At 68.2% G+C, this 53796-nt stretch carries 64 protein-coding genes, 1 tRNA gene and 1 other RNA gene (2 of these 66 only partly in view); 41 read left to right on the forward strand and 25 right to left on the reverse strand.

The window, feature by feature from the left end; translation table 11 throughout:
• The 5 genes from prfB to smpB form a co-directional block, all read left to right on the forward strand.
• Nucleotides 1-388, forward strand: partial view of a peptide chain release factor 2 gene (prfB, locus tag ACFM35_RS04260; RefSeq protein ID WP_378838820.1) — the final stretch only. Its footprint begins 722 nt before the window's first position; 388 of the gene's 1110 nt are visible here — the last part of the coding sequence; the start codon falls outside the window, past its left edge; the stop codon is at nt 386-388.
• Nucleotides 389-403: 15 nt separating this feature from the next.
• Complete coding sequence (locus ACFM35_RS04265; RefSeq protein WP_378838822.1) at nt 404-916, forward strand: P-loop nucleotide/nucleoside kinase family protein; 513 nt, start codon at nt 404-406, stop codon at nt 914-916.
• A 107-nt stretch (nt 917-1023) separates the two neighbouring features.
• Nucleotides 1024-2220, forward strand: a complete 1197-nt coding sequence (ftsE, locus tag ACFM35_RS04270) for a cell division ATP-binding protein FtsE (protein ID WP_378838824.1) — start codon at nt 1024-1026, stop codon at nt 2218-2220.
• Entirely contained in the window at nt 2217-3131 is a 915-nt protein-coding gene (gene ftsX, locus ACFM35_RS04275; RefSeq protein WP_378838826.1) for a permease-like cell division protein FtsX, read from the forward strand. The genes ftsE and ftsX overlap by 4 nt, the downstream gene beginning before the upstream one ends.
• Nucleotides 3132-3207: 76 nt before the next feature.
• Nucleotides 3208-3684, forward strand: a complete 477-nt coding sequence (gene smpB, locus ACFM35_RS04280) for an SsrA-binding protein SmpB (RefSeq protein ID WP_378838828.1) — start codon at nt 3208-3210, stop codon at nt 3682-3684.
• Nucleotides 3685-3737: 53 nt separating this feature from the next.
• On the opposite strand, the gene ACFM35_RS04285 is transcribed toward smpB, so the two are convergent.
• From ACFM35_RS04285 to ACFM35_RS04295, 3 genes are read right to left on the reverse strand one after another with little or no spacing between them, the layout of a single operon-like run.
• On the reverse strand, nt 3738-5195 hold the full coding sequence (locus ACFM35_RS04285) for an MFS transporter (RefSeq protein ID WP_378838830.1): 1458 nt from the start codon (nt 5193-5195) through the stop codon (nt 3738-3740).
• Nucleotides 5196-5240: 45 nt separating this feature from the next.
• A complete protein-coding gene (locus ACFM35_RS04290) occupies nt 5241-6572 on the reverse strand; it encodes a M20/M25/M40 family metallo-hydrolase (RefSeq protein WP_378838832.1) in 1332 nt (443 codons plus the stop codon).
• A 5-nt stretch (nt 6573-6577) separates the two neighbouring features.
• Entirely contained in the window at nt 6578-7249 is a 672-nt protein-coding gene (locus ACFM35_RS04295; protein WP_378838834.1) for an SIMPL domain-containing protein, read from the reverse strand.
• Between the two features lie 113 nt (nt 7250-7362).
• Between ACFM35_RS04295 and ACFM35_RS04300 the strand changes: the two genes are divergently transcribed.
• The 4 genes from ACFM35_RS04300 (at nt 7363) to ACFM35_RS04315 (ending at nt 10265) form a co-directional block, all read left to right on the forward strand.
• On the forward strand, nt 7363-8187 hold the full coding sequence (locus tag ACFM35_RS04300; RefSeq protein ID WP_378838837.1) for a DUF4397 domain-containing protein: 825 nt from the start codon (nt 7363-7365) through the stop codon (nt 8185-8187).
• Nucleotides 8188-8294: 107 nt separating this feature from the next.
• On the forward strand, nt 8295-8933 hold the full coding sequence (locus ACFM35_RS04305; RefSeq protein WP_378838840.1) for a class F sortase: 639 nt from the start codon (nt 8295-8297) through the stop codon (nt 8931-8933).
• Nucleotides 8934-8947: 14 nt separating this feature from the next.
• Complete coding sequence (locus tag ACFM35_RS04310) at nt 8948-9511, forward strand: RNA polymerase sigma factor (protein WP_378839472.1); 564 nt, start codon at nt 8948-8950, stop codon at nt 9509-9511.
• Nucleotides 9498-10265 carry an anti-sigma factor gene (locus tag ACFM35_RS04315; protein WP_378838843.1) on the forward strand — a complete coding sequence of 256 codons (768 nt, stop codon included), beginning with the start codon at nt 9498-9500 and terminating at the stop codon, nt 10263-10265. The genes ACFM35_RS04310 and ACFM35_RS04315 overlap by 14 nt, the downstream gene beginning before the upstream one ends.
• On the opposite strand, the gene ACFM35_RS04320 is transcribed toward ACFM35_RS04315, so the two are convergent.
• Complete coding sequence (locus ACFM35_RS04320; protein WP_378838845.1) at nt 10262-10882, reverse strand: hypothetical protein; 621 nt, start codon at nt 10880-10882, stop codon at nt 10262-10264. The two genes, ACFM35_RS04315 and ACFM35_RS04320, sit on opposite strands and share 4 nt — an antisense overlap.
• 138 nt (nt 10883-11020) lie before the next feature.
• Here ACFM35_RS04320 and ssrA point away from each other — a divergent pair.
• Nucleotides 11021-11391: a transfer-messenger RNA gene (gene ssrA / locus ACFM35_RS04325) on the forward strand.
• 130 nt (nt 11392-11521) lie between these two features.
• On the opposite strand, the gene ACFM35_RS04330 is transcribed toward ssrA, so the two are convergent.
• Nucleotides 11522-12130 (reverse strand): tyrosine-type recombinase/integrase, encoded by a 609-nt coding sequence (locus tag ACFM35_RS04330; protein ID WP_378839474.1) that lies wholly within the window; start codon nt 12128-12130, stop codon nt 11522-11524.
• Between the two features lie 152 nt (nt 12131-12282).
• Here ACFM35_RS04330 and ACFM35_RS04335 point away from each other — a divergent pair, with 152 nt between their 5' ends.
• The 4 genes from ACFM35_RS04335 (at nt 12283) to ACFM35_RS04350 (ending at nt 14884) form a co-directional block, all read left to right on the forward strand.
• Nucleotides 12283-12582, forward strand: a complete 300-nt coding sequence (locus ACFM35_RS04335) for a hypothetical protein (RefSeq protein ID WP_378838848.1) — start codon at nt 12283-12285, stop codon at nt 12580-12582.
• Between the two features lie 99 nt (nt 12583-12681).
• Nucleotides 12682-12876: a hypothetical protein gene (locus ACFM35_RS04340; RefSeq protein ID WP_378838850.1), complete on the forward strand. Its 195-nt coding sequence runs from the start codon at nt 12682-12684 to the stop codon at nt 12874-12876.
• A 393-nt stretch (nt 12877-13269) separates the two neighbouring features.
• Nucleotides 13270-13617, forward strand: coding sequence for a YciI family protein (locus ACFM35_RS04345; RefSeq protein WP_378838853.1), 348 nt, complete (start codon nt 13270-13272; stop codon nt 13615-13617).
• A gap of 13 nt (nt 13618-13630) precedes the next feature.
• Nucleotides 13631-14884, forward strand: coding sequence for an RNA polymerase sigma factor (locus tag ACFM35_RS04350; RefSeq protein ID WP_378838856.1), 1254 nt, complete (start codon nt 13631-13633; stop codon nt 14882-14884).
• A 97-nt stretch (nt 14885-14981) separates the two neighbouring features.
• Here ACFM35_RS04350 and ACFM35_RS04355 read toward each other — a convergent pair whose 3' ends face one another.
• From ACFM35_RS04355 to ACFM35_RS04370, 4 genes are all read right to left on the reverse strand, one after another.
• Nucleotides 14982-15149, reverse strand: coding sequence for a hypothetical protein (locus tag ACFM35_RS04355; RefSeq protein WP_378838858.1), 168 nt, complete (start codon nt 15147-15149; stop codon nt 14982-14984).
• Nucleotides 15150-15308: 159 nt separating this feature from the next.
• On the reverse strand, nt 15309-15974 hold the full coding sequence (locus ACFM35_RS04360; protein ID WP_378838861.1) for a GAP family protein: 666 nt from the start codon (nt 15972-15974) through the stop codon (nt 15309-15311).
• Entirely contained in the window at nt 15971-16498 is a 528-nt protein-coding gene (locus ACFM35_RS04365) for a TetR/AcrR family transcriptional regulator (RefSeq protein ID WP_378838863.1), read from the reverse strand. The genes ACFM35_RS04360 and ACFM35_RS04365 overlap by 4 nt, the downstream gene beginning before the upstream one ends.
• A gap of 141 nt (nt 16499-16639) precedes the next feature.
• Nucleotides 16640-17416 (reverse strand): alpha/beta fold hydrolase, encoded by a 777-nt coding sequence (locus ACFM35_RS04370; RefSeq protein ID WP_378838866.1) that lies wholly within the window; start codon nt 17414-17416, stop codon nt 16640-16642.
• Nucleotides 17417-17677: 261 nt separating this feature from the next.
• On the opposite strand from ACFM35_RS04370, the gene ACFM35_RS04375 reads away from it, so the two are divergent.
• Nucleotides 17678-18133, forward strand: coding sequence for a DUF6623 family protein (locus tag ACFM35_RS04375; protein WP_378838868.1), 456 nt, complete (start codon nt 17678-17680; stop codon nt 18131-18133).
• Between the two features lie 73 nt (nt 18134-18206).
• Here ACFM35_RS04375 and ACFM35_RS04380 read toward each other — a convergent pair whose 3' ends face one another.
• Nucleotides 18207-18794 carry a dihydrofolate reductase family protein gene (locus tag ACFM35_RS04380; RefSeq protein WP_378838870.1) on the reverse strand — a complete coding sequence of 196 codons (588 nt, stop codon included), beginning with the start codon at nt 18792-18794 and terminating at the stop codon, nt 18207-18209.
• A 26-nt stretch (nt 18795-18820) separates the two neighbouring features.
• On the opposite strand from ACFM35_RS04380, the gene ACFM35_RS04385 reads away from it, so the two are divergent.
• The gene (locus tag ACFM35_RS04385) at nt 18821-19132 is read left to right on the forward strand and encodes a hypothetical protein (protein ID WP_378838873.1); all 312 of its coding nucleotides are present in this window, start codon (nt 18821-18823) and stop codon (nt 19130-19132) included.
• Nucleotides 19133-19181: 49 nt separating this feature from the next.
• Here ACFM35_RS04385 and ACFM35_RS04390 read toward each other — a convergent pair whose 3' ends face one another.
• Nucleotides 19182-19805, reverse strand: a complete 624-nt coding sequence (locus ACFM35_RS04390; protein ID WP_378838876.1) for a hypothetical protein — start codon at nt 19803-19805, stop codon at nt 19182-19184.
• Between the two features lie 111 nt (nt 19806-19916).
• Between ACFM35_RS04390 and ACFM35_RS04395 the strand changes: the two genes are divergently transcribed.
• Nucleotides 19917-20858, forward strand: a complete 942-nt coding sequence (locus ACFM35_RS04395) for a hypothetical protein (RefSeq protein ID WP_378838878.1) — start codon at nt 19917-19919, stop codon at nt 20856-20858.
• Nucleotides 20859-20907: 49 nt separating this feature from the next.
• Here the strand turns inward: ACFM35_RS04395 and ACFM35_RS04400 are convergent, their stop codons facing one another.
• Genes ACFM35_RS04400 through ACFM35_RS04410 form a run of 3 tightly spaced genes read right to left on the reverse strand, consistent with a single transcriptional unit; the run spans nt 20908 to nt 22404 of the window.
• The gene (locus ACFM35_RS04400) at nt 20908-21645 is read right to left on the reverse strand and encodes an alpha/beta hydrolase family protein (RefSeq protein WP_378838880.1); all 738 of its coding nucleotides are present in this window, start codon (nt 21643-21645) and stop codon (nt 20908-20910) included.
• Nucleotides 21642-22121 carry a cupin domain-containing protein gene (locus tag ACFM35_RS04405; protein ID WP_378838883.1) on the reverse strand — a complete coding sequence of 160 codons (480 nt, stop codon included), beginning with the start codon at nt 22119-22121 and terminating at the stop codon, nt 21642-21644. Before ACFM35_RS04405 ends, ACFM35_RS04400 begins: the two co-directional genes overlap by 4 nt.
• Nucleotides 22122-22176: 55 nt before the next feature.
• A complete protein-coding gene (locus ACFM35_RS04410; RefSeq protein WP_378838885.1) occupies nt 22177-22404 on the reverse strand; it encodes an RNA-binding S4 domain-containing protein in 228 nt (75 codons plus the stop codon).
• A 153-nt stretch (nt 22405-22557) separates the two neighbouring features.
• On the opposite strand from ACFM35_RS04410, the gene ACFM35_RS04415 reads away from it, so the two are divergent.
• Nucleotides 22558-22866 (forward strand): hypothetical protein, encoded by a 309-nt coding sequence (locus tag ACFM35_RS04415; RefSeq protein WP_378838887.1) that lies wholly within the window; start codon nt 22558-22560, stop codon nt 22864-22866.
• Nucleotides 22867-22963: 97 nt separating this feature from the next.
• Here the strand turns inward: ACFM35_RS04415 and ACFM35_RS04420 are convergent, their stop codons facing one another.
• Entirely contained in the window at nt 22964-23311 is a 348-nt protein-coding gene (locus ACFM35_RS04420) for a RodZ family helix-turn-helix domain-containing protein (RefSeq protein WP_378838890.1), read from the reverse strand.
• Nucleotides 23312-23454: 143 nt separating this feature from the next.
• Here ACFM35_RS04420 and ACFM35_RS04425 point away from each other — a divergent pair, with 143 nt between their 5' ends.
• Entirely contained in the window at nt 23455-24144 is a 690-nt protein-coding gene (locus tag ACFM35_RS04425) for an HAD family hydrolase (protein ID WP_378838892.1), read from the forward strand.
• Nucleotides 24145-24165: 21 nt separating this feature from the next.
• Nucleotides 24166-24330, forward strand: coding sequence for a hypothetical protein (locus ACFM35_RS04430; RefSeq protein ID WP_378838895.1), 165 nt, complete (start codon nt 24166-24168; stop codon nt 24328-24330).
• A 69-nt stretch (nt 24331-24399) separates the two neighbouring features.
• Here the strand turns inward: ACFM35_RS04430 and ACFM35_RS04435 are convergent, their stop codons facing one another.
• The 4 genes from ACFM35_RS04435 to ACFM35_RS04450 form a co-directional block, all read right to left on the reverse strand.
• Nucleotides 24400-25335 (reverse strand): diacylglycerol/lipid kinase family protein, encoded by a 936-nt coding sequence (locus tag ACFM35_RS04435; RefSeq protein ID WP_378838897.1) that lies wholly within the window; start codon nt 25333-25335, stop codon nt 24400-24402.
• Between the two features lie 107 nt (nt 25336-25442).
• Nucleotides 25443-25982, reverse strand: a complete 540-nt coding sequence (locus tag ACFM35_RS04440; RefSeq protein ID WP_378838899.1) for a YaeQ family protein — start codon at nt 25980-25982, stop codon at nt 25443-25445.
• Nucleotides 25983-26049: 67 nt separating this feature from the next.
• The gene (locus ACFM35_RS04445) at nt 26050-26625 is read right to left on the reverse strand and encodes a hypothetical protein (protein WP_378838901.1); all 576 of its coding nucleotides are present in this window, start codon (nt 26623-26625) and stop codon (nt 26050-26052) included.
• The gene (locus tag ACFM35_RS04450; RefSeq protein WP_378838903.1) at nt 26622-27479 is read right to left on the reverse strand and encodes an inositol monophosphatase family protein; all 858 of its coding nucleotides are present in this window, start codon (nt 27477-27479) and stop codon (nt 26622-26624) included. Before ACFM35_RS04450 ends, ACFM35_RS04445 begins: the two co-directional genes overlap by 4 nt.
• A gap of 93 nt (nt 27480-27572) precedes the next feature.
• Here ACFM35_RS04450 and ACFM35_RS04455 point away from each other — a divergent pair.
• Nucleotides 27573-27648: transfer RNA gene (locus ACFM35_RS04455), tRNA-Lys, on the forward strand.
• A gap of 96 nt (nt 27649-27744) precedes the next feature.
• On the opposite strand, the gene ACFM35_RS04460 is transcribed toward ACFM35_RS04455, so the two are convergent.
• The gene (locus ACFM35_RS04460) at nt 27745-28371 is read right to left on the reverse strand and encodes a Pr6Pr family membrane protein (RefSeq protein WP_378838905.1); all 627 of its coding nucleotides are present in this window, start codon (nt 28369-28371) and stop codon (nt 27745-27747) included.
• Nucleotides 28372-28515: 144 nt separating this feature from the next.
• Between ACFM35_RS04460 and ACFM35_RS04465 the strand changes: the two genes are divergently transcribed.
• A complete protein-coding gene (locus ACFM35_RS04465; protein WP_378838908.1) occupies nt 28516-28947 on the forward strand; it encodes a nitroreductase/quinone reductase family protein in 432 nt (143 codons plus the stop codon).
• 50 nt (nt 28948-28997) lie between these two features.
• Here ACFM35_RS04465 and ACFM35_RS04470 read toward each other — a convergent pair whose 3' ends face one another.
• Nucleotides 28998-30248, reverse strand: coding sequence for an MFS transporter (locus tag ACFM35_RS04470; protein WP_378838910.1), 1251 nt, complete (start codon nt 30246-30248; stop codon nt 28998-29000).
• Nucleotides 30245-30679 carry a MarR family winged helix-turn-helix transcriptional regulator gene (locus ACFM35_RS04475; RefSeq protein ID WP_378838913.1) on the reverse strand — a complete coding sequence of 145 codons (435 nt, stop codon included), beginning with the start codon at nt 30677-30679 and terminating at the stop codon, nt 30245-30247. Before ACFM35_RS04475 ends, ACFM35_RS04470 begins: the two co-directional genes overlap by 4 nt.
• 78 nt (nt 30680-30757) lie before the next feature.
• Between ACFM35_RS04475 and ACFM35_RS04480 the strand changes: the two genes are divergently transcribed.
• Complete coding sequence (locus ACFM35_RS04480) at nt 30758-31711, forward strand: alpha/beta fold hydrolase (protein WP_378838916.1); 954 nt, start codon at nt 30758-30760, stop codon at nt 31709-31711.
• Here ACFM35_RS04480 and ACFM35_RS04485 read toward each other — a convergent pair.
• Nucleotides 31695-32507: an IclR family transcriptional regulator gene (locus ACFM35_RS04485; RefSeq protein ID WP_378838919.1), complete on the reverse strand. Its 813-nt coding sequence runs from the start codon at nt 32505-32507 to the stop codon at nt 31695-31697. The two genes, ACFM35_RS04480 and ACFM35_RS04485, sit on opposite strands and share 17 nt — an antisense overlap.
• A 98-nt stretch (nt 32508-32605) precedes the next feature.
• Between ACFM35_RS04485 and ACFM35_RS04490 the strand changes: the two genes are divergently transcribed.
• The 3 genes from ACFM35_RS04490 to ACFM35_RS04500 are packed head-to-tail and all read left to right on the forward strand — an operon-like array spanning nt 32606 to nt 35234.
• On the forward strand, nt 32606-33379 hold the full coding sequence (locus ACFM35_RS04490; RefSeq protein ID WP_378839478.1) for a CoA transferase subunit A: 774 nt from the start codon (nt 32606-32608) through the stop codon (nt 33377-33379).
• Nucleotide 33380: 1 nt separating this feature from the next.
• Complete coding sequence (locus ACFM35_RS04495; RefSeq protein WP_378838921.1) at nt 33381-34037, forward strand: CoA transferase subunit B; 657 nt, start codon at nt 33381-33383, stop codon at nt 34035-34037.
• Nucleotides 34038-34046: 9 nt separating this feature from the next.
• On the forward strand, nt 34047-35234 hold the full coding sequence (locus tag ACFM35_RS04500) for an acetyl-CoA C-acetyltransferase (RefSeq protein ID WP_378838924.1): 1188 nt from the start codon (nt 34047-34049) through the stop codon (nt 35232-35234).
• Between the two features lie 87 nt (nt 35235-35321).
• On the opposite strand, the gene ACFM35_RS04505 is transcribed toward ACFM35_RS04500, so the two are convergent.
• Nucleotides 35322-35573, reverse strand: a complete 252-nt coding sequence (locus tag ACFM35_RS04505) for a hypothetical protein (RefSeq protein WP_378838926.1) — start codon at nt 35571-35573, stop codon at nt 35322-35324.
• 178 nt (nt 35574-35751) lie between these two features.
• Here ACFM35_RS04505 and ACFM35_RS04510 point away from each other — a divergent pair, with 178 nt between their 5' ends.
• The 12 genes from ACFM35_RS04510 to ACFM35_RS04565 all read left to right on the forward strand — a co-directional run bounded on the left by ACFM35_RS04510 (nt 35752) and on the right by ACFM35_RS04565 (nt 49832).
• Nucleotides 35752-37176, forward strand: coding sequence for an alpha,alpha-trehalose-phosphate synthase (UDP-forming) (locus tag ACFM35_RS04510; protein WP_378838928.1), 1425 nt, complete (start codon nt 35752-35754; stop codon nt 37174-37176).
• Nucleotides 37173-37964 (forward strand): trehalose-phosphatase, encoded by a 792-nt coding sequence (otsB, locus tag ACFM35_RS04515; RefSeq protein ID WP_378838930.1) that lies wholly within the window; start codon nt 37173-37175, stop codon nt 37962-37964. The genes ACFM35_RS04510 and otsB overlap by 4 nt, the downstream gene beginning before the upstream one ends.
• 9 nt (nt 37965-37973) lie before the next feature.
• The gene (gene ilvD, locus ACFM35_RS04520) at nt 37974-39692 is read left to right on the forward strand and encodes a dihydroxy-acid dehydratase (protein WP_378838932.1); all 1719 of its coding nucleotides are present in this window, start codon (nt 37974-37976) and stop codon (nt 39690-39692) included.
• A 42-nt stretch (nt 39693-39734) separates the two neighbouring features.
• On the forward strand, nt 39735-41537 hold the full coding sequence (locus ACFM35_RS04525) for an acetolactate synthase large subunit (RefSeq protein WP_378838934.1): 1803 nt from the start codon (nt 39735-39737) through the stop codon (nt 41535-41537).
• Nucleotides 41538-41540: 3 nt separating this feature from the next.
• Entirely contained in the window at nt 41541-42050 is a 510-nt protein-coding gene (gene ilvN / locus ACFM35_RS04530) for an acetolactate synthase small subunit (protein ID WP_378838937.1), read from the forward strand.
• Between the two features lie 64 nt (nt 42051-42114).
• Complete coding sequence (ilvC, locus tag ACFM35_RS04535) at nt 42115-43140, forward strand: ketol-acid reductoisomerase (protein ID WP_378838939.1); 1026 nt, start codon at nt 42115-42117, stop codon at nt 43138-43140.
• A 154-nt stretch (nt 43141-43294) separates the two neighbouring features.
• Nucleotides 43295-44446, forward strand: a complete 1152-nt coding sequence (locus tag ACFM35_RS04540) for a lamin tail domain-containing protein (RefSeq protein ID WP_378838941.1) — start codon at nt 43295-43297, stop codon at nt 44444-44446.
• A gap of 40 nt (nt 44447-44486) precedes the next feature.
• Nucleotides 44487-45029 carry a DNA polymerase III subunit gamma/tau gene (locus tag ACFM35_RS04545; protein ID WP_378838943.1) on the forward strand — a complete coding sequence of 181 codons (543 nt, stop codon included), beginning with the start codon at nt 44487-44489 and terminating at the stop codon, nt 45027-45029.
• The gene (locus ACFM35_RS04550; RefSeq protein WP_378838946.1) at nt 45026-45379 is read left to right on the forward strand and encodes a hypothetical protein; all 354 of its coding nucleotides are present in this window, start codon (nt 45026-45028) and stop codon (nt 45377-45379) included. The genes ACFM35_RS04545 and ACFM35_RS04550 overlap by 4 nt, the downstream gene beginning before the upstream one ends.
• A 196-nt stretch (nt 45380-45575) precedes the next feature.
• Entirely contained in the window at nt 45576-47180 is a 1605-nt protein-coding gene (gene serA, locus ACFM35_RS04555; protein ID WP_378838948.1) for a phosphoglycerate dehydrogenase, read from the forward strand.
• Nucleotides 47181-47526: 346 nt separating this feature from the next.
• Nucleotides 47527-48270, forward strand: coding sequence for an ABC transporter ATP-binding protein (locus ACFM35_RS04560; RefSeq protein ID WP_378839481.1), 744 nt, complete (start codon nt 47527-47529; stop codon nt 48268-48270).
• Nucleotides 48252-49832 (forward strand): transporter, encoded by a 1581-nt coding sequence (locus ACFM35_RS04565; protein WP_378838950.1) that lies wholly within the window; start codon nt 48252-48254, stop codon nt 49830-49832. The genes ACFM35_RS04560 and ACFM35_RS04565 overlap by 19 nt, the downstream gene beginning before the upstream one ends.
• Before the next feature lie 34 nt (nt 49833-49866).
• Here ACFM35_RS04565 and ACFM35_RS04570 read toward each other — a convergent pair whose 3' ends face one another.
• The gene (locus ACFM35_RS04570) at nt 49867-50412 is read right to left on the reverse strand and encodes a TetR/AcrR family transcriptional regulator (protein ID WP_378838953.1); all 546 of its coding nucleotides are present in this window, start codon (nt 50410-50412) and stop codon (nt 49867-49869) included.
• 86 nt (nt 50413-50498) lie between these two features.
• Between ACFM35_RS04570 and ACFM35_RS04575 the strand changes: the two genes are divergently transcribed.
• The 3 genes in view from ACFM35_RS04575 to ACFM35_RS04585 are tightly spaced (at most 47 nt apart) and all read left to right on the forward strand, a layout consistent with a single transcriptional unit that may run on beyond the window.
• Nucleotides 50499-52055 carry an MFS transporter gene (locus ACFM35_RS04575; RefSeq protein WP_378838955.1) on the forward strand — a complete coding sequence of 519 codons (1557 nt, stop codon included), beginning with the start codon at nt 50499-50501 and terminating at the stop codon, nt 52053-52055.
• A gap of 36 nt (nt 52056-52091) precedes the next feature.
• Nucleotides 52092-53168, forward strand: coding sequence for a 3-isopropylmalate dehydrogenase (locus ACFM35_RS04580; RefSeq protein ID WP_378838957.1), 1077 nt, complete (start codon nt 52092-52094; stop codon nt 53166-53168).
• A 47-nt stretch (nt 53169-53215) separates the two neighbouring features.
• Nucleotides 53216-53796 carry the 5' portion of a branched-chain amino acid aminotransferase gene (locus ACFM35_RS04585; protein ID WP_378838960.1) on the forward strand. Its footprint extends 526 nt past the window's final position, so the window shows 581 of its 1107 coding nt (coding positions 1-581); its start codon is at nt 53216-53218; its stop codon lies off the right edge, out of view.

A 53796-nucleotide genomic window follows, 5' to 3' on the forward strand; every position in this document is an offset into this window, starting at 1 on the left:
CGTGTTCCGCTCGTCCGGCCCCGGTGGGCAGTCCGTCAACACCACCGACTCCGCGGTGCGTCTGACCCACATCCCGACCGGCACGGTCGTGTCGATGCAGAACGAGAAATCGCAGATCCAGAACCGCGCCGCCGCGATGCGCGTGCTGCAGTCGCGCCTCATGCTCATCCAGAAGGAGCAGGAGGCCGCGATCAAGAAGGACCTCGCCGGGGTGATCACCGCGAGCTGGGGTGACCAGATGCGTTCGTACGTGCTCGCGCCGTACCAGATGGTCAAGGATCTGCGCACGGACTTCGAGGTCAACAACCCCACCGCGGTGTTCGACGGCGATCTCGACGGCTTCATCTCCGCCGGCATCAAGTGGCGCAAGCGCCCGCAGGACGACTGACCGGATGCTGCCGCCATGCCCCCGGTTCCGGAAGCGGTGACCGACCGGCGTGCAACGCTCACGCTGTTCTGCGGACTCCCCGGCGCGGGTAAGACGACACTCGCCCGTCGTCTGGAGAACGAAGGCCGCGGCATCCGTCTCTGCACGGACGATTGGCAGGCGGACCTCGGCGTCGACGCGGAGGACGGCGACTTCCACGGGCGTCTGCAGACAGCGCTCTACCGTCATGCGCTGCAGCTGCTGGCGCACGGCGTCGATGTGATCCTCGAGGACGGACTCTGGATGGGCGCGGAGCGCGCCGAGAAGTTCCACGACGCGCGTGAGGTGGGTGCGCGGATCGAGCTGCACGTCTTCGATGTGGAGCTGGAGACGCTGTGGGCACGACTGCAGGTGCGCAACACCGGCGCGCGACGGGGAGCGCACCCCCTTGGTCGCGAGGACCTCGAGCGTGCGTGGTCGCTGTTCGAGCCGCCCGACGCCGACGAGCTGGCTGCGGTCGATCGGTATCTGATCCACCGGCCCGCCTGACCGTCGGGCGACCCCCTCGTGGGCGAGGGGGCCACGGCGGGACCGATCCGCCAACCCCGGGTGTCGCACCGGGGCGGCGGAAGCCCCCCGCTTAGGCTCTAGTGGCCATGATCAGGTTCGAGAACGTCACGAAGCGCTACCGCGGAACCTCCCGACCCGCCTTGAGCGCCGTCGACTTCGAAGTGCTCCGCGGGGAGTTCGTCTTCCTCGTCGGTGCATCCGGCTCGGGGAAGTCTTCCTGCCTGCACCTCATCCTCCGACAGGAGACGCCGAGCGACGGCAGAGTCGTCGTGCTCGGCCGCGACCTGCGCACGCTGTCGAACCGAAAGGTGCCCTACTTCCGCCGGCACGTGGGTGCGGTGTTCCAGGACTTCCGGCTGCTGCCCACGAAGACGGTGTTCCAGAACGTCGCCTTCACCCTGCAGGTGATCGGATCCTCCAAGGGGTTCATCAAGCAGGCGGTGCCCGAGGTGCTGGCATTGGTGGGGCTCGACGGCAAGGAGAAGCGGTTCCCGCACGAGCTCTCCGGCGGGGAGCAGCAGCGCGTCGCGATCGCTCGTGCGCTCGTCAACCGTCCCCAGGTTCTCCTCGCGGACGAGCCGACCGGAAACCTCGACCCCGGCACGTCCGTCGACATCATGCAGCTGCTTTCGCGCATCAACGCGGCGGGAACCACGGTCGTCATGGCCACGCACGAAGCGGGCTTCGTCGACCAGATGCAGCGTCGTGTGATCGAGCTCAAAGACGGCGTCATGATGCGCGACGAGCGCCACGGCGGGTACGGCGACACCTCCGGCATCCCGAGTCTGGCTCCCGAGCCCGTGCGCGGCGCGGCCGCGATCGCGGCACTGACGGCGGTCCTCGAGGTGCAGCGCGAAGTCAATGCGGGCGAGAGTGTCGACCCCGCGGTGCTCGACACGGCCGTCGAGGCGGCCGAGGAGGTGGTGGTCGAGACCGTGCAGGAAACCGAGGCGACGGATGCCGCGGCCAAGGCCGCCGCACTCGCTGCGGTGCAGGCCCGAGCGGAGGCGTCGTCCGGCGCCGCGTGGTCTGCGCCCGCCGAAGCGTCCGCTTCTCATGCGTCGCCCTACGGCCCCCTGAGTGCCGTCGGCCCCGCGTCGGCGCCGACGTCCGCGGCCACCGGTGCGCACACCGCGCCCGTTCCGCCAGCCCCGACCGAGACCGCCGCCCTCACTCTGCCCACGATCGACGTCCCCGCCGCGGATCTCGCGGATCTGGGTGTCGCCGACCGTCTCGGCCTGGGTGAGACCGATCCCGACGACGAAGTGGGGCCCACCTCATGAGGATCGGACTGATCCTGTCGGAGGCGCTGTCGGGGCTCCGGCGGAATGCCTCGATGGTCATCTCGGTCGTGCTCGTGACGTTCGTGTCACTCACATTCGTGGGGTCGGCGATGCTCATGCAGATGCAGATCGGCACGATGCGCGACTACTGGGTCGATCGTGCGCAGGTGTCGGTGTCGATGTGCACGGCGCTGTCGCAGGCCACGACCTGCACGGGGGGTCTCGCGACCGATGAACAGGTGGCGGAGGTGCAGGCCAAGCTCGACGGCGAGGCTCTCGCGCCGCTCATCCGCAGCGTCCAGTTCGAGACGCAGCAGGAGGCCTACGACAATGCTCTCGCGCTGCTCCCCGATGATTACGCTTCTTTCCTCACACCGGAGCAGTTCAACGAGTCCTTCTACATCAACCTGGTCGATCAGACCCAGTCCGACGTGATCATCGAGGCGTTCCAGGGCATGACCGGCGTCGAAGAGGTGAACGATCAGCTGCAGTACCTCGAACCGCTGTTCTCCGCATTGACGGTCGCCACATACATCGCGATCGGCATCGCCGTGCTCATGCTCGTGGCCGCCGTCCTCCTGATCGCGACCACGATCCGGCTGTCGGCCTACGCGCGTCGGAGAGAGATCGGCATCATGCGCCTGGTCGGGGCATCCAATCGGTTCATCCAGACCCCGTTCATCCTCGAGGGCGTGTTCGCCGCGTTCATCGGCTCGGTGCTGGCCAGTGGTGCGGTGCTGGCGATCGTCCACTTCGGGGTCAACGACTATCTGCGCGCGCGGATCGACTTCGTCACCACATGGGTGCGGGTGGAGGACGCGTGGCTGGTCATTCCCGTCATCATCGGGATCGGCATCGTGCTCGCCGCCCTCTCAGCGGGGTTCGCCATCCGCCGATGGTTGCGAGCCTGACAGGACGCCACCCGTCGGCGCTTGCTATGCTGGTGGGCTGTCGTGCGGACGCACGGCTCGAGCACAGGAGTACGTCATGCCACGGGAACGCGGAGAAAAGGTCATCGCGACCAATCGTCGTGCCCGGCACGAGTACACGATCGAGAAGACGTACGAGGCCGGTATGGTGCTCACCGGCACCGAGGTCAAGTCGCTGCGGCAGGGCCGCGCGAACCTGTCCGACGGCTACGCCTATATCGACGGCGGCGAGATCTTCCTCGACTCCGTGCACATCCCCGAGTACTCGCAAGGCCACTGGACGAACCACGCGTCCAAGCGGGTCCGCAAGCTGCTGCTGCACAAGGACGAGATCGTCAAGCTCTCCCACGCCGTCTCGGCGGGCGGCTACACCCTCGTTCCGTTGAAGCTCTACTTCTCGGACGGCCGGGCGAAGGTCGAGATCGCCGTCGCGAAGGGCAAGCACGAGTGGGACAAGCGGCAGACGCTGCGTGAGCGGCAGGACAAGCGCGAAGCCGAACGCGCGATGCGCTCGCGAAACCGCCTGGGCGACTGACCACCCCCGCGGCGCCGTCCCGCTCCGCGAAGTCCCTCACTCGATGAAGGGCGTCACTCGGCGGACGCGCGGACGGTCGCCTGTTCGATGGAGCGGTCGGTGAATGCCCGCTTCGGAACGAAGAGCAGCAGCACGGCCGCCGCCAGAGCGGTCACTCCGCACACCGTCCACACGACGAGGTAGCCGGTGAAAGATCCGGCCGTTCCTCCGTCGGCGGCGCCGGTTGCCCCCTGCAGCAGCGCGATGCCGAAGACACACGACGCGATCGCCCCACCCACGGTCTTCACCGAGTTCGTCAGGCCCGTTGCGACGCCCGTCTGCGTCGGCGGCGCGGCGGATGCCGCAGCGGCGGGCAATGCCGCGACGAGCGCTCCAGAACCCAGACCGACGACCACCATGTTCGCGAGCAGCTGGCCATACGAGTCGTGGAACGGCAGGAACATCAGGAACCCGGCACCGACGAGCACGGATGCGCCGATCAACGTGATGCGCGGCGTCGCACGACGTGCCACCGCGGGGAATGTGATCGCACCGGCGATCATCGCGATGAGGTAGACGCCGATGATGAGAGAAGTCTGGAAGCCGGTCGTCCCGAGACCGTAGCCGTACACGTCGGGATCCGTGCGGGCGAAGGTCGACAGAGGCGCCTGGGCGCCGAGCACGCTGACACCGAAGAGTCCGGCGGTGAGGAACACCGGTCCGAGCGCGGGGGAGCGGAACATCCGGACGTCGATCACCGGATCATCGTGGCGCAGCTCCCACCGCGCGAAGGGCCAGACGAGCAGTACTCCGAGGGCCACCAGGCTCCACGCGAGCACATCGCCGACGCCGTTCAGGCGCAGGAAGCTGAGCCCGCCCGTGAATGTGATGAGCGCGACGGAGATGAGCACCAAGCCGACCGTGTCGAGCCGTCCGCCGGTGGGCTCCGGAGATTCCTGCACTCCCCACAGGATGACGAAGAAGCAGACGACGACTGCAATGGCGGGAACGAGCAGCACCACCGTCAGCGGAAGCGCGTCCACGAGAGCACCCCCGATGAGGGCGCCGGAGATCGCGCCGGTCTCGAGCGCGGCGACCAGAAGTCCGGCCGCGCGCGCGGTGATCATCGACCTGCCCGGCATGCTGCGCGACCGCGACCAGATCAGAGCGATCTCCAGGGGAAGCCACACGACGTAGAAGCCCTGCAGCGCCCAGGCCACCAGGAAGATCGGAAACGAGTCGGTGAACGGCAGGACGAGGGATGCCGCGGCGGTGATCGCCGTCGAGATGAGCAGCATCCGCTTGTGGCCGATCATGTCGCCGAGCTTGGCGAAGGCGGGAACGACGAGTGCCGACAGCATGAGCTGTGTTCCCTCGAGCCAGTTGACGTCGGCGTCGTGGATGCCGAGATGGCGTGCGATGTCCGTCAACATGGGTGTGTAGTACCCCTGTAGAACACCGCTGGTGAACTCGACGAAGGCGAGGAAGCCGACAACGCCCGCAAGGGTTCCCAGAGTGGCGCCTCGCGTCATCGCGGAACCTTTCGTCCGGAGCGTTCTAGTGGCATGTCGGTGCGCTCACTGTAATCGTTGCAGCAGGGCTCGATGGAACCGCTCGCCGCGCTCGAGCGACGCGATCTCCACGCTCTCGTCGACTCCGTGGATGGTGGCGCGTTGCGCGCGGGACATCTCGAGCGGGGCGAAGCGGAACACGGCAGGGGAGAAGCGATGGAAGTGACGGGAATCGGTGGCGGCCATCATGACGTAGGGCACGGCGGGGATGCCGGGATATGACCGGGAGAGGGCATCGGCGAGGAGCGCGAACTGCGTCGTGTCGGTGCGCGACTCGGGTGAGGGCTCGCTGGCCTCGAGCACGTCGATCTCAACCAGCCGGTCGCGCACGCGACGACGGACACGGCGAACGGTGGTGGCGACGTCATCGCCCAGCGCGATCCGCAGATTCAGGGTGGCCGATGCCTGGGAGGGCAGCACGTTGGCTGCCGTCCCCCCGGACTGCATCGTTGCGGCGACGGTCGTCCGAACGAGAGCTGCCGGCTCTCCGCCGAGCGCAGCGAATACCTGCCCGGTGAGCGGTGGAGCCCCCGCCAGAAGGCGCAGGAGCAGCCGAGCGGGGCCGGAACTCTGCGCGGCGAACTGGCGCAGCATCCGTGAGACGGCTCTCGGAGTCCGAGCCGGGAACGTGCGCGCGTCGAGCCGGTCGACCGCCCTGCCGATTCGCCGCACGGCCGTCATCGACGGCGGAGCGGAGGCATGCCCGCCGGTGCCGCGGGCGGCGAGCCTCAGAGTGAGCACGCCCTTCTCGCCGACGCCGATCATGGCGGCCCGACCGGGGACGAAGGGGAGCGGCGCATCGACCACGGCTCCTCCCTCGTCGAGGACGAGCCAGGGCACGATGCCGCGGCGGCGGAGGTCCGAGGCGATCGCCTCGGCGGCGGCGCCGTAGGTCTCTTCGTTGCCGCCGAAGGACAGGTAGACATCGCGCGCGGGGGTGAACCCGCTGCGAAGGAGGTTCTCGACCGCTTCCATGATGACGACGAGCGGGCCCTTGTCGTCGAGCGCACCGCGGCCGTAGACCGAACCGTTCGCGATCCTCCCCTCGAACGGTGGGTACGTCCACGCGTCGGTCTCATCCACCGGCACCACGTCGTAATGAGCCATCAGGAGCAGGGGACCGTCGTCGGCCGCACGTCGCCCTCGCCAGTGCAGCAGGAGCCCGAAATCGGTGTGTCGCTCGAGAGTGAGCGCCGCATGCGTCAGCGGATACAACTCGGCGAGCAGGGTGACGAAGTCCTCGAAGGGCTGCTCACCGCGCTCGACGAGTTCCGCCGACACCGTCGGCAGCTGGATCATCCGAGACAACCGGTCGGCGATCCCAGGGCGCGTCGTCACGGGGGTCACCGCGCGACGAACCGTGCTTCCACTCCCGCGGAGACCACGATGTCTTCAGGCTGGAACTGCACCGAGGGACCGACGCCGTCCATCGACGACATCGCCATCGCGCGCATCATCTTGGGCGCTGGTGCTCCGCCGTCCTGCGCCTGCCGCGTGAGCAGCCCGATGTCGGCGATCTCCACGGGGGAGACCGAGGTCAGGCCGATCGCACTCGCATAGGCCGTGGCCCGATCGACGGCCACGCGGACGGCCGTGGCCGCAGCATCCGCCTCGGTGTCCTTCGCGGTCGCGGGCGACAGACGCCACTGCACGCCGTCCACCTGGACACCGTCGCGCTCGGCGACGTCGCTCACCCACCATGACAGGGCCGCGAAATCCTGGAATGTCGCCGAGATCTCGACCGACGCATAGTGCACGAGTGCGAGCTGCTTCCCCTCGTTGTTCCACGGCCGGTTCGCCCATACGGTGGCTCGCTGACTCGACCATTCCGCGATGGTGCCGTCCTCCGCGCGGGCAGTGAGATCAGCTCGGAGGGGAGCCGCGAGTGCGGCGATGCGCTCGACGACCGCGCCTCGGTCGGTCCCTTCCGCCTTCACCGAGATGGTGGCCACCGCCTCTTCGGGCGCGACCCGCGTCTCGTGTTCGCCGCGCACGGTGATGATGACTTCGCTCATGAGCTGAGCCTACGCGCCGAGAAAAACTTCTTCATGCGCCTGCATCCAAATGAGCCTGCTCGAGAGAAGTACTCCATGACGGGCGGAACAGCCGCCCCATCTAGGAGGACATCGTGCGCAAGACTCTCACCGCGGGACTCGCGGTCGGCATCGTCGCCGCTTTCGGGCTCGCCGTTCCCGCCCAAGCGGTATCCAGCACCACCGCCGACCTGTCCGTGCTCCACGGCATCCCGAACACCCCTGTCGACGTCTACGTGAACGGGGCCCTGACCCTCGACGACTTCCAGCCCGGTGACCTCGCGGGGCCCCTCGACCTTCCTGCGGGGGACTACACCGTCGCACTGACGGCGACCGACGCGGCGGACGACAGCGCCCCCGTTCTCGGCCCGGTAACCCTCACGCTCGCTGCCGGCAAGAGCTACACCGCCACCGCCAACCTCGATGCGTCAGGAGCGCCCGCGCTCAACCTGTTCACGAACGACATCGCGGCCACCAACGCCGGTGAGGGACGCTTGACGGTGCGCCACGTCGCGGCCGCCCCCGCCGTCGACATCCTCGCGGGTGGTGCCCCTGTGGTCGAGGACCTCTCGAACCCGAACGAGGCCAGCCTCGCGCTGCCCGTCTCGACGGTGTCGGCCTCCGTCGCCCTCGCGGGCACGACCGACCCGGTGATCGGGCCGGCAGACGTCGCGATCCAGGACGGCGTTCTGACCGTGGTCTACGCCTGGGGCAGCGCCACCGACGGCAACCTCGCTCTTGCCGTCCAGACGGTCACCGTCGGCCACTCGAACCCGGGCGGCGTGCCGTCGGGAACGGCCGGCTATGCCGCGCAGCGCGATGACGCCGTTCGCTCGGCATGGATCGGCGGCGGAACGGTCGCTGCGCTCGCCCTGGTCGCGGGCGCCGTCCTCATGGTGCGTCGCCGCACCCAGTCCTGAGGGAATCCCGACTGCGGACCACCGCCCCCAGGGTGGTCCGCAGTCGGCCTCCTCTGCCCGCGGCATCCGATCACGGATGCCGCGCCCGCCGTTCCCGAAGGATTGCCGTGAAGCGACTCGCCCTCCCGCTGGCCCTGGTGGCCGTGCTTCTGTCCGGATGCTCGACGCCGGCACCGCCCGCCGCCGATGTTCAGACAGCGACACCCACGCCAACGGCGAGCCCGACGGCGACGCCGCAGCCGACGGCGGCGATCGACGTGCCGATCGTCTCGTCGACACCCGGTGCGATCGCCGAAGCTCAGCCTCCGACGCGGGTCGTGATACCCGCGATCGCGGCTGACGTGCCCGTCATTCCGGTCGGCGTCGAGACGACCGGTGCCATGGAGCTCCCGGCCGACCCCGCGGTCGCGGGCTGGTACCGCTACGGCGTGGAGCCGTCCTCCGGCCAGGGCAACACGGTCATCGCCGCGCACATCGATTCGCCCGACTACCCGATCGGCCCGTTCGCCTCGCTCCGCGATCTCGCGGCGGGCTCCGACGTCGAGGTGACATCCGCGACCGGCGCGGTGACGACCTACGCCGTGGAGAGCATCACCTACTACCCGAAGGCCGAACTGCCGATCGACCAGCTCTTCGCCCGGACGGGAACCCCATCGCTGGTGCTCATCACGTGCGGGGGGGAGTTCGACGCATCGACCGGCCACTACCGGGATAACGTGGTCCTCGTTGCGAGGCCGATCTCGTGAACGGTGGTGAGCAGATGGAGCCGGCATCCGTCGACGCGGAGGCGGCGCTCAACGCCCGTTTCCGCGGCGGGGATGAGCGTGCTCTGGAAGAGATCTACCGTCGCTGGTCGCCCGTGGTCTACACGCTGGCGTTGCGGTCACTCGGTGACCGCGGCGACGCCGAGGACGTGACCCAGAAGACTTTCGTGTCGGCGTGGACATCACGCGGTTCCTATGACCCGGGCAAGGCTCGGCTTTCGACATGGCTCGTGGCGATCGCGCGCCGACGCATCGCCGATACCCACGAAGCGCGGTCGCGGATCCGCGCCCTGCACGAACAGCTTCAACGCGTCACCTCACCCGATGACCTGTTGGCGACGCCCCAGCTCGATCTGGGCGAGATGCTCCTGGTCGCGAGCGAACTCGATCGTCTGGAGCCCGACGCGCAGCGCGTGATGCGGCTGGCGTTCTTCGACGATCTGACGCACCAGGAGATCGCGACGCGCCTGGACATGCCGCTGGGTACCGTGAAGAGCCATATCCGCCGAAGTCTCACCCGTCTGCGCACCCGATTGGAGGTGACCCATGTCGCATCTTGACCCTGACGAGCTCGCGCTGTTGGCGATGGGGGAGCCTGCGCGTTCCGCCGACGAGTCCGAGCATCTGGAAGCGTGCCCCGCGTGCGCCCGGGCGCTGGCCGAATTCGTGCACGCGGTCGATCTCGGACGTGCGAGTCTCGCGGTCGGCGAGCTCGAGATTCCTGCCTCGGCGGTGTGGGATCGCATCGCCGAGGAGCTCGAGCTCGGCGCGTCCGACCCGCGGTCCGAGGCCGGCGCTGTGCTCGCGGAGACGTCTCCCGCCCTGCGGGAGCGCACTCGTTCTCGACGCACGGCGCGTCGGCGGACTCGCGCGGTGTGGATGCTGGCGGCAGCACTCGTCCTCGTGGCCGGCGCCGGGCTCGGCGGGTGGATGCTCGCGCAGCGGGCAGCGCTGACGCCCGTGGCGGAGGCGGCGCTTGCGCCGTTCCCCGACCACCCCGGTGCGGAGGGGTCTGCGCTCGTCGAGAAGAAGGGCGACGGCGAGCAGTTCGTGCGGGTCACGCTGGCGGCCTCATCCGCCCCCGACACCTACCGCGAGGTGTGGCTCATCACCGCGGATGCATCGGCGCTGATCAGCCTCGGAGTGCTCGACGGTGATGAGGGCACGTTCTCCATCCCGTCGGGCGTCGATCTGCGCGACTACGTGCTGGTCGACGTCTCGCAGGAGGCCATCGACGGCGACCCCAACCATTCCGGTGACTCGATCGTTCGCGGTGAGCTCAGCTTCGACGGGCCGGCACAGGCGCTCCCCTAGCTGAATCCCGGGGGAGCGGTGATGTAACCGACGTCGACCCCTGCGGGAGCCCACCGCACGTCATTGCCGGTGAACAGATACACGTCGTCCCCCTGAGGCGCCGAAAGACGAACCCCGATCGCCTCGTCCGTGCGGAGGTAGCCGGAGTCGACCAGCGACTGGATCGCCGCCGCGGCATTTTCCGAATCGATCGGGGACCACGCCAGATCGATGACGTTATCGGTGGGCGCGCCGGGGTCGGCGCCCCACCGGCAGATGATCGTGCGCTCGGGGCTGCCGTTCGGGAATCGGTCGAAGGGACGTGCTCCCGATTGGGCGTCCTGCGTCTCGGCCGAGATCCACCCGTTGCCCGCCATCAGCGCGAGGAAGTCCGGCGTAGCGGTGTTCTCGCACGTGGCCGTGATCGCCTGCGGCGGGGGAGACGCGGAGGATGCCGTCTCCGTCGGCGTCGTCGACGGCGAGGGCGTAGGCGCCGTCGCCCCCGTTGAAGACGCGGTCGGCGAGGGCGCGGCCGGGACCTCGGAGCTGCGCGGCACGAAGACCATGGCAAGGGCGACCACCACGGCGAAGAGGACGGCGGCCGCGCCGGCAATCACCCAGAGACGCTTCGTCGACATGCCCTCAGGCTAACGGGGCGACGAGGGAATTCCGGTTGCCGCGGATCCGTTGTAATCTGATGTGCTCGGTGCCGCGGCATCCGAGTGAAAACTCCACAGCGTGACAGCAGTTGTTTCACCCTTCGTCAGAGGGTTCACGGGGATGATCGGTTTCGACATCGCCTGAGAATCTGCGAGAAGCGGGCCGAGGATGCAGGGTTATCTCGTTAACGATCTCTGCAAAACCATAGTTGCCGAAACCAAGCGCAACGACTTCGCCCTCGCTGCATAAGCGAGCCCGATAGTCCGTCAGACCGTGGGCGATCCCGCCACGGATCCTGGCGTCATTTAGGGATCTTGCTGTGTGACGGCGTCTTGGACGTCACACGGGACTTTTTCCAGACTGGGCCTGTCGACTTGGATGCCTGTGGCAAAGGTCGGGGCCGAGCAGAACGCTTTCACAGGCTGCGCCCGGAGAAAACGTAGAAACACAGCGTTGGACGGGGGTTCGATTCCCCCCATCTCCACGAACTGCTGTCGCTGAGAAGGGCTCGAGAACCGCGGAATCACGCGGATCTCGGGCCCTTATTCTGTGCCCTGGCGGCCACTCGTCGCGAGCTTGCCCACAATTTGCCCACAACTCACAGAGGAGTGCTGCGATCACAGGGACCATAGCCGGGTCACGTTCGCGTCCAGTCCGCCCTGGTTCAAACGGGCGGCCACGTCGGCGAGATCGTCCTCGAACAGGTCGGCGTACGTGTCCAGGGTCATCGCAGCGGACTTGTGGCCGAGCATGCGCTGCACGGCTTTGACATTCGCCCCCGACGAGATTGCGAGACTTGCCGCAGTGTGGCGGAGGTCGTGCGGAGTGAGGCGCTCGATGTCGGACTGTTCGAGGGCCGCGCTGAACCACGAATTGGCGCCGACACTCGTCTTAGCGCGACGCAGGTGGTGTCCGTCCGCGTCAGTGAAAACGAGGTCATCCGGACCCTTGCCACGACACAGCTCGGCGAGAGACCGTTCGAGGAAGGCCGGGAAGGGGACAATTCTTCGCTCCCAGTTCTTTGGAGCACCCACCACAATGCGACCCTCGACTTCGACGGCCGCGCGATTCACTTGGATCCGGTTTCGCTCGAAGTTGATGTCTCGCACATGCATACCGACCGCTTCGCTCCACCTGAGACCGCAGTAGGCGAGAAGGAGGATCAACCTGCGGTGGGTCGTTGTCGTTGCAGCCTCCGCGAGAAGAACGACCTCGGCGTGCGTCAGGTATCGCCGCGGTTTCTCTGAGCGCTTCGTCGGAAGGTTCTGAGCACATCCATCACCTGTTCACTCCGGCGTGGTTGTACGGCGCCACCGGCTGCCCTAACGTTCGGAAGGTGGGCGCCACGAGATCGACCGCAGCTGGCTCGAGCATTGTCGTGTCGTGGGTTGCCCTCGCATTGGCCAGCGCCGCCGCCGCGATGCTCTGGATTGCAAACGCCGTCTGGCACGGGGTTCCCAGCTCGGGTGGTCCCGGACTCAGTCTGCTCTTCATCGGCGGGTGGGCTCTCCTCGCGTGGGCGGTGTTGCTCGCGGTCGGCCTAGTGGTGCATCTTGTAATTTCCGCGGTCAACCAGCGCGGACGTAACCCACTCGAGTTCGGGGTGCTGGCCGCCACCATCCTGATCATCGCGGGGACGATACTCGCGCATCCACTCTCGGGCAGTGCTTCCGCTTGATCCTCACCGACGCCGACTCTCGCACAAGCGGATCCCTATGAGGAACGCCCTCATACGCGCCGTCGCCAGGGCGACAGCTGCCTCCCGTACCGTGCTCCTGTGATGGAATACCGCGTCCAGTTCGCGAATGCCTGGTCGGAGAAGAGTGGCGACGAGGTGCCATCGGAGACGATGTTGCTCGAGGATGCGCAGCGCTTCATCGTTGACCATCCCGAAACGGAGTACGTCATCTTGGTCCGGACGGTTGGCGCGGAGCCGTCCATCTGGTCGCTCCTGCCGTTTGACGAACGGTGAAAAGAAAATTGACGCCGTCGATTGTTGAACGGCAGGTGGCTTCGCGCGGCTGCGGTGCCCGCACGGTGAGACGGCGGAGCGACACCGGCGCTGGCATCAAGTGGGTTTCGCGAAACTGCTGTCACGGAAAAGGGCTCGAGAACCGCGTAATCACGCGGATCTCGCGCCCTCTCCTTTGCGCTCTGGCGGCCACTCGTCGCGAGCCTACCCACGATTCGCGTGCATTCCATGGAGAAGATCTGCGATGACGGATCGCTGCAGGGTGCCCGGTGACACGAGTGGACCCCGCCCCGGACGATGCGAGAGTCCCAGAAAGTTGACGGTTCGTGTCGATTTCGGGCTTGCCCGTTCGCTATAGGGATGAAACGGTTCCCATGACGAAAGGACACGACCGTGAAGTACGTCATCATGTTCACCACCACGCCCGAACTCGACGCAGCAGTGCCGCCCGAGCAGGCCGAGCAGGTCTATCGCCGCACCTACGACTGGTTCGGCACGAACCGCGAGGTGCTCACTCCGGCGGGCGCCGAGCTGCAGCCGGTCACGACCGCGACCACGGTCATCCACGGCGGTGACGGGCCGGTCGTGGTCGACGGGCCGTTCTCCGAAGCGAAGGAGGTCATCGGCGGGTTCCAGGTGATCGATGTGCCCGACCTCGACGCGGCCATAGCCGTCGTCAAGACATGGCCGTTGCTGGAACTGCCCGGCGTTTCGGTCGAGATCCGCCCGATCGTCGGCTGAGCCACATCGAGCCGTGAACGAATCGGATGCCGCGGCAGCGGAGTCGACGCGGGTCCACGCCGCGGCATCCGATCACCTTCTCGCGCGGGTGATCCGCGAGGAGTCCGGGCGGATCGTCGCGACGCTCACGAGTTGGGTCGGGAGCCTCGACCTTGCGGAGGAGTCGGTCGCCGAGGCGATCGAGGAGGCCGTGGGCCAATGGCGTACGCGCGGGGTACCCCCCAATCCCGGAGGATGGCTGACGCAGGCGGCCCGCCACAACGCCCTTGACCGACTGCGGCGCGAGAAGCGGTACCGCGAGAAGCTGGTACTTCTCGCTGATCCGGCTGAGGCCGCACCGCTTGCCCGCACCGGCGAGTTCGACGAGCGACTGCCTCTTCTGTTCGGCTGCTGTCACCCCGCTCTCTCGCCGGACGCGCAACTCGCTCTGACTCTCCGTGCGATCTGCGGCCTCACCACCGCGCAGATCGCGCGTGCCACCCTGGCTCCGGAATCGACGGTCGCGCAGCGCATCGTGCGCGCCAAACGGAAGATCGGTGCCGCTGGCATCCCTCTGCGGATCCCCGAGGGATCCGAGCGGGCCGCCCGCCTCGACATCGTCCTGACCGTCGTCTCCGTGATGTACAGCGAGGCCCACCTGGTCGCAGGCGGAGACGCGGCCGCCGACCGCGACCTCGCCGACGACGCCCTCTGGCTCGCGCGCGTCGTCGCACACCAACTGCCGCGCGAGGCGGAGACGCAGGGACTGCTCGCACTGCTCTTGTTCCACCGAGCACGCGAAGGGGCACGCTCCGTTGATGGAGAGCTCATCCTGCTCGCCGACCAGGACCGGGCGCGGTGGAATGGCCGACTGATCGCCGAGGGACAGGCCGTGCTGGAGAAGGCGGCGATGCTACGACGTCCGGGGCGTTGGCAGCTGCACGCGGCGATCGCCGCATGCCACTCCGACACGCGCGAAGGTGACGACACCGACTGGCTCCAGGTGCTCACGCTCTACGACATGCTGCTGACATACGACCGCTCGCCCATCGTGCGGCTGAATCGCGCCGTGGCACTCGCCGAGGTCGACGGACCGCAGGCGGCTCTGGACGAGGTGGATGCGCTCCGACGCGCTCTCACGGGGTATCACCTCTGGCACGCCGTACGCGCGCGGATGCTTCGGCTCCTCGGCCGTCGAGACGAGGCGATGACCGAAGACCTGCGCGCCCGAGAACTCACAGCGAACATCGCCGAGCGGCGCCTGCTGGAGGCGCGGGTCGCTCGCTGAGGCAGGCGAATGCGGTCGCTGCCGCCCTGGCGTGCTGGGGCGCAGGGCCACCGCTCCAAGCCGTGGTCACATATCCGCTCGACGAATGGCGCGCGGCTCAGGCCTCTGGATGCCGGCTGTGGTCCTCGAGGTCGGGCTGGGTGCGAAGCACGTCGGCGATTTCCTCCTCCGGCCGCGGCGGAATGGTCTCGTCAGTCTCGAGTTCGGGGATGCTCGGCTCATCCGCGGCCGGGATGTGGTGGTCGGGAGTGTTCTCGTGGGACACGGCAAATCCTTCGGTCGGCTTCATCGACAGCGTATGCCGATACGTGTGCGCTACGCCGTCCGTCGCATGATCGAGTCTTCCTGGAGGCCATCGCCGCGAGGACTGGTGCACGTGGGGCCTGCGGGTCACTGCGTCGGTATTGCCGCCATGGCGGGCTTGCTAGAGAAGCCAGAACGGCACGGACGCTACGGCAACTCCGAGGAGGGCGAGGACGATGGCGGTCGGGACCGATCTCTTCACTGTCCCCGTGCCGAGTTTGTCGACGAGCCGCCCCAGCCATTCGCGGACTCTTGCACCGTTGGTGAGGCCGATCGCGAGCAGAACGAGGCATGGAAGGCAGTAGATGACGGTGTAACCGGCCAGGATCGCAAGGCCGGCACCGATCGGTATCTCCGTAGCAACCAGACGTTCGATGGCAATGAAGTAGGGGAAGGCGTTGGGGAGATCGGCTGCGGTGAGGAGCACCCCGAAGGGCAGGGCCGTCCAGGCGCTGAACCAGGCTGGTAGCTCAATGGCCCGTCGCGGCCGTTCCCGCAGTCGCCGGATACCGGCAACGATGAGCGCGATTCCGGCTGCGCCGAAGGCCACGAATCGAAGTCCGGCGACGATCCCGTCGACCGCGCCGGCGGCGGCACCGGCGGTGAGGAACAACGCTGCGCCTGCGACGAAGACGGTCAAGGCCGCCCCCAGCACGGCGGCACCGGCGACGAGCGCGGGTCGGCGGGGAGCAGCGATCAGCACAAGGGTCACCGCGACGATCGTCGCGGGGTTCAGCGAATCGAGCAACGCTAGTCCCGCGATCCCCGCGATCAATGCGCCGGTCATCGACCATTACTCGAGCGCGCGACGCGCCCGGCCGTCACGAAGCCCAGGAGCTCCTCCACATCCTCGTTGGGCGAGTCGAGTCCGACGAGGGCGTTGCCGACGAGCGCGTCTCCGATGAGGCGGATCACGTGAGCTTGGGTCGCGTCCCCGACCTCAGCCGCAATGAGCGACTCCCACCGCGCGATGGCCGAGGCGGAGTCAGTCAACAGCAGGGTGAAATCATCGTCGGTTGGCTGGAAGCTCGACGCCATGGCCCGCATCAGTGCCCGCTCGTCGCCTTCGGGCAGGGACAGCTGCAGCCATGTTCTCGCCGCCGTACCCCTCGCCGCGGCCGCCGACATCGCCACGTCCACCTCGTCGAGAGCTTGCCGAGCAAGACCCACGACGAGGGACGAACGCGTGGGGAAGTGGTGCATCAAGCCGCCCTTGGAAACGTTCGCAGCCTCTGCGACCGCGTTCAGGGACGGCACCAGGCCGTGTTCGAGGGTCAATCGACGAGCCGTTTCCAAGATGTGCGATCTCATACGATGCATCTTATGACCAAACCGACCGGTCGGTCGGTCGATTGGTCGGCCAAAGAGGAGCCTCGGGGCAGGCCAAGGTTTCATGAACGGGTCGGTGAGGGCGATGGACCGCCAGCCCGCCCCGAACGTGATGCGAACCGGCTACCGCAGGTGCGTCGCGATCACCCGGGCGGTGGCCGCGGGATCGGGTCGGTGCATCACCGACTCCGGCACGATGACGAGTTCAGCGTGATCGATCTCGTCGGCGATGCGATCGGAGGCCGCGACGAGCATCGGGAAGGTCTGCTCGCCGCGCAGCACGACGACGGGCTGCGACACCGAAAGCATGGCAGGTGTCGGTGTGGAGACCTGCCGAGTGAGGGTTGCGTCGTACACGGTCGACTGCGCGAGCGGGACGATCGCGGCGAACGTGTCGCTCGCCCGGATCTGCTCGACCATCCGCTCGGGCAGGCCCACCCCCTCGAGCTGGAAGGTCGTGACGGCATCTTCGGGGCGACCCTCGTCAACGAGCGCCTGAAGTCGCTCCGGCAGGTCGTCGGCCGGTTCACCCTGACCGAAACGGAACGGCGGCTCCGACAGGAAGAGGGCCGAGATGGGCGCGCCGGTCGACGCCGCCAAGAGCGCCAGCACCGCACCGGATGAGTGTCCCAGTACCGCAGCGTCACCGCCGATGACGTCGATCACCGCCCGGAGGTCTTCGACCTCGCGCTCCGGAACCGAATGTCGCGCGTCGCCACTATCGCCCCGCGCGCGTCTGTCCCAGGTGACGGCGCGGAAACCCGCCGCGGCGAGGGCCGCAGCAAGAGCGGCGGCATCCGATGCCCGCGACATCGCCCCATTGACGATCACGACGGCAGGTCCGTCACCCTCCTGCCAGTACGCGATCGAGGAACCGTCTGCGGAAGTCGCGAAGTCCATCCCGACACCAAAGCACGGCGGCCGCGGCCCCACAACCCCGACCGATATCAATTCGGTTCGGCGCGATCGCGACGCGCCTTTCCGACGGGTAGCCGGAGTCGACAGTGAGAGCGAATGCGACAGGCTCGGTGCCGACGGCTCCGTCTTGGCAGTGCCCATCACGTACCGTCAGGGCCGCAAGCCAAAGATTGATGCAGGCGGCGCGTATCAATTCGAACGGAACGCTCTCTCAGAGATGAGGGATCGATCTGAGGGGGAAAAATGGCACTTCACGCAAGCTGGATCCACGGGAACGCGTTGACGGTGGAGGATCCGTCCGCACTCGAAGGCGACGGTCACTATGGATGGGGCCGAGATCTGGCGTTCGTTCCCGGCAAAGCGAGTTGGTTGCACATCCCGCTGCCGACGCCCGTCATCGTCGCCGACAAGCGCACCATGGTTCAGCGATTCTTTCTGCTGTTCAAGGCTGAGTCCTGCGAGATCAGGGACGTGCACATCTACGACGGCTCGGGCAAGGTGCAGGAGATCAGCGGGCTGCACGCTGAGGGCGAGCATCGGACGATCCTCGACGGCATGAACACCTTCGATCTCGCTGCCGCGCATACCGTGGCGTTCGGCATGGGTATCACTTTCCGTGTCCAGGCCGCGATCGGCTTCGACACCCGGATCACGACGCGGTTCATCCTCGCGAGCGCCGGCGCCGATTTCTCTGCCTAGTCGGGTCGACTCTGCGACCGGCACACGCACGTCGATCGTTCCGCGGACGCTCGACCGTCGTCCGTCGTGCGGGCTACGGAGCTCGGCGGTCGTAGGTCACGACGCGAACGCCACTGTCCAGTTGGACCTCGTCGACCGGTTCGAAGCGGGTCGAAGCGAACGGGCCGTCCACGAGGGGCACGCCTGAGCCGATGAGGAAGGGGTTCTGCTTGAGGACGAGTCGGTCGATCTCGGGCAGGAGCGCGGCGGCGATCTTTCCGCCTCCGACGAGCCAGATGTCTTTGCCCGGCTCCCTCTTCAGTTCCCGTGCGAACTGAGCCGGATCGGAGTTCACGATTTCGACGCCTCTGTCCGGGCTGACAGCCATGGACCGTGAGAAGACGATGTGCCGGAGGTGTGGGTATGCGTTGGTCAGGCCGGCGGCGAGCCCGATCTCATACGAATGGCGCCCCTCCACGACGGTGTCGAAGACGAGCGGGGGACCCTCGATGCGGAGCGCCTGCCTGGCGGGCCCCGGGAGGGTCTCGGGATAGTTCCCGACGATGAAACGCATGAGATCAGGGGTGACGGGAAAGTACTCTTGGCCGCTCGGGTCGCCGGCGTCCGGTCCGGCGATGAATCCGTCGAGAGTGGTCGCAACGTAATAGACGAGCTTGCGCATGCGTTCCTTTCGAAGTGCCGGCCGGGGTGATCATCAGTTTCGCAGCGGGGAACCAGCCAGCACGCTTCCCGCTCGGGAAGTTCGAGCGAAACGGCCCCGAGGCGTGCGATCATGACCCGGTGATCGAACTGTTCCGGATCGTCGTCGACGGCGAAACGTTCGATGTGCACAACCAGGATGGCTCAATTCAGTTCTCCTGGGTCAGCGGACCGAACGCAGGCTACGGGTTCGCCACGCGCCGATCGGATGGTGCGCCGCCCACCGCAGAAGAGGCGCGCGCTCACGCGCGATCCTTTCTCTCATCGATCGATCCGGCTACCGGCTACCTCGCCGAATAAGCATCCGTCATCCCTGCACAAGGCGGACGACGAATACCTGCCACGTGGGTCAGCCCGGCGACCGCGTGGCGAGCGCGAGTCGGTACTGATCAGGGTCGTGGCGTGTCACGCGGGAGACGACGAGGGTGGCCGCATTCACACGCTCCGCGAAGTAGCCGGCGTAGGGCAGCTGAATGACCGTCGTCAGACCGGTTCGCCACGCCGGTACGAGCGCATCGAGGCAGCGCCGCTCCGGATGCTCGGCAAGCGGTAGCGAATGGTCGTCGTGCAGGCTCATGGACCACGCGTTGAACGCGTCACGGTCGGTCCCGTCAGCCCAGTAGGTCGACGGCATCGTGGAGAAGGCTTCCAAGAGATGCTCATCGGGCAGCTCGCGGAGCAGGCGCGCCGTCTCCTCGTCCGGTTCGCGCACAGTGCGGTCGAGCGGCTCGAACTGCGTCAGAGCACGAGACCACTCGCTGCGCCATTGCGCGACCGCGTCGGTCGGATCCACCGCCGGTGGCCGATGTGATGTGCCCGTCGCCGGTACCGGGTCGACGTCGGGGAGTTCGGTGATGTCCAGGCGCCACCCGTGTCGGACGAAGAGGAGATAGGTGAGCGCGTACGGCTCATCGACGCTGATCAGCATGTCGTGCGGCCAGGGGTTTCCCGGTATCGGCTGGTCGCTGCGCATCTCGGCCCTCTCCACCATCGGTCAGGTGATACCTCATCTTCTCGTGAGCGGAAACCTGTCGCTACCGCCGATCCGCTCACGAAGTCTGCGAGAAGGCCGTAGCCTCGCTGCATGACGGACCAGGCGGTGGAACGTGGCCTCGGACGCTGCGCCGGGCACCGCGCCGCCCTTTCGAGCGTGGCAGTGTCCGTGCTGGCCGTTGCCCTGACCGCATGCGCACCGCTCGGCGCCCCCGCGCCGGTGCAGAGCGCGACGGCCGGCGAACTGCCGGCCGGCATCGACGTCGAGCTCTACCAGCTGCGCTCGGATGTGGCAGACCGGGGCGCCCAGGTGCGGATCGTGAACGACTCAGCCGACGATCTCGTGGTGAGCCGCATCACCTTCGTCGACGACTGGTTCATCGCACCCAGTGTGCGCGAGCGAACAAGCATGATCGCGGCGGGCCGAACGGTCGACCTGCGTATCGCGCTGGCGGAATCCGCGTGCGACGACGAGCCGGATGCCGCGGACCGCACCAGCCGCGTGACCGTCGAGTTCACCGTGGGGGGCACAGCCCCCGGACCATCACGCGCCGCGACGGTCGATGTCGCCGACCCGCTGGGCTTCACCGAGCTCGTTCACGAGAAGGAGTGCCTGCGGCACGATCTGGCCCAGCTCGCGGTCCTGAAGTGGGCGTCGTTCACCGCGTCCGAACCGCCGGCTCCCGCTCGATTGGAGCTCGCGGTCACGTCGGCCGACGACGGCGGTGGCACCGGTCAGCTGACCCGGATCGAGACGACGAACCTCTTGCAGTTCGGCGATCTCCCCGCACCCTTCCCCCTGGGTATCGCCTTGCCGCTGGACGACGGTGAGACGCGCCTGACCGTCCCCTTGCTCCCACTGCGATGCGATCCGCACGCGGTCATGGAAGACAAACGGGGCAGCGTCTTCAACGTCGGTGTCGAGGTCGACGGCATTTCAGGTGTCGTCGAGGTCGCGGCATCCGAGCAGATTCGCGGCGAGATTCTCCGCTGGGTGTCGGAGTGGTGCGGGTTCGGTCCGGGCCAAGGGTGAGTCCGCCGTTCGCGCGGACACGTTCGACGGATCCTCCGCCCGCGGACAACTACGGAATGGGCGGCGGCTGACGCTCGTCGAGCCACGCGTGCACGGCGGGCCAGTGGGGTGCTCCCGGGGCGATCGCGTCCATGTGCGAGAGTCTCGTCAGCTCGATGAGATCGACGTCGCCGCCTGCTGCCCGTGCCGCCTCGACGTAGTCGCGCGTGTGCGCGAAAGGGACGCGGGCGTCATCCCGTCCGTGCACGACGAGCACTTCGGCGGGAGGCGGGAGGTGGGCGAGAGGGGAGGCAGCCGCGTAGAGGTCGGGGCGCACGGCGGGGGAGTCGCGGAAGAACTCGGCCACCGCACCGTCGCCGATCCCCTCCTGATATCCGCGTGTCACGTCCGACACGGGCGCGAGCGCGATGACGGCGTCGCCCGTGTGCCCGGCGAGCAGCGCCAGTTGTCCTCCCACGGAGTGTCCGATGATCGCCACGCGGGCCGTCGGCGCCAAGGATCTCGCCGATGACATCGCGCCGGAGAGATCCTCGCCCATGGCCGCCCAGCCGTCGTCGCCACGTCGGTACTCGACGTTCGCGACGACCCAGCCGCGTGCCAGGAAGGAAGGCACGAGCGGCCGCATGAGCTCGGCCGTGAACGGGGTGCGCCAATAGCCGCCGTGGATGAGCACGGCGATCCCGCGGACGTTCCCGGTCGGGTACGACACCTCGACCCACTGGTCGTCGGACCGGCCATAGCGGAGGATTCGTCCAGGTGCGGCGAGGTCGCCCTCGACCGCGGTCACGCCCCTTCGACCGCCCCTTCAGGGAGGAAATCCACGCCGTTCAGGGCTGAGAGCCGGACGACCTCGGCCGGATCGGTGACGTTGTGCAGCAGGCTGAACAGATTCGCAAGCTTGCCGCCGGGGGAGACCCAGAACAGAGACTTCGCGGTCGAGTCCTGCTTGTTGTAGTACGCGTGGGGCAGGTTGCGAGGCATCTGCACGAGGTCGCCGGGTCCTGCCGTGGTCCATCGGCCGTCGAGGTAGAGGGTGTAGACACCCTCGAAGACGTAGATGAACTCATCCTGTGTGGGGTGCACGTGTGGGGGCACACCGGTTCCGGCGGGGTCCAGCGAAAGCCATGAGTAGGTCGATGCGCTCTCGATCTTGGTCGTGTAGGTATGTCCGAGAACGTTCCACACGCGGCCGCCGAACGCCTCGTCGGCGCGCACGATACCGGCGGGCAGGTCGCCCAGAATGATCTCTTCGGAATTCGTCATCGTGTTCCTCTTGTCGGGTGTGGTGCTGTCAGTGTGGCAGAGCCACGGCTCCGCCTCACTCGCAGACGCGGAACCTGCGTCCATCGAGACCCACGATGTCGCCGACCTGCAGCTGCCGACCCCGACGGCGATCGATGTCACCGTTCACGGAGACGTAGCCGTCGATGATGGCCTCCTTCACATCTCCGCCCGAGTCCAGGAGACCGGCGAACTTGAGGAACTGCCCGAGGCGGATGCTGTCGCCGCCGATCGGTACATCGTCGATCGCACCCGAGGTCGTCATGCCGAAATGCTAGCCGCCATGGGACACGGGTCGGTCGTCATCACAGGCCGGTCCCCATCGCGGATCCCGGCCAGACCGAAGGGGGGCGCCCGCGTGTGTGTTCGTCGAGGCGGGCCGGTGGTGTCACCGTGAATGCCGACGTAGCGTGGGGGGATGGATGAGAACACGCGCGCAGGGAAGCAGCCCGCACCTCGGCCCAGCCGGATCCTCGCGTTGGCGGTGGTCGCCGCCGGCGGTGTCGTCGTGGGCGTGGTCGCCGGGTTCGTCACGCAGAGCGTGGTGATCGGCCTCGTCGCGGGCCTCATCGTGGCGGGGATCGCGGCGCTGTGGGTGCGCCGCGTTCGTCGCGTCGGCGAGAACACCGGAGACATGAACGACCTGGCGGAGGAGCGGCGGCTTCGCAGAGACCAGGGCCCGTTCACTCAGCCCGGGTCTTCCGGCTTCGGCACCCCGGGCATCTGAGGTCGCGCGCTTCGTCTCGGTGTGCGCGCTCGGAGACCGGGATCAGGATCTCGGAGCGAGGAGCGCGGCGGCCAGACGAATCCCCGAGGTCTCAGGATCAGTCCGGCGGCTCGACCGTTCCGCCGTCATTCTGGTTGAGCGTCGGGATGTCGGCCTCGTCGGGTGCGACACCGTCCGCCGGGTCTTCCTCGACGACGGTCGGGTCGACCGGGGCATCGTCCGCGGCGGGCTCGTCGGCGCCGCTCTGCCGCGTGACATCCGCGGGCTGCTGAGGCGTCGGCTGCACCTCCGCATCGGCGTCGCTCGGCTCAGCGGCGGACACCATCGGCTCCTCGTCCGCAGCGGAGTCGGCGCGCACCTCGTCGGTGAAGGCGTCCGTCGGCGGGCCGTCGTCGGCTCGGGCGTCGTCACTGTGGTGAGCGTTCGGTGTCGTGTTGTCAGTCATGGTCGACCTCCTAGGTTGCCTGCACCATCCTCCTCACGAGAGCCGCGTGCGGCACGGGGCTTGACAGCCTCGATGGTCAGCACACTCCATCGCGATGCGCCAGCCCCTCCGCCTCCGCGGCCTCGGTGGAGTTAGCTGAGCGCATGGCTGAGAACACGTCCGGCGCCCTCGCCGTCCTGCTCGACATCGACGGCACTCTCGTCGACTCGAACTACCTGCACATCGACGCGTGGGACCGCGCGTTCACCGCTGCCGGTCACCCCGTCGACGTCTGGCGGATCCACCGGGCGATCGGCATGGACTCGGGGAAACTGATCGAACGCCTCGCAGGGGACGCCGCGGACGACATCAGCGACGATGTCACCAGCGAGCACAGTCGACTGTACGAGAAGTCGAGCAATCGTCTCCGGACGATCCGCGGGGCGCGGGAACTGCTGAGTGCCCTGTCGGAGCGCGGCGTCACGGTGGTCCTCGCCACCTCCGCACCCGAAAGCGAGCTGAAGATGCTGCGCGGCCTGCTTCAGGTCGAAGAAGACATCGACGTCGTGACGTCGGGAGAAGATGTCGCGGTGGCCAAACCCGACCCCGGCATCGTCGAAATCGCTCTCGAGCGTGCCGGAGTGCCCGCCGATCGCGCGGTCATGGTGGGCGACTCGGTGTGGGACGTCGAGGCCGCCCGCCGCGCGGGTCTGTCCTGCATCGGCGTCCTGAGCGGCGGGTACGGTGCGGGTGAACTCATGGATGCCGGTGCGGTGGCGGTGTACAACGACGTCGCCGATCTGCTCGAACATCTCGATGACAGCCCGGTCTCCCGCCAGCGGCCATCGACCTGATCCACCAACGAAAGGACGACCATGAACGACAGCAACGACACGACGCCGACGCCGGACGACAACGACTCCCAGACCACCACCGATGACTCGGCTGCCGATGCCGGCTCGGAGTCACCCGAAGAGGGCGCCAACGCCATGTCCAGCGCAGAAGACGCCGTGGTGGGCAAGGGCAAGCCCAGCGAGTAGGACCTTCACCCGACGGTCCTCGCGAGGGCGGTGGCAGAAGATGCCGCTGCCCTCGCGAGCGCAGTCCCCCTAGCGGACCCGAATGGCCGAGGGCTGGATCGTGACCGTGAAGTTCTTCGTCTCGCCGATCTCCTCGCCATCGATCTCGAAGGCGCGTTCCTCCGGCAATGTGACCGTGAGTTTCTTCGCGCGGCCGTGGCTCACGGTTTCGCTGTCCTTCGTCTCGTCCGACTTCGTGAGCAGCTTCTTCAGGCCGTTGTCCCACATCATCGTCTTCACCGTCCCCGCCCACTCGCCGAAGCCCTCAGCACTCAGCACGAGGTAGTCCAGCTCACCGTCCGACGGATCGGCGTCCGGAAGGAGGGTGAACCCGCCCTGCAGGGTGCCGCAGTTCGCGATCATCAGCGTGTGACCCTCTTCGTCTTTGCCGGGGTGTCCGTCCACGGTGATGTTGAACGGCACGACCTCACTGGCCTGGAGCGCGCGGCCGAGCGACTCGACATACGCGAGCCAGCCGGCCTTGTCCTTGAGGTCTTCGTTCGTCTCCGCGATCATGTGGGCGTCGATGCCGAAACCGATGAGCACGACGAAGGCATGGCGCTCAGAGCCGGACTGCAGGTCGACATCCACCCAGCCCACATCCACCGCGCGAGCCTCGGCGGTGAGAGCGCGATCCATCGCCGCCGGGAGATCGTTGATCGGCACGTCGAGGTTGCGCGCGAGCAGATTCCCGGTCCCGAGCGGAACGATCCCCATCTCCGCGGTCGCCGAGACCGCGGCCAGGTGTTCGGCCACCGCCCGCACCGTGCCGTCTCCTCCGGCCACGATCAGAAGGTCGGCACCGGCGTCCAGAGCCCGGCCCGCCGCGCCCTGGCCAGGGTCCTCCTTCGCGGTCTCCCAGTAGGTGACCTCATGAGTCTGGCTGCTGAGCGCGGCGGCGGCGGCCGCCTCCAGCGTCTCCTTCTCGGTCTTCGTGGGATTCCAGATGATCGCGATGTGGCTCATGGAGGTTCTACTTTCGTTGATGTGGTCTCATTTTCGCGTGACCCCGCAGACTCCGCGAACCCCCTTGCGCGCGGCGACCGCGCAGGTCATCGTGGTCGTCGCGGTGCTCAGGAGACCGGACGGCTGAGGATGTCCGTGCTCAGGGTCGTGCCGTTGAGCTCGAGGTAGAGGTGGCGCTCCGTCACGGAGACGGTGAGGGCGTTGCGGCGCTCGAGGGCAGCGGCCGCGGCATCGACGAAGGCGGCGTCGAAGCTGTGCAGCACGATCTCCTCCCCGCGATGGATGCGCTTACCTGCCCAGGGAGCCGACACCTTGGCGGGATCCCGGTGCGTGTACACGACCGTGCGCTCGGACTGCATGCTTCCGGAATGCAGGCGCGCAGCATCCGGCGCGCCCACCTCGATCCAGGCCGTGAGCTTGCCTGTGAGGTCGCGCACGACCACGGGGGGCTCGTCGGTGTTCGAGAGTCCCTCGCTGAACGCGATGCCCTCCTCGAACTCCAGGCAGTACGCGAGAACGCGCGTCAGCATGTACGCCGCCGTCTCGGAAGGATGCCGCGCGACCCGCAGCGACAGCTCGTCGTAGACGCCGCGGTCGACATCGGCCAACTGAACGGTGAAGGTGTACATCGTCGCGCCGAGAGCCATAGCGTCCGAGCCTACGCGGTCATGGCTCACGCCCCTGCCGGCGGGGAGCCGACGGCGAGCTTGCGGGTCAGGGTGTCGGCCAGGTGACGAGCAGCAGTCCCTGCTTCGTGTCGGCGAAGCTGACCCAGCCGTCCCCGAACTGGTAGGTCGAGCCGAAGCCCTGGTCGTCGGCCTCCATGATCATGCCCTGACCGGCGGTGACATAGCGGGCGTCGCCCTCCTGCACCTCTCGCCACCCCTGCGCGACGAGGTCGGTGATGGCGTCTTCCGCAAGATCCTCGGTGATCGGCGCCCACCCGAAGACCTGCACGTGATCGCTCGGCTGCGCCGCGTTGCCCCACTTGCACTGCAGGCCGTCCGCGAGCTCTTCGCCGCCCAGGATGAACGGACCAGGGACGGGGGTGAGGCCGGATTCGGTGAACACGGTCACCGTGTCGGCCGGAATGAGCGTCTCGCAGGTCGGGTCTCCGACCGGCTCGTTCGCACCAGAGCCCGACGGCGTCGGTTCGGGTGACGTCGCATTGGGGCTCGGTGATTCGGTGGACAGCGTCGTCGGGGTCTCCGACGAGGAGCACGCGGTGAACGCGAAGACGCTGGCGGCGACCAGCAGCGTGGCGCCCCGGCGGGCGAGCGGACGGGTCATCGCGAAGGCTCCGATGTGAGCGGGCGGGACTTCGGGGATTCCGGATGCAGCAGCCGCAGGAAATCGTCGTGCAGCACCCCGTTCGTCGCGAGCGAGGACAGCGACGAGATCGACTCGCTGCCGTCGTACGCAGTGAGGCGCCCGCCCGCCTCGGAGATGATCGGAACGTGCGAGGCGATGTCGTATTCCTTGACCCCGAACTCGGCCACGAACTCGAGTCTCCCCTCCGCGAGGAGCATGTACGGCCACGCATCCCCGTAGCCACGATCGCGCCACACCGCGCCCGTGAGTCGGTCGAGCGCGTCGAGTTCGCCCGCTTCTCGCCATTGGCCGATGCTCTGGAAGCTGGCGCTCGCGTCCGCGATCGAGTCCACCGTCGATACGGCCAGCCGTCGGGGGTCGCCGCCGGGGCGGTTGGTCCATGCACCATGGCCGATGGCCGCCCACCAGCGTCGTCCGATCGCCGGCTGACTGACCACGCCGACCTGAGGCACGCCGTCCACGGCAAGCGCGATCAGCGTCGCCCACATCGGGATGCCCTTGAGATAGTTCGCCGTTCCGTCGATCGGGTCGATGATCCACTGCCGGTGGGTGTCGCCGGCCGACCCGAACTCCTCGCCGAAGACGCCGTCGTGGGGGCGTTCACTCTCGAGGATTCCTCGGATCGCCTGTTCGGTCGAAAGGTCCGCTTCGGTCACGTGCGAGGCGTCCGGCTTGAGGCGGACATCGAGGTCGGGAGCATCGAAGCGCTCCATCGATACCGCGTCGGCCGCATCGGCCAAGCGCAACGCGAGCGCCAGGTCGTCGACGAGCGTCGGGGGCTCGGAAGCTTCGGGCGGCGGGGGGAGCGTCACACGCTCCAGAATACCGGGCGGGCCCCGCCTCGATTGGCGGTGGGGCCGATCGTGATGGTAACGTTTACCCTCGGTTCGCCTGTCGCGGACCAGGCACCTCTAGCTCAATCGGCAGAGCAATTGACTCTTAATCAATGGGTTCTGGGTTCAAGTCCCAGGGGGTGCACCACCGGCCGCCTCTCCTCGTCTCACACGAGGAGAGGCGGTTCTTGTTTTCCCGAGGGGAGGCGGTTCTCGCCTCGCGGAGGGCGACCGCGCCGTGATCTCACCGCACGGGCACGGAGCGGCGACTCATCGCATTCCCGACGGCGCGGATGACGAGCGCCAGCACGATGAAGCCGATCAGCAGCACGACGCAGTACAGGGCGACACCGCCGTAGCCGCCGACCGCAGCCGGGTTGAAGAACGGATAGCAGTAGAAACCGGTGATCGCGCCACGCACGACCGAGTAGACGGTGTAGACGACGGGAACCAGAATCCAGACGAACGCGGTCCGGAGCGAGAGTCGCGTGCGAGGCGGCAGCAGCAGCCAGTCGATCACCACGGCGAGGGGCATCAGCATGTGGTGCACGACGTTCGTCCAGGGCAGCAGGGGCCCCACGTCCGCACCCGCGAGGAGCGTGTTGAAGACGATGCCGACGAACGCCATGTAGACGACCGATGACCCGCGCACGGCGTCCCAGCGCGGGCCGACCGGCTTCTTGCGGATGATCTGGGCGGCGCCGACGAGGAACACGATGCTGGCGAACAGATTGCTCAGGGTCGTGAAGTAGCTGAAGAAGTTCACGACGCCGAAGTCGATCTGGACGGCGATCACGAACTGCGTCACGACACCGGCGAGCGACGCGGCTGCCAGCACGAGGCGGAGGACGAGGGCGGCTGTCTGTCTCATCGGCTCAGGATACTGAGCGGCGCACCCTCGACGGTCCACGACGCACGACGTTCGTCACTCGGATGCCTCGTTCGGCGGGCACATCACCCCGCTGCGGTGACCGCGACCGCCCGCGCGTCCGACCGCCCGACGTAGTGTGGCCCCATGCCCACCACGCTCTCGATGAAATTCATGAACGCCGTCCATCGGGGCGCGATCGCGGTGACGCGCGGCCGGTTCGGATGGGATCTGGCGGGGATGCCCGTCATCGAACTCACCACCACGGGGCGCAGAAGCGGTGAGGCGCGCACGAGCATGCTCACGGCGCCGTTGGCCGAGAACGGGGGCTACGTGATCGTCGCCTCCCGCGGCGGCGACGACAGGCACCCGGCCTGGTTCCTCAACCTTCGCGATCAGCCGCTCGTGCAGGTGGCGCGCAAACGCAGAAGTGCAGTGCCGATGCGGGCGCGCATCCTCGGTGGCGCGGAACGGGCCGAAGCCTGGAACCGCATCGTCGACGTCTTCCCGCATTACGCCGGGTACCAGCGCAAGACGACCCGCGAGATCCCCCTGGTGTCGCTGGAGCCCGTCGGCTGAGGAGCCGGCACTCAGCCGACCCCTCAGGTTGCCGCGCACGATCCGACAGCTCAGGCAGCGTCACCGATCAGCACGGACGCCGCCTCGTCCGCGGCATCCGCTTCTCTGACGTCGATGCGCGCCAGTACACGACGGCCGAGCAGAATCGTCAGCGCGGCGACGAGGACGGATGCCGCGGCGAAGACGTAGGGCACGCTCGGCCCGTAGGCGTGCCAGAGCAGCGCGGCGATCGGCGGGGCTGCCGCGCCACCGAGGAAGCGCACGGCCGAATACGCCGACGACGCGACGGAGCGCGGAAGGTCGGTCGCCTCCATCACGGATTCGGTCAGCACGGTGTTCATGATGCCGAGCAGCAGGCCGCCGGCGACGATGCACGCCACGAGTGCGGCGGCGTTCGTGACGAAGACGGCTGCGGCGAGCAGGTCGAGGGCGAGCAGCGGGAGCACGATCAGGATGACGGTCGTCCGCGGCATGCGACGGACCAGGGCCGGCGCCACCCAGACGCTCGTTATCGCGAGCGCGAGCCCCCACCCGAAGAAGGTGAAGCCGATGCCCATGGCGCCGAAGCCCAACGGGAACGGCGAGAACGCCAGCAGGACGAAGAAGCCGATGTTGTAGAAGAGCGCGGTCACGGCGAGGAGCGCCAGCGCGGGCTGCGCGAGGGCGCGGAAGGGAGCCGAAAAGGCGACGGGCGTGCGCTTCTCTTCCGTGCCGCGGAGCAGGACGGCGACCGCGACGAAGGCGATGGCCATGAGTACGACGACGCCGAAGAAGGGACCGCGCCAGCTTATTTCGCCGAGCAGACCGCCCAGGAGTGGGCCGATGGCGATTCCGAGGCCGAGCGCCGCTTCGTAAAGGACGATGGCCGCTCCGCTCCCGCCGGAGGCCGCGCCGGCGATCGTCGCGAGCGCGGTGGAGATGAACAGCGCGTTGCCGAGCCCCCATCCCGCGCGGAAGCCGATGATGGCATCGACGCTGCCGCTGAGGGCGCAGAACAGCGCAAACGCGACGATCACGGCCAGGCCGATGAGGAGGGTCCGCTTGGCGCCGATGCGGCTGGAGATCCAGCTGGTGACGAACATGGCGAGGCCGGTCACGACGAGGTAGCTGGTAAAAAGCAGCTCGGTCTGCACGGGCGACGCCTGCAGCGAATCCGCGATCGCAGGGAGGATCGGGTCGACGAGGCCGATGCCCATGAACGCGACGACACTGGCGAACGCGACGGCCCACACCTGTGGCGGCTGACGCCACGGTGACGTGCGGGTGTGGGAGGTCGGCGCCGCGCCCGCGGTGCGGGTCATCGGGAGGCCTCCATCGTCATCGACGTTCGTGTTGCGAGGATCGTCGCGGCGCGCGACAGGGCTGCCCAATCGTCGTCGTCGAGGTCAGCGAAACGCGGCGCGAGCGCGCTGCTCAGCTGCACGAGCCACGCGTCGAGGGCGCGGAGACCGGCAGCGGTCGCAGACACGACCGTGGCGCGCGAGTCCGACGGATCCTCGACGCGCTCGACGAGCCCGGCTTCGTGCAGCTGTGTGACGAGCCGTGTCATACCAGGCTGCGTCACTCGACTCTCGCGGGCCAGCTCTCCCAGGCGCAGGGGTCCCTCGGTGCGAAGGATGCTCAGGGTGCGCCACTGGGCGGCGGGCGCCTCGTTCCTCGTTTCGATCGCGGCGATGCGGGTCAGTGCGTGCGCGGCGACCACGATCCGCTCGATGTCTTCGGCTTTACTCATACCCTAAGTATATACCCCGGGTATGCTTCGAGATGGCCCGGCATCGACAGGGCGAAGCTCAGGCGTGATGATCTGTTCATGAGCGAACCCGGTCTTCGCGAGCCCGATCCGGAAGGGCCCGTCACCCACACGTATCGGACGATGGATGTCGCGGTGGCGGGCGGTGACCTTCACGTCGGGGTGTGGGATCCGGTGCAAGAACCCTTCGCCGATGCGCTTCTCGTGCACGGGGTGACCGCCTCGCACCTCGCGTGGCAGTTCGTCGTCGAGTTCCTTCCCGGTGTGCGCATCATCGCGCCGGACCTGCGCGGTCGAGGCCGCAGCAATCGGCTCGGCGCGCCGGTCGGGATGCGGGCTCACGCGGCCGACATCGCCGCGGTCCTCGATGCGATGGACGTGGAACGCACCCTCGTCGTCGGCCACTCCATGGGGGCCTTCGTCGCCCTCGTCTTCGCGCACCGCCACGCGGATCGGGTGTCGAGAATCGTGCTGGTGGACGGCGGTCTGCCGTTGGACGTCCCGGTCGGGATGGACACCGACGCACTCGTCTCATCGATCCTGGGTCCAACCGCCGCGCGACTGTCGATGCGATTCGCCGACGTCGCGGAGTACCTCGGATTCTGGCGCTCCCACCCGGCGTTCGCGGGAGCGTGGACGCCCGAGCTCGAGAGATACTTCGCCTACGACCTCGAGGACGACGGCGGGGGCAGGCTCAAGCCGGCGACGAGCTACGCCACGACGGCCGATGACACCCTCGACTTGAACACCGGTCAGGATCTGCCCGACGCGGTCGCGGGGCTGCGGCATCCGGCGATCCTGCTCACCGTTCCGCGCGGCCTGCAGGACCAGGTCCCCGGGCTGTACGCCCCGGAGCATCTCGCCCGCGTCCTGGCGGCGTCGCCCGGCGTGCGCCATCGCCGGCTCGACGACCTCAACCACTACACCGTGGTGATGTCGGCGCGGGGGGCCGCCGCCGTGGCGACGACCGTGCGCCGCGAGCTCGGGCAGGAGCGCGTCAGCGGCGAGCCGTAGCGATGCGTCCGGACAGTTCGTGGGCATGCGCCAGCAGAGTGCGCGTGAGCTCGGGGAGTCGATCGGGTCCGAACCGGAACTGCACACCCGTGAGGCTCAGCGCCCACTGCGGGCGACCGTCGCGGGAGAACACCGCCGCACCCAACCCGAAACTGCCCTCGACGATCAAGCCGGGATTGAGGGCAGCGCCCCGCTCCGTCGTCTCCCTCAAGCGCGTGCGCAGTCGGGCCTCGCCGTGCGACGGCCCCCACGTGTCGGACAGCTGCGGGTGTCGGCGGAAGTAGTCGTCCACATCCTGTGGCGGGAGGAAGGCCAGAATCGCCAGACCCGCGGATGCCACGCCCAGCGGGAACCGCACACCTTCCGACAGGACGAAGGAGCGAATGGGGAAGCTGCCCTCCTCTCGCAGGAGGCAGACGGTCTCGTCGCCGCGCCGGACCGACAGAAAAGCGCTCTCCTCCGTGCGCACCGCGAGCGATCGCACGACATCACGGGCGACGGCGGTGATGTCATAGCGCCCCGCGGCCACCGTGCCCATCAGGTAGAGCTCGGGGCCCGGCATCCACCGTCCCGTCGTCGCGTCCTGATCGACCAGGCCCTCGTGGGCGAGGGCGGTGAGCAGGCGATGCGCCGTCGGGCGGGTGAGGTCGGCCGAGCGCGACAGTTCGCCGGCCGTCACGCCGCTCTCACCGCCGGCGGTCACCAGCCGGAGGAGCCGGGCCGCGCGCGCGACGGACTGCGCACCGGGCACGCTCGCAGTATTCACAATATGGACGATAGCGCCATTCACTTCCATATGGCAGACGAGGATTCGGCGCGGCTTGCACCACGGATGATGCTGGGGTGGGCGTCATCACCGGCAGACAGCGCCACGCCGGACACGAGGGAGTGCAAGTGATCGACAAGACCATCGACTCAGCGTCGAAAGCCGTCGCGGACATCCCCGACGGAGCTTCCCTCGCCGTCGGAGGCTTCGGGCTCTCCGGCAACCCGACCCAGCTGATCGAGGCTCTGCTCGCGCAGGGCACGTCCGACCTCAGCATCGTGAGCAACAACTGCGGCGTCGACGACTGGGGGCTCGGCGTCCTGCTGAATGCGAAACGGATCCGCAAGATGACGTCGTCGTACGTGGGGGAGAACAAGGAGTTCGAGCGGCAGTTCCTCTCAGGGGAGCTCGAACTCGAGCTGACCCCGCAGGGGACCCTCGCCGAGAAACTGCGCGCCGGCGGCGCGGGAATCGGAGCGTTCTACACGCAGACCGGGGTCGGGACGCAGGTGGCCGAAGGCGGACTGCCTCGCCGTTACGACGGTCAGGGGGGCGTGGCTGTGGCGTCACCGGTCAAGGACGTCCGCGTCTTCGACATCGGCGGCTCGTCTCACGAGTACGTGCTCGAAGAAGCGATCGTGACGGACTTCTCGCTCGTGCACGCCCTGCGGGGCGATCGTCACGGCAATCTGATCTTCAACAAGTCCGCCCGCAACTTCAATCCGCTGGCCGCGATGGCAGGACGGGTCTGCATCGCGCAGGTCGAAGAACTGGTCGAACCGGGGGAGCTCGATCCCGACGACGTGCATCTTCCCGGCATTTACGTGCACCGGATCATCAAGGTGGGCAGCGACATCGAGAAGCGCATCGAGCGTCGCACCGTGACCCCGGAAGGACACTGACATGCCACTCACGCGTAATGAGATGGCGGCGCGCGCCGCTGCGGAGCTCACCGACGGCTCGTACGTGAACCTCGGAATCGGTCTGCCGACCCTGGTGCCCAACTACGTGCCCGACGGTGCCACCGTGGTGCTGCAATCGGAGAACGGCATCCTCGGGGTCGGGCCCTACCCGACCGATGACGCCGTGGACCCCGACCTCATCAACGCGGGCAAGGAGACCGTCACGGTGCTTCCGGGCGCGGCGTTCTTCGACTCTGCGACCAGCTTCGGGATGATCCGTGGTGGCAAGATCGACGCGGCGATCCTCGGGGCGATGCAGGTCTCGGCCTCGGGCGACCTCGCGAACTGGATGATCCCCGGCAAGATGGTCAAGGGCCCGGGCGGTGCGATGGACCTCGTCCACGGCGCGGCGCGCGTGATCGTGCTGATGGAGCATGTGGCCCGTGACGGATCGGCCAAGATCGTGCACGAATGCTCGCTGCCGCTGACAGGACGCGGTGTGGTCGATCGCATCATCACCGATCTCGCGGTGATCGACGTCACAGACGCCGGGCTGGTGCTGGTCGAGACGGCGCCCGGTGTCACGGTGGAGTCCGTGGTCGCCGCGACAGAGCCGCCGCTCACGATCTCGCCCGCGCTGCTCGCGCGCCAGGCGTAGGAGGTAATCATGGACATCACCGACGACATCGTCATCGTGGCGGCGGCCCGCACCCCGCAGGGCAAGCTCAAGGGGCAACTCGCGTCGTTCAGCGCCCCGCAGCTCGGAGGATTCGCGATCAGCGGCGCACTCGCGCAGGGCGGCATCTCCCCTGCAGACGTCGACGCCGTCATCGTCGGCCAGGTGCTGGCCGCCGGCTCGGGCCAGAATGCGGCGCGCCAGGCCGCGATCAACGCGGGCATCGGCTGGGACGTCCCCGCACACAGCGTCAACAAGGTGTGCCTGTCAGGGCTGACGGCCGTCATCGACGCTGCCCGGATGGTCCGGGTGGGGGATGCCACGACGGTCGTCGCGGCCGGCATGGAGTCGATGACCCAGGCTCCCCATCTGCTCATGGGATCGCGCAACGGCTGGCAGTACGGCTCTGTCGAAGTGCTCGATCACATGGCTCTGGACGGCCTGACAGACGCGTACGACGGTGTCAGCATGGGCGCGTCGACCGAGCGGCTGAACGAGAAGTACGAGATCACGAGGGAGCAGCAGGATGCGGTGGCGGCCCGATCGCATCAGCGGGCGGCCGCCGCGCAGGAGGCGGGTGTCTTCGACGCGGAGCTCGTCACCGTGGAGGTGCCGCAGAAGCGCGGGGAACCCGTCGTCGTGCGGGCCGACGAAGGCGTGCGCCCCGAGACCACGATCGAGACTCTCGCCAGACTGCGGCCGGCTTTCGCCGAGGGGGGCACCATCACCGCGGCCAGCTCTTCGCCCATCTCTGACGGCGCGTCTGCGGTGGTCGTGACCTCTCGGTCCCACGCCGACGAGAAGGGCTGGACGGTCCTCGCGGCAGTCGGCGCTTCCGGTCAGGTCGCCGGACCCGACAACTCGCTGCACGCGCAACCGGCCCGCGCGATCGCGAAGGCGCTCGCGAAGCAGGGGATCGGGGCATCCGATCTCGATTTCGTCGAGATCAATGAGGCGTTCGGCGCGGTGGTCGAACGCTCGCAACGCGAGCTCGGACTCTCGGACGACGTCGTGAACATCCACGGCGGCGGAATCGCGATCGGCCACCCGATCGGCGCTTCGGGCAATCGGCTCATCGTCCACGCCGTGCATGAACTGGTGCGCCGGGGAAGCGGTGTCGCGGCCGTCGGTCTCTGCGGCGGCGGGGGACAGGGCGACGCGCTGATCCTCACCCGTTGACAGGGTGAGGCGCCCGGCGTACGGCATGCCGACCGGAGCGCGTCCGGCGGTTTCCGTGCGTTCAGGCTCGACCTCCCGCACGCGCTCCTACGCGCGGAGGCGCTTCTTCAACAGCTTGTCTTCTTTGCCGGAGACCGGCGAGTCAGCCGAGACGCGGTGACCGCGCGAGGCCCGCCGCGTGTCGACGATGGCTCCGACCGCGAGCGCGAAAGTGATGGCCCAGCTCAGCCAGGCCAGTGCCTCGCGCCAGGTGAACTCGGTGTCGCGCGCTCCGCGCAGCAGGGTGACGCCACTGACGACCGCGCCCATGATGCCGGTTCCGAAGAGGTACTTACGCATGGCACCACGTTAGCGGGCGCAAGCGCCGGCGCGTGGCCCTTGACAGAGGCCGCGCGGGGGTCCGCGTGGGCGGAACCCGACGACGGGTCATGACGGATGCCTCGCCCGGATCGGTCTCGTCGGGAGCCGGTCTCGTCGCCGCTGTAGCCTTGGCTGACGCCCGCTACCAGGAGGTCCCGTGCCTGAGGCAGATTTCGTCGTCGTCGCCAATCGCCTTCCCGTCGATCGGGTGGACGGGCCGAACGGTGAACCCGGTTGGCGTCCCTCTCCCGGCGGACTCGTGACGGCACTCGACCCCGTGATGAAGAAGTCCGACGGCGCGTGGGTGGGGTGGCCCGGACAAGCGGACCTCGAAGTCGAGCCGTTCGAGTTCGGCGGCACGTGGCTGGTGCCGGTGGCGCTCTCGGAAGAGGAAGTCGCCTCCTACTACGAGGGGTTCTCGAACGACACGATCTGGCCCCTCTATCACGACGTCATCGCGTCGCCGCGATACCGCCGCGTGTGGTGGGACGCCTACGTGAAGGTCAACCGGCGGTTCGCCGAGGCCGCGGCCGCGGCCGTCTCCGAGGGAGGCACCGTCTGGGTTCAGGACTACCAGCTGCAGCTCGTGCCGAAGATGGTGAGGGAGCTTCGGCCCGACGTCACGATCGGCTACTTCCACCACATCCCGTTCCCGGCATATGGGCTGTATTCGCAGCTGCCCTGGCGCAGACAGGTCCTGGAGGGGCTCCTCGGCGCCGACGTGATCGGCTTCCAGCGCGTCGCCGATGCCGGCAACTTCGCGCGGGCCGTGCGCCGCCAGCTTCGCTACGACACCAAAGCGACCGGCATCCGCGTTCCGCAGGCGGACGGCAGCTCGAGGCTCGCCCTGGCCAAGGCGTTCCCCATCTCGATCGACACGGCGTCCTACGTCGCGCTCGCGAAGCGCCCCGACGTGCGTGCCCGTGCGGCGGAGATCCGCGAGAGCCTCGGCAATCCCTCCAAGATCCTGCTCGGGGTGGATCGCCTGGACTACACCAAGGGCATACAGCACCGCCTGAAGGCATACGGCGAACTGCTGGCCGACGGCACCCTCAAGGTCGAGGACGTCACGCTCGTCCAGGTCGCGAGCCCGAGCCGCGAACGTGTGCAGACCTACGTCGAGTTGCGGGATGAGATCGAACTCACGGTCAGCCGCATCAACGGTGACCGCGACACGATGGGTCACACCGCGATCCGGTACCTGCACCAGGGGTATCCCCGCGAAGAGATGGTCGCGCTCTTCCTCGCGGCCGACGTCATGCTGGTCACGGCTCTCCGCGACGGCATGAACCTGGTCGCGAAGGAGTATGTGGCCACGCGGACCGACAATCGCGGTGTCCTCATCCTGAGCGAGTTCGCCGGTGCCGCCGACGAGCTCGGCACGGCTCTGCGCGTGAATCCCCACGACATCGACACGCTCAAGGAGACCATCGTGAGCGCGGTGAAGATGGCCCCGGCCGAGCAGGGCCGACGCATGCGCGCCCTCCGTCGCAAGGTCATCGAACACGACGTCGACGCATGGTCCCGTGACTTCCTGTCGGCGCTGGCCGCCGTGCACCCCGTCCCGAAAGGTAACGCATGACCCCGCTCCCGCCGGAAACCGTCGACACCCTCCGCCCGTTGGCCGAGACTGCGGTGCTGCTGGTGGCGCTCGACTTCGACGGCACGCTGGCGCCGTTCGAGGACGAGCCGATGAAGGCGCGGATGCTGCCGGAGTCGCGCGCGGCCGTCGAATCCCTCTTCACGCTGCCCGACACGGTCGTCGCCCTGGTGTCGGGACGCAGCCTGTCGGACCTCGAGCAGATCTCCGAGCACACGGAGGACAGCGCGATCGTGCTCGCCGGCTCCCACGGCGCCGAGTTCTGGATTCCCGGCGAGGGGCTCGTGACGCCGACCGAAGAGGCGCGTGAGACAGAGCTCCGCGACACCCTGCGTCACGACGCCGAACGGGAGCTGGCAGGTTTCCCGGGTGTCTGGGTCGAGCCGAAGACGTACGGATTCGGCATCCACACGCGCACGGCGAGCGCCGACGACGGCGAGCGGGCGTGGCAGTACGCCGACGCGCTCGTCGCCCAGCACGCTCCGCATTGGCGTCGCCGCACCGGCCACAACATTGTCGAGTACTCCTTCCGACAGGAGGGGAAGGATGCCGCGGTCGCTGTTCTGCGCGAGAGGCTGAGTGCGACCGCCGTGCTGTTCGCGGGCGACGACGTCACGGACGAAGACGCGATGAAGGCGCTGCGGGTGGACGACCTGGGCATCCGCGTCGGCGGCGGGCAGACGGCGGCCGCGCTGCGCGTGTCAGACATCGAAGAACTCGCCGCCGTGTTGTCCGCGTTGGCCGAGATGCGGGCCGCCCGCCGGGAATAGACTGCAGGGATGCCTGAGTCCGATCCCCACACCGCCGCGTCCGTCGACATCAAGCCCCGCAGCCGCGTCGTCACCGATGGCATCGAAGCCACGACCTCGCGCGGGATGCTCCGTGCCGTCGGCATGGGCGACGCCGATTGGGAGAAGCCGCAGATCGGCATCGCCTCGAGCTGGAACGAGATCACCCCCTGCAACCTGAGCCTGGACAGGCTCGCCCAGGGCGCGAAAGAGGGAGTGCACGCCGGCGGCGGCTACCCGCTGCAGTTCGGCACGATCTCGGTCTCCGACGGCATCTCCATGGGCCATGAGGGAATGCACTTCTCGCTCGTCAGCCGCGAGGTCATCGCCGACTCCGTCGAGACCGTCGTCATGGCCGAGCGGCTGGACGGCACGGTGTTGCTCGCCGGCTGCGACAAGTCGATCCCGGGCATGCTCATGGCGTCCGCGCGTCTGGACCTCTCGAGTGTCTTCCTCTACGCGGGCTCGATCGCCCCCGGTTGGGTCAAGCTGTCGGACGGCACCGAGAAGGACGTCACCATCATCGATTCGTTCGAGGCGGTCGGCGCGTGCCTGGCGGGCAAGATGAGCGAGGCCGACCTCAAGCGCATCGAGTGCGCCATCGCCCCGGGGGAAGGAGCCTGCGGCGGCATGTACACGGCCAACACCATGGCGTCCGTCGCCGAAGCCCTCGGCCTGAGCCTCCCCGGGTCGGCGGCGCCGCCGGCAGCCGACCGCCGCCGCGACTACTACGCGCACCGTTCGGGCGAGGCCGTCATCAATCTGCTCCGTCAGGGCATCACCACCCGCGACATCCTGACCCCCGAGGCCTTCGAGAACGCGATCGCCCTGGCGATGGCCCTCGGTGGATCGACCAACGTCGTGCTGCACCTGCTGGCGATCGCCCGCGAGGCCGACGTCGAACTGAGCCTCCACGACTTCAACCGGATCGGCGACAAGGTTCCGCACGTCGCCGACATGAAGCCCTTCGGGAAGTACGTCATGAACGACGTCGACCGCCACGGCGGCATCCCCGTGATCATGAAGGCGATGCTCGACGAAGGGCTGCTGCACGGGGACGCGCTCACCGTGACCGGCAAGACGCTTGCCGAGAACATGCGCGACCTCGATCCCGATCCGATCGACGGCACCGTGATCCACTCGTTCGACAACCCGATCCACGAGAAGGGCGGCATCACGATCCTCCACGGATCCATCGCGCCCGAGGGCGCCGTCGTCAAGTCGGCCGGCTTCGACTCCGATGTGTTCGAAGGCCCTGCCCGCGTGTTCGAGCGCGAGCGTGGGGCGATGGATGCTCTCGAAGCAGGCGAGATCGCGGCCGGCGACGTCGTCGTCATCCGCTACGAGGGCCCGAAGGGCGGACCCGGCATGCGCGAGATGCTCGCGGTGACCGCCGCCATCAAGGGCGCCGGCCTCGGAAAAGATGTATTACTGTTGACGGACGGCAGATTCTCAGGCGGCACAACCGGCCTGTGCATCGGCCACATAGCACCCGAAGCAGTGGACGCTGGTCCCATTGCCTTCGTGCGCGATGGTGATCTGATACGGGTCGATATCGCGGCTCGCACTCTCGACCTACTCGTCGATGAGGCTGAGCTGAACTCCCGCCGTGAGGGCTGGGAGCCACTTCCCCCGCGCTATACCCGTGGCGTCTTGGCCAAGTACTCCAAGCTCGTGCGCTCCGCCGCCGAAGGCGCGACCACGGGCTGACCTCGGCCCCCGACATCCGTCTCCATCACTCAGAGGTTCATCATGCCTGCAGAATCCTCCTCGGCCGTGCCCCGGCCGCCCGCCCGAACCGCATCGGCACCCGTGCTCACGGGCGCCCAAGCCGTCGTCCGATCGCTCGAACTCCTGGGTGTCACGGATGTCTTCGGGCTTCCCGGGGGCGCCATCCTCCCCGTCTACGACCCGCTGATGGACAGCACCGAGCTGCGCCACATCCTGGTGCGCCATGAGCAGGGCGCGGGACACGCGGCGGAGGGCTACGCCTCCGCGTCGAACAAGATCGGCGTTGCGATCGCGACGTCCGGTCCCGGTGCGACGAACCTCGTGACCGCCATCGCGGACGCCTACATGGACTCCGTCCCGATCGTCTGCATCACCGGCCAGGTGTTCTCCACGCTGATGGGCACCGACGCCTTCCAGGAAGCCGACATCGTGGGCATCACGATGCCCATCACCAAGCACTCCATCCTCGTCAAGCGCGCCGAGGAGATCCCCGGCGCCATCGCCGCCGCCTTCGAGATCGCGGGGACCGGTCGACCCGGCCCCGTGCTCGTCGACATCACGAAGGACGCGCAGCAGGCCGAGGTGCCGTTCGTGTGGCCGCCCAAGATCGACCTGCCGGGCTACCGGCCCGTGACGAAGGCGCACGGCAAGCAGATCCAGGCCGCGGCACAGCTGCTGGCGGGCGCGAAGAAGCCCGTGCTCTACGTCGGCGGCGGCGTGATCCGCTCGCGGGCGTCGAAGGAGCTGCTCGCGTTCGCCGAGGCTACCGGTGCTCCGGTGGTCACGACGCTGATGGCACGGGGTGCCTTCCCCGACTCGCACACCCAGCAGCTCGGGATGCCCGGCATGCACGGCACCGTCCCGGCGGTCCTGGCGTTGCAGGAGTCCGACCTGCTGGTGTCCCTGGGTGCACGGTTCGACGACCGGGTGACCGGCAAGGCGGCGTTGTTCGCGCCGAACGCGAAGGTCGTGCACATCGACATCGATCCCGCGGAGATCGGCAAGATCCGCGCGGCCGACGTTCCGATCGTGGGGGATCTGCGGGACGTGCTCGTCGACCTCGAAACGGCCTACCGGGCCGCTGCGGCGACAGCCGAGCCCGATATCTCGGAGTGGTGGTCCTACCTCGACGGTCTTCGTGAGGAGTTCCCCCTCGGCTACGCGCCGACGACGGACGGCCTTCTCGCACCGCAGCACGTGATCCAGCGCATCGGGGAGCTCACCGGACCCGAGGGCATCTACGCCTCGGGCGTCGGTCAGCACCAGATGTGGTCGGCGCAGTTCATCAAGTACGAGCGTCCGAACTCCTGGCTCAACTCCGGTGGCGCGGGAACAATGGGCTACGGCGTGCCCGCGGCGATGGGCGCCAAGGTGGCGGAGCCCGACCGCGTCGTCTGGGCGATCGACGGCGACGGATGCTTCCAGATGACCAATCAGGAACTCGCCACCTGCACGATCAACAACATCCCGATCAAGGTCGCGATCATCAACAACTCCTCGCTCGGGATGGTGCGCCAGTGGCAGACGCTGTTCTACGAGGGCCGGTATTCGCACACCAGCCTGAACACCGGGCACGGCAGCATCCGCATCCCCGACTTCGTGAAGCTGGCTGAAGCGTACGGGTGCCTCGCGATCCGCGTCGAGAAGCTGGAAGAAGTGGATGCTGCGATCACGCTGGCTCTCGAGACCAACGACCGTCCGGTCGTCATCGACTTCGTCGTCAGCGCCGACTCGATGGTGTGGCCGATGGTCCCTCAAGGCGTCAGCAACAGCTACGTCCAGTACGCGCGTGAACACGCCCCGTCGTTCGATCGCGAGGACTGAGCCATGACTTCGCACGTGCTGAGCCTTCTGGTCGAGAACAAACCCGGTCTGCTGACCCGCGTCGCGGGGCTGTTCGCGCGCCGCGGGTTCAACATCGAATCCCTCGCGGTCGGCGTGACGGAGGTGCCGGGTCTGTCCCGGATCACCGTGGTCGTCGACGTCGACGAACTGCCCCTCGAGCAGGTGACCAAGCAGCTCAACAAGCTGATCAACGTCATCAAGATCGTCGAGCTCGAGCCGGCGGCATCCGTCCAGCGCGAGCACATGCTCGTGAAGGTGCGCGCCGACAACGCCAACCGGTCGAGTGTGCTCGAAGTGGTGAGCCTCTTCCGCGCGTCGGTCGTCGACTACTCACCCGACGCGCTCGTCATCGAGGTGACCGGAGACCACGGCAAGGTCGACGCCCTGCTGCGCGCACTGGAGCCCTTCGGCATCAGGGAGCTCGCCCAGTCGGGCCTTCTCGCCATCGGCCGCGGCGGCAAGAGCATCACCGAGCGGGTCCTCCGCAACTGATCCCCGACCGTTCGCCGAGCGTGGCGGCACGATCATCGAACACCCCGAACGAAAGAGAAAACCAGTGACTGAACTCCTCTACGACGCCGACGCCGACCTCTCGATCATCCAGAGCAAGAAGGTTGCGATCGTCGGTTATGGATCGCAGGGCCACGCCCACGCGCAGAACCTCCGCGACTCGGGCGTCGAGGTCGTCATCGCCCTCAAGGACGGCTCGAAGTCGACCGCCAAGGCCGAGGACGACGGCTTCGAGGTGAAATCCGTCGCCGACGCGACCGCATGGGCCGACGTCATCATGATCCTCGCGCCCGATCAGCACCAACGCTCGATCTATACCGAGAGCATCAAGGACAACCTGACGCCCGGGAAGGCCCTCGCCTTCGCGCACGGCTTCAACATCCGCTTCGGCTACATCGATGCTCCCGAGGGCGTCGACGTGATCCTCATCGCGCCGAAGGCCCCCGGCCACACGGTGCGCCGCGAATTCGTCGCGGGCCGCGGCATCCCCGACATCATCGGCGTCGAGCGCGATGCGAGCGGCGAGGCGTGGGCACTCGCACTCTCGTACGCGAAGGCGATCGGCGGCACGCGCGCCGGCGTCATCAAGACCACCTTCACCGAAGAGACCGAGACCGACCTGTTCGGCGAGCAGGCAGTGCTCTGCGGCGGCATGTCGCAGCTCGTGCAGTACGGCTTCGAGACGCTCACCGAGGCGGGCTACCAGCCCCAGATCGCCTACTTCGAGGTGCTCCACGAGCTCAAGCTCATCGTCGACCTGATGTGGGAGGGCGGGATCGCCAAGCAGCGCTGGTCCATCTCGGACACCGCCGAGTACGGCGACTACGTCTCGGGTCCGCGCGTCATCTCGCCCGATGTCAAGGAGAACATGAAGGCCGTTCTCGGCGACATCCAGTCGGGCGCGTTCGCGAAGCGCTTCATCGAGGACCAGGATGCCGGAGCGCCTGAGTTCCTGGCCCTGCGCGAAAAGGGTGCTCAGCACCCGATCGAAGCGGTCGGCAAAGAGCTGCGCGGCCTGTTCGCCTGGCAGCAGACCGACACCGACTACGTCGAGGGCTCCGCAGCACGCTGAACCCTCGGCGCATCCCGCCGAGCCCGGCTGTCAAGAGCCACGAAGCCCGGCCCCGCACCACGGGGCCGGGCTTTCGGCACGCCCGGGCGGTCCGCGCAGGTGTGCACGACGGCGCACACGGCCTCGACCCAGCGAGCGCCTCTAGGGTGAAGAGGTGCGTCTCACCCCTCGTTCCCTCGGAGCGATCCTGGCCCTAGCGTCACTGTGGGGACCGGGGACTGCAGCCCTCACACCGACGGCGAACGCCCCGACAGGGGGCTCGTCGATCGCCGTCACCGCAGAGAAGTCCGACGTCGTCATCGACGAGGTCGCCGCAGCCGGGCCACGATCGGCAACGGACGGGTTCTTCGAACTCCGCAACGATTCGGCGGCGGAGATCGATCTCACCGGCTGGTCGGTGTCACGCTGCACCGCGGAGGGCAGCCTCGAAGCCATCCCCGACGTCGACCTCCGTGGCGTCGTCCTCGCCCCCGGTGCGCTGTTCACCGCCGAGCATCTGGGCAGCCGGCGACCCGGCCTGCGCGCTGACGCCTACTTCGCCCGGGCCATCGATCCGACCGGCTACGGGTTCGCGCTGCGCATGCCCGACGGGTCCATCGCCGATCGTGTGGCGGTCTACGCCAACACCCCCATCGCCGTGCTGACGGAATGCGGGATCGGTCCGAACCTGCCCGTCACCCTCGCGGAGGCTCTCGACGAGAGCTGGCAGCGAACGGAGGCCGGTACCTGGGTGCGGGCGAAGGCCACGCCGGGCGCCCCGAACGCGGCGCGGTCCGAACCGGTCGCCGACACCGCGGTGCGGATCGACGAGATAGCGCCTGCCGGTCGAGTCGGTCACGGCGACGATCTGGTGGAACTGCGCAACACGGGCGTCACCGCGCAGGACGTCGGCGGGTGGAAGGTGTACCGCTGCACGGCACGCGGAATCGCCAGCGAGGGCACGCTCCAGTACACCTTCCCGGAGGGCGCACGTCTGGCCGGCGGTGAGCGGTTCGTGCTGAGCGGTCCGGAGGGTCTCGGGACGATCGCGGACGCGCGCATGGAGACCTCTCTGGCAGATCGGACGAGCGGCATCCTGATCGTGACGGCGAAGGGCCTGCGCGTCGACGGCCTCACCATCTCGGCAGGGCCCGACACGGCCTGTCAGACGGGCGATGCGAAGTTCACCGACCGGCTGGATTTCCGTCGAGGTGAAAGCTGGCAGCGTCAGGCCGACGGACGGTTCCTGATCGCACGCAGCTCCCCGGGCGCGATCAACAGCCACATCGACGATCGCTACTCGCCGCGCACCTTCTCGCTCGAGTGAAGACCCGGCGGTGCCAGGGCGCGTGACCTACGCTGGAGGCATGACAGCCGGCCGCGACGACGACGCCCTCTCCTGGGACGGTGACGACGATCCGACGCTGGTGACCGGTGTCGACGAGCGCGACGTCACGGCTACCGCCGCCGACGCCGCGACCGACGAGAAGGCGGCGGTCGAGGCATCCGACCCCGTGGCCCTCCCGCAGGGCTTCGACGCCGTCGGGCGCGGGTCGGACGAGGTCGGCCGCCTCGAGCGTGACGGCACGGTGACCGCGGTGTCCGAGCCGAAGCCGCTCGGCAACGCGGCTCTCGTCGGCATCGGAATCCTCAGCGGCATCTACCTGCTCTGGACGATCGGGTGGGTCGTGGGCGGGCTGCGACTGCAGGGGACCGCGCAGTTCCTCGTGGCCCCGGTCGGTTATCTGGTCAGCCTGTGGCTGGCGATCCTCGCCCCCCTGATCTGGTTCGTCACCACGTTGGTCCTCACCCGCGGCTCCCACACGTGGGTGCGGGTGCTGTGGCTGCTCGCGGGGGCGATCCTGCTCGTGCCCTGGCCGTTCCTCGCCGTCGGGGCGGTGGGTCAGTGAGCGCGGTGCAGACGGATGCCGCGGCATCCGCACGTCGTACCCCGACGTGGCTCGTCGCCACGATCGCCGGACTGTTCGGGCTGTTCTACGCGTACGCCGTCTGGAATGCGGTGGCCTTCCTCATCGCTCAGGCGAGCGGCCCGCTGGGATTGAACGGCCTCGGATGGTTCGTGCTCATCCTGCCCGTGGTGCTGCCCATCCTCGTCTTCGCGGGCGCTCTCGCCATCGGCCGGCGGCGGACCGCGCTGCACCTGCTGCTGGTGATGCTCGCCGGTCTGACCCTGGTGTCGGTGTTCTGGCTCGACGTCATCGGGTACGCGGCCTCGTCGGGTGCGTCCCTGCTGGGCTGAGATGCACCGACGCGGGGGAGCGCGGCCGCGAACCGTCACACGGTGCGAGCCGCCGAAGCGCCCACGGTAGGCTGACAGCGATCTCGCCGCCCCCGCCCCGGGTCGTTCCGACGGGCATGCGGCGCGCTGATCTCGCCTCCACCCCGCCCCGATCGCCCCGCTCCCGCGGTGCGCGTGAACGCTCGAAGGACCCACCGTGTCGAAGCCCGTCGTCCTGATCGCCGAACAACTCTCTCCCGCCACGATCGACGCGCTCGGTCCCGACTTCGACGTCCGCCAGGTCGACGGCACCGACCGCCCCGCGCTCCTGGGCGCCCTCGCGCACGCGCACGCGGTGCTGGTGCGTTCGGCGACGAAGATCGATGCGGAAGCCCTGGCCGCAGCCCCGGTGCTGAAGGTCGTCGCCCGTGCGGGGGTGGGCCTGGACAACGTCGACATCAAGGCCGCGACCACCGCCGGCGTCATGGTCGTGAACGCACCGACGTCGAACATCATCTCGGCCGCCGAGCTCACCGTCGGCCACATCCTGAGCCTCGCGCGCCACATCCCGGCCGCCCACGCCTCGCTCGCCGCCGGACAGTGGAAGCGCAGCGCCTACACGGGCACCGAGCTGTACGAGAAGACGGTCGGCATCATCGGCCTCGGGCGCATCGGGGCGCTCATCACCGCCCGCCTGCAGGCTTTCGGTGTGCAGGTCGTCGCGTACGACCCGTACGTCACCCCCTCCCGCGCACAGCAGCTCGGAGTGACGCTGCTCTCGCTCGACGACCTGCTCGCGCAGAGCGACTTCATCTCGATCCACATGCCGAAGACCCCCGAGACCACGGGCATGATCGGCGCCGAGCAGTTCGCGCGGATGAAGTCGTCCGCCTACATCGTGAACGTCGCGCGCGGAGGGCTCATCGACGAGAAAGCGCTCTACACGGCTCTGACCACGGGCGAGATCGCCGGCGCGGGACTGGACGTCTTCTCCACCGAACCGCCCTCGGTCGACGGGCCGGCCTTCCCCCTGCTCGACCTGCCCAATGTCGTCGTGACCCCTCACCTGGGTGCGTCCACGGAAGAAGCGCAGGAGAAGGCCGGCGTGTCGGTCGCCAGGTCGGTGAAGCTCGCGCTCGAGGGCGACCTCGTGCCCGACGCGGTCAACGTCGCCGGGGGGATCATCGACCCGTTCGTGCGCCCGGGCATCGCCCTCGTCGAGCAGCTCGGGCAGTTCTTCACCGGGCTCGCCGAGAGCGCGCTCACCAGCCTCGACATCGAGGTGCGCGGAGAGCTCGCGGCGTACGACGTCAGCGTCTACCGGCTCGCCGCTCTGAAGGGCATCCTCGCGAATGTCGTGAGTGAGAACGTCTCGTACGTGAACGCACCGCTGTTCGCTGAGCAGCGCGGCATCGAGACGCGACTCATCGTCGAAGCGGACAGCCCGCAGTACCGCAACATCACCATCCTCCGCGGCACCCTCGTCGACGGCTCGGTGCTGACCGTCGCCGGCACGCTCGCCGGCACGCGCATGGTGCCGAAGGTCGTCGGCATCAACGGGTACGAGATCGAGGTGCCGATCGAGCGTCACCACGTCGTGATGCGCTACGCCGATCGTCCGGGCATCGTGGCCATCTACGGGCAGGAGCTCGGCGGCGCCGGCATCAACATCGAAGGCCTCCAGGTGGCCAGACCGGATGCCACGGGCCGCGCGCTCTCGGTTCTCACGGTCGATTCACCCGTGCCCGACGTGCTGCTCGAGCAGATGCGCGTGGCCGTCGGCGCGGACATGTTCCAGCAGATCCTGCTCACCGAGGACTGATCCCGGTGATCGTTCGGTCGCCTGCCGGCCGGCCGCGAACGGTCGCGACACGCCGTTCCATCGCGAACGGGGCCGGGTGTCACGGCGTGTCGCGACCGTTCGGTGGCCGCCTGCGTGCCGCGCCAAGGTCGGCACACAGCGCACGGGTCCACTCCGGCCGCGGCGCGCCGGGCAGAGGTGAAGAGCGGGGCGGCAGCATCCGCGGGTCATACGGTAGAAGGACGCATCGTTGAGAGGATCCCTCGTGACAGACGCTCCGCTCCCACCGCCGTACACACCGCCGACGAACGGGCCCGGGTCGGCGCCCGCGACAGCAGCGGGAACGGATGCCGCGGCCGCTCCCGCGCTGCAGCTCGTCGGTCTCAGCAAACGCTTCGGTGACAAGGTGGCCGTCGACGACCTGCACTTGACCGTGCCGACGGGTTCGTTCTACGGCCTGGTCGGACCCAACGGCGCGGGCAAGACCACCACCCTCTCCATGGCGACCGGGCTTCTGCGTCCCGACGCCGGCCGTGCCTTGATCGACGGCATCGACATGTGGGCGGACCCCCTGCGCGCGAAAGCGCTCATCGGCAACCTCGCCGACGGTGTGGCGCTGTTCGACCGACTCACCGGCGAGCAGCTCGTGACCTACAACGGCATGCTGTTCGGGCTCGACCGCGCCACGGTCGCCGAACGGGTCGCCGATCTGCTGCGGCTGCTCGACCTCGAAAGCGCCGCCGGCACCCTGGTCGTGGACTACTCCGCGGGGATGACGAAGAAGATCGCCCTGGCCTGTGCCCTGGTGCACGCGCCACGCATCCTCGTGCTCGACGAGCCCTTCGAGTCCGTCGACCCGGTCTCGGCGGCGAACATCCGCGACATCCTCACGAGCTACGTGGCAGGCGGCGGCACCGTGATCGTGTCGAGCCACGTCATGGACCTCGTCCAGCGGATGTGCGACCACGTCGCCGTGGTCGCGGCAGGCCGCGTGCTGGCCGCCGGCACCATCGACGAGGTGCGTGGCGAGCAGACGCTGGAAGACCGTTTCGTGCAGCTGGTGGGCGGGCGTCACCACGCGGAGGGGCCGGAATGGTTGCGACACTCCTGAGGCTGCGGCTGCGGGTGCTGGGCAATTCGCTCACCCGCAGCACGTGGCAGCTGGTCGCGACGGTCATCGGCGGGCTGTACGGCCTCGGCATGCTGGTCGCGGTGGCCGCGGGCGCGGTCGCGCTGGGGTTGTCGGCGTCGTTCGACCTCGCGGCGACGATCATCGTCCTGGCGGGGTCCCTCCTGACGCTCGGCTGGGTGCTCTTCCCGCTGCTGCTGACCGGGATCGAGCAGACGCTCGATCCGCCGCACCTGGTGCAGTACCCGATCCCGATGCGCACCCTGCTGATCGCACTCACACTCGCCGGGGTGATCGGCATTCCCGGCGCGGTGTCGCTCCTGGCGGGGCTCGCTTCGGCCGCCGCGTGGCTGCGCTCCCCGCCGGCGATGGTCGCCGCGGTCCTCTGCGCGGTCATCGGCGTCGTGACCGCCGTGGTGGCATCGCGCGCGATGGCGGCGCTGAGCGTCGGCCTGCAGTCCAGCAGGCGCGCCCGAGAGCTGAGCGGCATCTTGATCATCATCCCGCTCCTGCTGCTCGGGCCCATCATCATCGCGCTCACGCAGGGAATCAGCAGCTCTGCCGGCGCGCTGCCGAACCTGGCCTCGGCGCTGGGATGGACCCCACTCGGTGCGGCATGGGCCGTGCCTGGGGCCATCGCCGTCGGCGACATCGGGGGAGCGGGCCTCCGGCTGCTCATCGCGCTGGCGACCCTCGTGCTGCTGTACATCGTGTGGCGCGGAGCGCTCGCCCGGGCCCTGGTGACACCCGCCGTCGCGACGAACCGGTCGGTGTCGCGCGGCAAGCTCGGCGTGTTCGCGCGCGTGCCGCAGACGCCCGCAGGCGCGATCGCTGCGCGCTGCCTGACCTACTGGCGGCGCGACCCCCGCTACGCGCGTCAGCTCATCTCGGTGCCACTCATTCCGGTCCTGCTGTGGTTCTACTCGATCCTCAACGACGCGCCGGTGCTGGTCATGTGGACGGGCCCGCTGCTCGGCTTCACGTTCGCGCTCACGCTGGCCTCGGACATCTCCTACGACGGCACGGCCTTCGCGACCCATCTGATCGACGGGGTGCGGGGGAGGGACGATCGCCTCGGCAGGCTCTCGGCCCTGGCCGTCTTCGCGGTCCCGATCACGCTGCTGGCGGCGGTCGGCGGAGTCGCGTTCGCAGACCAATGGCAGCATCTCCCCGTCATCCTCGCCCTGTCGATCGGGACGATGCTCACCGGCATGGGAGTCGTCTGCATCTCATCGGCGAGGTTCGTCATGCCGGTACCGCGCGCCGGCGACAACCCCTTCAAGTCGGCTCAGGGCTCGAGTTTCACGACGGGACTGCAGGTGTTCGCCGTGTGGGGCATCGTGCTCGCCATCATGATCCCGACGGGCGTCCTCGCAATCATCAGCTTCGCATCCGGCTCGGCGGTCTTCGGCTGGAGTGCGCTGGCGTGCTCCGTGGTCATCGGTGTCGCGGTGCTCATCATCGGCATCCGCGGAGGCGGTGCACTCCTGGACCGCACCGGCCCGACGCTCCTCATGCAGCTCCGGCGGCTCCGCGGCGCGTAGGCGGCTCCGCGGCGCGTCCGTTCCATCCAGAGCGTCAGCGCGCCGCGGCGGAGAGCACGAGAGCGATCAGCGCGTCGAGCTCTTCATCTCTCGGAACGGGGCCGGGAACCGACCCGCCGTTGAGCGCATTGTTGAAGTACAGGCCGTCACTCACCAGCATCACGAGGTCGAGGGCGGTCTCGTCCTTCGCGTGCGGGCGCAGCGCCCCCGCCCAGTGCTCCCGGACCGCCCGGAGCGCCTCGGACGCCACCGTGTTGCCGCCCTGAGCGAGACGTGACACCCCGATGAGCGCTCGGTCCAGGGGGTCGTTCTCCATCACCGAGGAGCGCAGGAAATAGGCGATGGCGCCCTCAGGTGCGGTGGTGATGAGCGCGATGTCGTCGTCGACGAGGCGCTCGAGGCGTTCGATCAGCCCGTTCTCCAGCGCGTCCTTCGAGGCGAAGTGATAGAGCAGACCGCCCTTGGAGACCCCGGCAGCGCGGGCGGTGGCATCCATCGTCGCCGCGCGCTCGCCCTCGGCGATCAGCAGATCGGAGAACGCATCGAGCACGGACTCGCGGGCGCGCGGCGGTCGGCTCATGGTCTCGATGGTATCGACGTGGACGTCACCCGTCTGATACTATACCGGCTGGACGGTTTACTTATTCCGTCGAAACCGAGGACACCATGAGCACCACCTACGAACGCATTTCCACCGAAGCCCTGACGACCTCTCCGCGGGTCGGCTGGCGCGGCTGGACCGCTCTTGCTGTGCTGATGCTGCCGGTTCTACTCGTCTCGGTCGACAACACGGTTCTCAGCTTCGCCCTGCCGCAGATCGCCCTGCACCTCGAACCCACCAGCACCCAGCAGCTCTGGATCATCGACGCCTACCCGCTGGTGCTCGCGAGCCTGCTCGTGACGATGGGCACGCTCGGCGACCGCTTCGGTCGGCGACGGATGCTGCTCATCGGCGCGACCGGATTCGGAATCGTGTCCGTGCTCGCGGCGTTCGCACCCAGCGCCGCCCTCCTGATCGCCGCCCGCGCCGGCATGGGCGTCTTCGGCGCGATGCTGATGCCCTCGACTCTTTCGCTGCTGCGCTCGATCTTCCGCGATCGCGAACAGCGCCGCCTCGCGATCGCGATCTGGGCAGCGGGCTTCTCCGCGGGTATGGCCCTGGGCCCGATCGTGGGCGGTCTGCTGCTCGAGCACTTCGCCTGGGGCTCGGTGTTCCTCCTCGCCGTGCCCGTGCTGGTGCCGCTGCTGATCCTCGTGCCGCTGCTCATCCCCGAGAGCCGCGACCCCAAGCCCGGCCGCATCGATCCGCTCAGCATCGCGCTGTCTCTCGGCGCCATGGTGCCGTTCGTCTACGGCATCAAGTCGCTCGCGGTCGAGGGCGTTGCGGGACCCGCGCTGCCGCTCATCGCCTTCGGCATCCTGCTCGCGGCGCTCTTCGTCCGTCGCCAGCTCAAGGCCGAACAGCCGATGCTCGACATGGCTCTGTTCCGGCACGCGCCCTTCTCGGGCGCGATCATGGTCAATCTGCTGAGCGTCATCTCGCTGGTGGGGTTCCTGTACTTCGTGGCTCAGCACCTTCAGCTGATCCTCGGACTGAGCCCGATGGACGCCGGCCTCGCCCTGCTTCCCGGTCTCGCTGTCATGATCGTCGCCGGGCTGCTCATCGTGCCGGTCGCCCGCCGCGTGGCGCCCCGACTGCTCGTTCCGTCGGCGCTCGTGCTGTCGGTGCTGGGCTACGTGATGGTCGCGCTCACCGCCGGCGAGGGCTCGCTGTCTCTCCTCGTGATCGCCTTCATGTCGCTCGGAGCGGGTATCGGCATCGCCGAGACCGTCTCGAACGAGCTCGTGCTCAGCAGCGCGCCGGCCGCGAAGGCCGGTGCGGCATCGGCCGTCTCCGAGACCGCGTACGAGCTGGGCGCCGTGCTCGGCACGACGATCGTGGGCGGCATCCTCACCGCCTACTACCGTGCCACGCTGCAGTTGCCCGCCGGGATCCCGGCCGACGCGGCGTACCAGGCGCGCGAGACGCTCGCCGGCGCGGTCGCGTCCGCCGACCAGCTCGGCGAGCCCCTGGCGACCGCCCTGCGCGACGCGGCGGCTCACGCTTTCGACGGAGGCGTGGTGATCACCTCGCTGATCGGCGCGGGTCTGGTGGTCATCGCCGCGGTCATCGCGGCCGTTACCCTGGGGAAGTCCCGTCCCACCGCAGCCGCCGAGCACTGATCCGTCCGCTCCGCCGCTGCCCCGTCAAGGAGTTCCATGTCGCAGGTGCAGCAGGTGCCCGAGTCCCGGACCGTGAAACTCGCCGTGATCCCCGGCGACGGCATCGGCCCGGAAGTCGTCGCCGAGGCCGAAAAGGTGCTGGATGCCGCGACCGCAGGTTCCGGCATCCGGTTCGACCGAACGCGCTTCTCGCTGGGTGCCGCGCGGTTCCTCGAGACCGGTGACACGCTCACCGACGAAGACCTCTCGTCGATCGCCGGTCACGACGCGATCCTGCTCGGAGCGGTCGGGGGCGTGCCGGGAGACCCGCGTCTCGCGGACGCCAACATCGAGCGGGGTCTGCTGCTGAAGCTGCGGTTCGAGCTCGACCACTATGTCAACCTGAGGCCGTCCAAGCTCTATCCGGGTGCACCGGGGCCCCTCGCCGACCCCGGAGAGATCGACTTCGTCGTCGTGCGCGAGGGCACGGAGGGTCCGTACGTCGGGAACGGCGGCTCCATCAGACGTGGCACGCCGCATGAGGTGGCCAACGAGACGTCGGTCAACACCGCCTTCGGAGTGGAGCGGGTCGTGCGCTACGCCTTCGACCTCGCGGAGCGGCGCCGCCGGAAGCTGACACTCGTGCACAAGACCAATGTGCTCGTCCACGCCGGAGGCATCTGGCAGCGGATCGTTAATGCCGTGGCGAAGGAACACCCCGGTGTCGCCGTAGACTACCTGCACGTCGACGCAGCAACGATCTTCCTGGTCACGAACCCGGGCCGCTTCGACGTGATCGTCACCGACAACCTCTTCGGCGACATCCTCACGGACCTGGCAGGCGCCGTCACCGGTGGCATCGGCCTCGCCGCATCGGGCAACATCAACCCCGACGGCGCGTTCCCCTCGATGTTCGAGCCCGTGCACGGTTCGGCGCCCGACATCGCAGGCCGGCAGAAGGCCGACCCCACGGCTGCGATCCTCTCCGTCTCCCTGCTGCTGGACCACCTGGGGCTGCGGGACGAGGCGGCACGCGTCACCCTCGCGGCCGAAGAAGACATCGCAGCCCGAGACGGCTCGCCCCGCACCACCTCCGAGATCGGCGACGCGATCGCGGCACGGCTCCAGGCGTAACCTGGAACCCCGCTCGCACCGCCGGCGACCCCACCGTAGGACGTGACATGACTCTCATCGATTCCAACCCCGACACCGACCTCGATCCGCTCGAGTTCGCCGTCACCCGCAACCTCGCCGCCAAGACCGCCGCGCAGCGCGAAGAGATCTTGAAGAACCCCGGCTTCGGCCAGTCCTTCACCGACCATATGGTCGACATCTGCTGGTCGGTGCGGGGAGGCTGGCACCGTCCGCGCGTGCAGCCCTACGGCCCGATCACCCTCGACCCCGCCGCCGCGGTGCTGCACTACGGGCAGGAGATCTTCGAGGGGATCAAGGCTTATCGCCACGCGGACGGTTCGGTCCACACCTTCCGCCCCGACCAGAACGCCCGTCGCCTGCAGCGCAGCGCCCGTCGGCTGGCCCTGCCCGAACTGCCCGCCCCGTACTTTTTGCAGTCCCTCCGCGAGATCGTCGCGATCGACGGCGCGTGGGTGCCGTCGGGCGAAGACCAGAGCCTCTACCTGCGGCCGTTCATGTTCGCGAAGGAGGCCTTCCTCGGCGTCCGTCCGGCGCACAAGGTCGCGTACTACGTGATCGCTTCACCCGCGGGCGCGTACTTCAAGGGCGGTGTGCAGCCGGTATCCAT

The sequence above is a fragment of the Microbacterium songi genome, assembly GCF_042747925.1.
GTDB lineage: Bacteria > Actinomycetota > Actinomycetes > Actinomycetales > Microbacteriaceae > Microbacterium.

What these genes read in the sequence shown, in the direction of transcription:
- ACFM35_RS04440 (WP_378838899.1), bottom strand. Translation starts at nt 25,982, where the DNA reads ATGGCTCTCGGCGCGACGATGTACACCTTCACCGTTCAGTTGGCCGAT.
- ACFM35_RS04575 (WP_378838955.1), top strand. Translation starts at nt 50,499, where the DNA reads ATGAGCACCACCTACGAACGCATTTCCACCGAAGCCCTGACGACCTCT.
- ilvD (WP_378838932.1), top strand. Translation starts at nt 37,974, where the DNA reads ATGCCTGAGTCCGATCCCCACACCGCCGCGTCCGTCGACATCAAGCCC.
- ACFM35_RS04545 (WP_378838943.1), top strand. Translation starts at nt 44,487, where the DNA reads ATGACAGCCGGCCGCGACGACGACGCCCTCTCCTGGGACGGTGACGAC.
- ACFM35_RS04435 (WP_378838897.1), bottom strand. Translation starts at nt 25,335, where the DNA reads ATGAGCCACATCGCGATCATCTGGAATCCCACGAAGACCGAGAAGGAG.
- smpB (WP_378838828.1), top strand. Translation starts at nt 3,208, where the DNA reads ATGCCACGGGAACGCGGAGAAAAGGTCATCGCGACCAATCGTCGTGCC.
- ACFM35_RS04295 (WP_378838834.1), bottom strand. Translation starts at nt 7,249, where the DNA reads ATGAGCGAAGTCATCATCACCGTGCGCGGCGAACACGAGACGCGGGTC.
- ACFM35_RS04570 (WP_378838953.1), bottom strand. Translation starts at nt 50,412, where the DNA reads ATGAGCCGACCGCCGCGCGCCCGCGAGTCCGTGCTCGATGCGTTCTCC.
- ACFM35_RS04505 (WP_378838926.1), bottom strand. Translation starts at nt 35,573, where the DNA reads ATGCGTAAGTACCTCTTCGGAACCGGCATCATGGGCGCGGTCGTCAGT.
- ilvN (WP_378838937.1), top strand. Translation starts at nt 41,541, where the DNA reads ATGACTTCGCACGTGCTGAGCCTTCTGGTCGAGAACAAACCCGGTCTG.
- ACFM35_RS04485 (WP_378838919.1), bottom strand. Translation starts at nt 32,507, where the DNA reads ATGGAAGTGAATGGCGCTATCGTCCATATTGTGAATACTGCGAGCGTG.
- ACFM35_RS04460 (WP_378838905.1), bottom strand. Translation starts at nt 28,371, where the DNA reads ATGAGACAGACAGCCGCCCTCGTCCTCCGCCTCGTGCTGGCAGCCGCG.
- ACFM35_RS04390 (WP_378838876.1), bottom strand. Translation starts at nt 19,805, where the DNA reads ATGCGCAGCGACCAGCCGATACCGGGAAACCCCTGGCCGCACGACATG.
- ACFM35_RS04580 (WP_378838957.1), top strand. Translation starts at nt 52,092, where the DNA reads ATGTCGCAGGTGCAGCAGGTGCCCGAGTCCCGGACCGTGAAACTCGCC.
- ACFM35_RS04525 (WP_378838934.1), top strand. Translation starts at nt 39,735, where the DNA reads ATGCCTGCAGAATCCTCCTCGGCCGTGCCCCGGCCGCCCGCCCGAACC.
- ACFM35_RS04320 (WP_378838845.1), bottom strand. Translation starts at nt 10,882, where the DNA reads ATGTCGACGAAGCGTCTCTGGGTGATTGCCGGCGCGGCCGCCGTCCTC.
- ACFM35_RS04265 (WP_378838822.1), top strand. Translation starts at nt 404, where the DNA reads ATGCCCCCGGTTCCGGAAGCGGTGACCGACCGGCGTGCAACGCTCACG.
- ACFM35_RS04430 (WP_378838895.1), top strand. Translation starts at nt 24,166, where the DNA reads ATGAACGACAGCAACGACACGACGCCGACGCCGGACGACAACGACTCC.
- ACFM35_RS04445 (WP_378838901.1), bottom strand. Translation starts at nt 26,625, where the DNA reads ATGACCCGTCCGCTCGCCCGCCGGGGCGCCACGCTGCTGGTCGCCGCC.
- ACFM35_RS04360 (WP_378838861.1), bottom strand. Translation starts at nt 15,974, where the DNA reads ATGACCGGCGCATTGATCGCGGGGATCGCGGGACTAGCGTTGCTCGAT.
- ACFM35_RS04420 (WP_378838890.1), bottom strand. Translation starts at nt 23,311, where the DNA reads ATGACTGACAACACGACACCGAACGCTCACCACAGTGACGACGCCCGA.
- ACFM35_RS04380 (WP_378838870.1), bottom strand. Translation starts at nt 18,794, where the DNA reads ATGCGCAAGCTCGTCTATTACGTTGCGACCACTCTCGACGGATTCATC.
- ftsE (WP_378838824.1), top strand. Translation starts at nt 1,024, where the DNA reads ATGATCAGGTTCGAGAACGTCACGAAGCGCTACCGCGGAACCTCCCGA.
- ACFM35_RS04375 (WP_378838868.1), top strand. Translation starts at nt 17,678, where the DNA reads ATGGCACTTCACGCAAGCTGGATCCACGGGAACGCGTTGACGGTGGAG.
- ACFM35_RS04365 (WP_378838863.1), bottom strand. Translation starts at nt 16,498, where the DNA reads ATGAGATCGCACATCTTGGAAACGGCTCGTCGATTGACCCTCGAACAC.
- ACFM35_RS04405 (WP_378838883.1), bottom strand. Translation starts at nt 22,121, where the DNA reads ATGACGAATTCCGAAGAGATCATTCTGGGCGACCTGCCCGCCGGTATC.
- ACFM35_RS04565 (WP_378838950.1), top strand. Translation starts at nt 48,252, where the DNA reads ATGGTTGCGACACTCCTGAGGCTGCGGCTGCGGGTGCTGGGCAATTCG.
- ftsX (WP_378838826.1), top strand. Translation starts at nt 2,217, where the DNA reads ATGAGGATCGGACTGATCCTGTCGGAGGCGCTGTCGGGGCTCCGGCGG.
- ACFM35_RS04465 (WP_378838908.1), top strand. Translation starts at nt 28,516, where the DNA reads ATGCCCACCACGCTCTCGATGAAATTCATGAACGCCGTCCATCGGGGC.
- otsB (WP_378838930.1), top strand. Translation starts at nt 37,173, where the DNA reads ATGACCCCGCTCCCGCCGGAAACCGTCGACACCCTCCGCCCGTTGGCC.
- ACFM35_RS04425 (WP_378838892.1), top strand. Translation starts at nt 23,455, where the DNA reads ATGGCTGAGAACACGTCCGGCGCCCTCGCCGTCCTGCTCGACATCGAC.
- ACFM35_RS04470 (WP_378838910.1), bottom strand. Translation starts at nt 30,248, where the DNA reads ATGACCCGCACCGCGGGCGCGGCGCCGACCTCCCACACCCGCACGTCA.
- ACFM35_RS04495 (WP_378838921.1), top strand. Translation starts at nt 33,381, where the DNA reads ATGCCACTCACGCGTAATGAGATGGCGGCGCGCGCCGCTGCGGAGCTC.
- ACFM35_RS04315 (WP_378838843.1), top strand. Translation starts at nt 9,498, where the DNA reads ATGTCGCATCTTGACCCTGACGAGCTCGCGCTGTTGGCGATGGGGGAG.
- ACFM35_RS04415 (WP_378838887.1), top strand. Translation starts at nt 22,558, where the DNA reads ATGGATGAGAACACGCGCGCAGGGAAGCAGCCCGCACCTCGGCCCAGC.
- ACFM35_RS04410 (WP_378838885.1), bottom strand. Translation starts at nt 22,404, where the DNA reads ATGACGACCTCGGGTGCGATCGACGATGTACCGATCGGCGGCGACAGC.
- ACFM35_RS04395 (WP_378838878.1), top strand. Translation starts at nt 19,917, where the DNA reads ATGACGGACCAGGCGGTGGAACGTGGCCTCGGACGCTGCGCCGGGCAC.
- ACFM35_RS04310 (WP_378839472.1), top strand. Translation starts at nt 8,948, where the DNA reads ATGGAGCCGGCATCCGTCGACGCGGAGGCGGCGCTCAACGCCCGTTTC.
- ACFM35_RS04500 (WP_378838924.1), top strand. Translation starts at nt 34,047, where the DNA reads ATGGACATCACCGACGACATCGTCATCGTGGCGGCGGCCCGCACCCCG.
- ACFM35_RS04475 (WP_378838913.1), bottom strand. Translation starts at nt 30,679, where the DNA reads ATGAGTAAAGCCGAAGACATCGAGCGGATCGTGGTCGCCGCGCACGCA.
- ACFM35_RS04480 (WP_378838916.1), top strand. Translation starts at nt 30,758, where the DNA reads ATGAGCGAACCCGGTCTTCGCGAGCCCGATCCGGAAGGGCCCGTCACC.
- ACFM35_RS04370 (WP_378838866.1), bottom strand. Translation starts at nt 17,416, where the DNA reads ATGGACTTCGCGACTTCCGCAGACGGTTCCTCGATCGCGTACTGGCAG.
- ACFM35_RS04285 (WP_378838830.1), bottom strand. Translation starts at nt 5,195, where the DNA reads ATGACGCGAGGCGCCACTCTGGGAACCCTTGCGGGCGTTGTCGGCTTC.